The organism is Pseudobacillus sp. FSL P4-0506 (assembly GCF_038003025.1).
Taxonomy (GTDB): domain Bacteria; phylum Bacillota; class Bacilli; order Bacillales; family Domibacillaceae; genus Pseudobacillus.
The window spans coordinates 675,515-733,185 of the sequence record NZ_JBBOOI010000001.1 but is presented as its reverse complement, the minus strand read 5'-3'; the positions used below and the strand labels follow the sequence as shown (position 1 = coordinate 733,185).

Genomic DNA, 57,671 nt, shown 5'->3' with positions numbered 1-57,671 from the left:
ATTGGGCTTGGTTGTTATTTCGCCGCTGTTATTGGCGAACTCGGACCACAAATTCTTAGTGGCTATGCCCGGACATTTGCTCTTTACCTTGGCCTGACAGCCCTTTACTACTTTGTTTTCTTTACACTGTATGCCTTTATTGCGGGTGGAAAAAATGGGGTAAAAATCTTCTGGAAACATGCTGCAGCCCCTTCTATTACAGCCATTGCGACCTGTTCAAGCGCGGCAAGCATTCCTGTGAACTTAACTGCCGCTAAAAAAATGGGGGTGCCAAAAGATATTGCAGAAACGGTTATTCCGCTTGGCGCTAATACGCATAAAGACGGATCTGTTTTTGGTGGTGTGTTAAAGGTCGTCTTTTTGTTTGCTCTTTTTAACAAGGATATGACAAGTCTGACGAGCATCTTAGCTATTCTCGGTGTTTCATTTCTCGTTGGTGCGGTTATGGGAGCGATTCCCGGCGGCGGCATGATTGGAGAAATGCTAATTCTAAGTGTATTCGGATTTCCACCGGAGGCACTGCCAATTATCGCTGTGATCAGTACGATTATTGATGCGCCTGCTACTCTATTAAACTCCACCGGGAATACGGTCTGCGCCATGCTTGTCACTCGTCTAGTGGAGGGGAAAAATTGGCTGCAACGCCAGCTGGCCATAGGCCCTTAACAACGGGAGTGCCTCGCTTTGCGGCACTCTCTCTTTATTATTCTCTGTTTCTTTTATAGCCCAGGAGAAAAACATATTGTCCAAATGGAGGTGACACATGTGAAATTGCTGATGATTGTATTGCCAGCCTTCATGATCTTCTTTGCCGGCTTTCTCGGCCAAAAAATAATCGGGTTTGACATCCGATCCATTTCCAAAGCCGCTCTTTATATTATGTCCCCTTTTCTTGCCTTCCGGACTTTCTATACGAACGAGCTGACGATGGAGTATTTCTATATTATCTTATTTTGCCTTTTGCTTTGTCTTGCCCTTGTTTTGATGACTGGGCTTACAGGTTACTGGATGAAAGCATCAAAACCACAGTTTTCCGCAATGATACTCGGCGGCGCTTTCATGAACAGTGGAAATTACGGCGCTCCTGTCATACTCTTCGCCTTCGGAGCAGCTGGCTTTGACTATGCTGTTATTATGATGGTCTTTCAGTCGCTTCTCATGAATACAGTCGGGCTCTTTTTTGCGTCGCTCGGCGGCAAGGATGAGTCTTCTCTCATCCAATCTCTTAAAAGCGTAGTACGCATGCCAGTCATCCATGGGGCATTGGCCGGTGTTACTCTACAAATTTTATCTATACATATTCCAAAAGCGTTCATGGAAGCGATCAGTCTCGTGGCCGATGCTTCCATCCCAACAGTTATGCTCGTCCTCGGTATGCAGCTGGCCGTTATTGCCCGTAAGCGTGTCGCCTATCGCTATGTCTCTGCGGTTACCTTTATTCGAATGTTTGCATCACCAGTGCTCGCAGTTGCTATCCTTGCTTTCATACCTGTCAATGAACTGCTAAAAAATGTGCTCATCTTACAGGCAGCAATGCCTGCTGCAGCCAATACGACGATGTTTGCCATTCAATTCGGAACGGAGCCCGACCTCGTATCTTTCACCACACTGGTCACTACTTTACTAAGCATTGGAACGATTCCTGTGGTGCTTTTTTATCTAGGAGCTTAAATGATGAAAGACAGCCCCAAACGAATTACATTCGGGGCTGTCCTTTTTATTAATACCCGCCGCAAACTTTAAAAGCAGGCACTCGTTTTTGTTTATTTTAAAGCAGCAGTAGGGGTTTTTTCCCAAACCACTTCGCCATCCATTACTGTAACTTCCACTTCTGTTTGCAGAATTTCTTCCGCTGACACTTCAAATAAGTTGCGATCCAATACAACTAAGTCAGCAAGTTTTCCTTCTTCAATCGTACCTAATTCATCTTCCCGGAAGACACTATAGGCAGAACCCGCAGTATAAGCCTTCAAAGCCTCGGCAAGCGTGACTCGCTCCTGCTCGTTCCAAGTATCATCCAACGTGAAATCCTTCCTTGTCACTGCATGGTAAATTTCAATCATCGGTTCAAGCGGAACAATTGGATAATCACTGCTATAAGATACAACGGCTCCAGATCTTAATAGAGTGGCATTCGGGTAAATATACGTTTGCTTCTCTTCACCGACACGTGTTGTATGGCTTTCCCTTGGCATCAAAGCCATATGATACGGCTGAATAGACGGCATGACACCCAGCTCTTTAAAGCGCGGAATGTCCTCTGGCGCAATGACCTCGATATGCTCAAGCGCATGGCGAGCATCCCGTTTCCCATTCACTTGTTGGGCTGTTTCATATAAGTCCAATCCCAACCGGACAGCTCCATCACCAATGGTGTGGAAACGAATTTGGAATCCTTCCTTGTCTGCCTCTACTACCCACTTTTCCAGTTGCTCTTTTGTATAGGCGATTTCTCCTCTGGTTTCTGGTTTGTCAACATATGGATCAAGCATATAAGCTGTATAACCGGTCACTACCCCGTCAATAAATTGCTTCAGCCCCGCAGTCCGAAGCTTATCTGAAGAGTAATCTTCCCTGAATTTCTTTGCTTGTTCTATTTGGCCATTCAATGGCGGATAAAGATGGAAGCGGCATGTTAATTGTCCGTTATCTTCAAACTCCTTAAACACAGAATAAGCTTCTAGCTTTTCATGGGCACGGCTCGCATACAGGTCATTGACAGATGTTACACCAAGCTTTGCTGCATGCTGCAAAAACTGGCTCACCATATCGTGCAGCTGCTCCTTCAGAAAATCATAAGCAAAGTCCGCAGCCAAAGCGATGGCAGTTTCAATTAAAATGCCTGTTGGTTCTCCTTGATCACCTTTGTAAATAACTCCATATTCCGGATTAGGTGTCTCACTTGTAATATTGGCAATTTCAAGCGCCTTTGAGTTTACCCAGCCATAATGTCCTTCCGCATGTAATAGCATAACAGGACGGTCTGGCAGTTCCTGATCCAGGATATAACGGTCGGGGAACTCTTTCTTGTCCCATGCCGTATGATCCCAACCTGTGCCGATCACCCACTGTCCATCTGGTTTCCCTTCAGCATATTCTCTTACTTTAACCGCTGCCTCTTCAGCTGATTTGACATCTGTTAAAGACACACAATAATGGCTGAAGAGACTGCCGAGCATAATATGCAAGTGAGCATCGTGGAATCCAGGCATTACAAGCTTATTGCCGGCATCTATTACTTTCGTCTCCTCACTTTTCAGCGCTTCGATCTTTTCTGGCGTGTCGACACCCATAATCTTGTTGTCTTTAACAGCAATGGCTAGGGCCTCCGGTTCGTCCTTTAATCCTGTAAAAACTGCCTTGCTTTTTATAATTACATCCGCTTTCAACATTTTTCATTCTCCTTTGCTATTTATATACTAAGCTGATAAATCCATTACAGGCGGTTTTTGTCTAAACCCTTTTGTTAAAACCACCATATAGATAAGACCAAGAGCAAACCAAATGCTCCCTAGTACCTTTGAATGGATATCTAAATTAATAAGAAGCCATAAATCAAGCAAGGCTCCAACTGCTGGAATAATTAAATAAAGCAGCGTTCCTTTTAGAGAACGTTCCTTTTTCCGAACAAAGTAATACGTGATAACGGCGATATTTACACTTGTAAATGCAAGAAAAGCGCCAAAGTTAATGAATGAAGCAACGAGTGATAAGCTTAAGAACAATGCAAGCAAGGAAATAGCGCTAATTAATAGGATGTTGTTCACAGGGGTGTTATATTTTTGATGCAAGGTTCCAAAGAACTTATTAGGGAGCTGTCCATCACGACCCATAGCATAAAGCACACGCGAAGCACTTGCCTGAGAAGACATCGCAGAACCAAATGCCGTAACGGCATAGACAGCTAGAAAAGCAGAAGCGAGGGCTTTGCCACCGACAAACTTAATGATTTCATGAGCTGCAGAGTCCGGATCAACAAATGAGTTATAATTTGGCCAAACATTTTGGGCAAAGTATGAAACGGTAATAAAGATAGCTCCTCCTACTAGCGTGATAATGAAAACTGCCCGTGGGATATTTTTTTGCGGATTCACAGTTTCCTCTGCAAACGCTGTAGCTGAATCAAAGCCAAGGAAAGAAAAACATAGAAGGGCAGCACCCGAAATAATAAATGAAAGCGGCTCTTCCGAATTATAAAACGGTTTCAAAGAAAAGAGAGTGCCAGTGCCCGCCCCTCCTGCAATTTCTTTAATGGATAGCCCAATAAAAAGAAGGATAAATGCAATGGAGAAAATCGTGATAAAAGCATTGGCCTTTGTTGCCAGCTTCACACCTCTCACATTAATAACGGTCACTAATAACAACATGCTAAGTATCCAAACATAGTTTGGCACAGAGGGAAAAGCAGCAGAAAAGAAGATGCCAAATAACAGATAATTAACCATAGGAATGAAAAGATAATCCATTAAAATAGCCCAGCCAACAAGAAAGCCCACATACGGATTTATCGCCTTTTGTGTATAGGCATAAGCAGAGCCGGCAGACGGGATAGATTTAGACATCTGTCCATAACTGTATGCAGTAAACAGCATGACAATCAAGGCCAATAAATAGGCTCCTGGCACCATTCCGTGCGATAATTGGGCCGCAATTCCATACGTGCTGAAAACTGTGGCAAGTGCCATAAACGAAAAACCAAAGAGAACAACGTGGATAAGCCCTAGCGACCTGTTCATTTCTTTTGTCTGTGACATAACAAACCCCCTTAACCCTTTTTATAACTATTGCAAATATTGTGCCAATTAAAAATAATAAAAAAACGAGCCGGTCTATCCTTTTTCGACACACTTTTTATTCGAATATGCATATTTTATGCCGATATGAATAAAAAAACCTGATTGCTTAGTCCAAAAAAGCCGTTCACTTATAGTGAACGGCTTTTTAGAGTCTATATTTGCTATTCTATTACACGCTTAAGCAATTCTCCGTAGCTATCCGGGCGTCGGTCTCTATGAAACTGCAATACATTGCGGGCGTGGGTAATCTCTGCAAGATCAATTTCAGCCATAATGATCTCATCTTCTTTTGTTTCAGCTTCCTTAATAATAGTTCCCCATGGATTGCTAATAAAGCTCCGTCCATAAAATGTCATATGGCCTTCATTGCTGTCCTCGCGACCGACACGGTTTACCGCAGCAATAAACATATTATTATGGATCCCGTGAGCACGGATCGCATCTACCCATGTTTGCGATGTATCTAAATCGGGATTGTCAGGTTCTGAACCAATGGCTGAAGGATAAAATACTACATCTGCTCCTTTTAAAGCCAAGATACGGGATGGTTCCGGGAACCATTCATCCCAACAAATTAACACGCCAATCGTTCCATACTTCGTTTTGAAGACTGGATAGCCGGTGTCTCCTTCAGTAAAGTAATATTTTTCAATATACTGAGGGCCTTCAGGAATATGATGCTTGCGGTACTTTCCTAAATATTCTCCATCCTCGTATACAACTACCGTATTAAAATATAAACCATCGCGCACATATTCATACAGTGAAACGATAATGACTACGCCAAGCTCCTGCGACAACCTTTGCATCCGGTCACAAGTCGGTCCTGGAATTGGTTCAGCCCACTCATATTTATTAACATCAATCGTCTGCGGAAAGTATTGACCGCCAAAAAGCTCCTCTGTACAAATAATTTGCGCTCCTCTATTTGCCGCTTCCCGTATTAACCCTTCAGCTGTTTCTACATTTTTTTCGCGGTCTTCTACACACCTATGCTGGATTAATGCAATGTTCATTTTTCCTCTTCCCATTAGTCTCTCCCTTTCTATGTATGGTACCTATCTAATGTTTAAAGACCAGTAGAAGATTGTTTGCTCTCTACGATCATTTAACTGATAAATGCAAATATTATGCCAATAAAAAAGTAAGTCTGGAAAACAAACAAAAAAGGCCTACGGATATCTTCCATTAGCCCTTTTCGTTCTTCCCTATATCTTTATCACTCTTTTTTTCTATGAGGCTGCATCTACGTCATCGATCGCCATTTCTGGAGGGGCCTCACGAAAAAGCTTCGTTAAAAACAGTAAGTAGATAAATCCAATCAAGGCCCATGCACCTCCAAGGATCAATGCATGTTTGTCCAAATTGATAAGCAGCCAAGCATCAAACACGGCCCCAATTAATGGGAGGACCAAATAGGAAAAGGCATGTTTCCCCGATCGCAGTCCTTTCTTAAAATAGTAATGACCAATAACGGATAGGTTCACAAAAATAAATGTAACAAAGGCACCAAAGTTAATAAATGAAGTGGAGGTGGCTATGTCCATTTTTAATGCCAGCAAAGCAATGATTGCTATTGTAAGCAGATTAAGAACAGGTGTGCTGAAGCGTGGATGAATAAAGCCAAATATTTTCTTCGGCAACACGTTGTCGCGTCCCATCGCGAATAACAGGCGGGCCGCACTCGCTTGAGCAGATAAACCAGAAGCAAATTGTGCGGTAATCATTCCCGCAAGAAAAATAGCACTAAACAAGTTGCCCCCAACCAAAGCAGCAATCTCAAATCCGGCTGAATCAATATTTTGGAATTTAGTAAAATCCGGATAGACAAGATAAATAAAGTAAGAAGTAATAACGAAGATGCCTCCGCCAATCAAAGCGACAAGAAAGATCGCTCGCGGAATGGTTTTCTTAGGGTCGATGGTTTCTTCCGATAAAGTAGTCACCGCGTCAAATCCAAGAAATGAATAACAAGCGACAGAGGCACCCGCCAAGACTAGAGAAAAAGACATGTCACCATGAATAAAGGCACTTGCGGAAAAAAGCGTTTCCATTCCCTCTCCACTCATTAAACTTACTGTGGAAAAAATGATAAATAAAAGAATAACGAGAAATTGAAACACCATCATGAGAAAATTCACTCGGGAAGTTGTCCGAATACCAATGAGATTGATAAGAGTAGTTATTACTATAAATGATAAGACCCATATCCACACGGGCACAGTTGGAAAAGCAGCTTGCAAGTATACGCTTCCAATTAACCATATCACCATGGGAAGAAATAAATAATCGAGTAAAACTGCCCATCCTACAAGAAAACCTAAATTCGGATGAATCGATTTACGCGTATATGTGTAGGCGGAGCCGGATACAGGGTAGGCCTTCACCATCTTTCCATAACTATATGCCGTAAATAGCATGGCTATTAATGCGACAAGATAGGCTGTTGGTACCAACCCACTTGTTGCTTCAGCCAGCACGCCATAAATGCCAAATGAAATCATCGGTGTCATATAAGCTAATCCAAATAAAACAAGCGGTGCTAATGTCAGTGTTCTTTTTAAAGAGTTTCTACCATTTTCCATCAATTTCACCCTTTCCCCTCATCCTTTTCTTTGCCTCCCCGCTTTGTGTAGAGAGGCAAAGTAGACTGATTAAATCAAATGAGTTAAACGTTTTTTAACAAGCGAATGCAAATTAATCGTATAAGCCAGCTTAGGATCCCGCTCTTCATCCATTTGAATATCAATGGTGCGGATTCCCTCTTCTGAGTCAAGCTTGAACAATATTTCCCCTTCGTTATTGACAGCCATGCTATGGCCAAAAAAGTCAAGCTCTCCTTCTTTTCCTATTCGGTTGCAAATAACAACTGGCACCTCGTTCTCCATCGCTCTGCTTTGCATATACACATGCTGATGCTTTTCATAAGGGACCATATTAGCAGTGTTCACTAAAATAATGTCCGCCCCATTTAAGCGAAGAAGCCTGGATACCTCGGGAAATTCCAGATCGTAGCAAATCATCGCCCCTACTTTTCCGAATTTCGTTTGGAATACGGGCCATCCTTCGCCACGTGTAAAGTAATTTGTTTCTGCATGAAATAAATGGGTCTTGCGATAAATACCAACAATTAGTCCATTTTCGTCAATTAATGCGCTTGAGATATAATAACGCCCCTCTTCTTCTTCAGGAAAGGATATAAGGGCATGAATCTGCAGACTTTTGCAATATAGCGCAATGGTTTTTAATGAGTCTCCTTCTCTTGTTTCCGCCATAAGCGGTAACCTTTCGCCTATGGAATAGCCGGTAAGCGCTAACTCTGGAAAAACAACAATTTCTGCTGCCTGCCGCTTTGCTTCCTTTAAAAAATGAATGATTTTTTTAATATTCTCTTGTTTATCTCCAAGAACTGGAGAGAACTGTGCTACTGCAACCTTCATGACTGATACTCCCTTCTAGTTCTAATGACGGTGGTTCTCCTTATTGCAAGTTCTGTACCAAAATAAAAAGGCCGATTTATTAGTATTTTCTGATATAATTATTGATAAATTAATGATTTTTTTCATTGTTTTTTTATTTCCAACCGCATATTCCATCGTTTAAAACTTGGATTTAATCAAAATAATGATTTTTTTCCTCATAATGATAAAAATCATCAGCAAGGAGTGAAAGGAAATTGACTTCACTAGAAGACTATTCAGTAAATACATCGGCTGGTCCATTAATAGCAAAATCAGAAAAAATGAGAAAGATCATTAACGTCATTCACCGCATTGCTAATGTCGATTCAACGGTTCTTTTGCTTGGCGAGTCCGGAGTCGGCAAAACCATGCTGGCAAAATACGTTCATCAGCAAAGCATGCGACACGAACAACCTTTTATTTCTATTAATTGCAGTACACTTCCTGAAAACTTAATAGAATCTGAACTATTTGGCTACGAACCGGGATCATTTACGGGTGGAAAAAGAGAAGGAAAAACAGGACTCATTGAATCAGCTGAAGGCGGTACGCTATTTTTAGATGAAATAGCTGAACTTCCTTTTGCGGCACAATCAAAGTTACTGGAGGTTATTCAAGAGAATAAATACCGGAAAATCGGAAGTATTCATGAGAAAGCAGCTAATATCCGGATTATCGCAGCAACGAACAAAAATTTAAAAGAGCTCGTGCAAAAAAAAGGGTTTCGGGAAGATCTCTATTACCGTTTATACGTAGTTCCCTTAATGGTCCCCCCTCTTCGTGAGCGCCATGACGAAATTCCGTACCTCTCTCAATATTTTGTGCAGAAATTCAACCAAAAATATCATCGGCAGTTCAATCTGTCGTCCCTGCTGATGGAGAAGTTTCAATCCTACAACTGGCCCGGCAACATTCGTGAATTAGAAAATACAATTGAACAAATCGTTGTCACCCAATCCGATCAAACAGGCGAAAGCTGGCTTCTAACAGACGCTTTAACCGATACTGTCTTTTTGTCTAAAGAACATATCCTTCCGCTGAAACAAGCGAAACAACAATTTGAAAAAGAGTTAATTTTGCGTGTGTACCATTTATATAAAAGCACTTATAAAGCAGCAGAAGTGCTACAAGTCGATCAATCAACGATTGCTAAAAAACTAAAGAAATATCGAGAAGAAGAGAAAAAAGGAGTAAAACCATGATTAAAATCGCTATTGCACAGTTGCGCTGCGAATTAAAAAAGAAAGAAGCAAATTTAAACCGAATTTTACAAACAATCGAGGAAGCAAAGGAAAAGCAGGCAGACTATGTACTTTTTCCGGAGTTATATTTAAGCGGGTATGCACTAGATGAAGACTTATATTCTTTGGCAGAGCCAGAGAATGGAGAAAGTATCCGACGCATTCAGCTGCAGGCTAAATCCAGCAATGTTGGCGCTATCGTAGGCTTTCCAGAACTAGATAACAGCCTCTTGTATAATTCAGCTTTATTAATTGGGAAAAATGGCAACATGCTTGGGAAATATCGAAAGGTTCATTTATATCATCAAGAAAAACAATGGTTTACAGCCGGAGATTCCTTTCCTGTATTCTCCCTTCCGGAAGGAGATGTCGGCCTTATGATTACCTATGATATGGAATTTCCGGAGGCTTCTCGGATATTAGCTTTAAAAAACGCTCAGCTTCTACTCGTACTTGCAGCTAATATGCTTCCTTATCAGCATTATCAGGACGCCTTTTTACGTGCCCGTGCCCTAGAAAATCATATCTATATAGGAGCGGCTAACATGGTTGGTTTAGACAGTGAGAATATCTTTTTTGGTGAAAGCCAAGTTGTTCACCCTAGCGGCAAGACCATATACAAAGGACGAAACAATGAAGAACTGCCTGTTCTTCCCATCAATTTAAAGGAAATCAACCGCGAGCAGGGGCTGCTCAATTATTTGCAAAACCGTCGTCCAGATGTGTATCAATCTGAACAACTAGAGGCCAATAAAAATTGAAACAGCAAAAAAGCCTTCCTAATGATTAGGAAGGCTCAGTTTGTCGACAAAAGGGGTTCGGAATAGTCTTATTCCGAACCCCTTTTGATTTTTCGGTAGTTTTAAAGCCCTTCGAGAGAAAGATAGACCTCTCCGAGGTCATCATTTAAGCCATTTCTGGTTCTCGCCAAGTCCAGCTGGCCATTTTCTTGAGATTCATGGCAGCGAAAGTAAGCATCGCTTGCATCGACAATTTTTTAAGTCCCCTTAACGTTGTCCAACGCATGCCATGCTTTTCTTTTGCATCTGCGAATACACGCTCAATCGTTTCTTTTCGCTCCGCATAAATCGCTTTAACTTCTTCGTGGTGGCGAAGATGGTCGGCCTCTTCCATATATTTCTGCCAAATATGGCGTGTCACCACTTTTTGATGATCTCTGCTTTCCGTGCATTTAGCTAAAAAAGGGCAGGAGGTACAAACCTGTTTGGGTGATCTGTATTCACGATAGCCTTCCTTATTCGTCGTTGAGTAATTCAATACTTCCCCTGCCGGACAAAGGTAACAGTCAAAATGTTCATCGTACACATAGTCATGCTTTCTGAAGAAGCCCTCTTTTGTGCGCGGCCGTGTATAAGGCAAAGCAGGTGTCATGCCGTTTTCCATTAAATAACTGGCAATGGCAGGTGTTTTGTAAGCTCCGTCTGCACCAACAGCTTTAGGTTTTCCTACCTTTTCTATCACTTTCTCCATTAACGGCTCTAAGATTTGGCTGTCATGTGTGTTGCCTGGTGTGACCATTGTGCCAATTACGAATCCCTTACGGTCTGCGGCCGCGTGAAAGGAATAGGCAAATTGTTTGGTTCGTTCGTCTTTAACGTAGTAGCCACTGTCCGGATCGGTTGTACTTTCCTTGATTTCTTTCGTTTCTTCTTTATCGAACTTATCTGGCGGGAACGGCTTTTTTCCATGATCCTCTCGGTCCTGATTAATCTCTTCTTGGAGGCGTTCCTGATACGCGCGTGTTTCTTTGCGAACCATTTTCTTTTCAAATTTACGCTTATTCGCGCTAGCTTTTACATGAGTGGAATCCACAAAAACGTGCTCCGCACTAATGAGCTTTTTCTCGGCAGCTATTTTTAAGATACGATAGAAGATCTGTTCAAACAGGTCGGTATCTTTAAAGCGACGCTCGTAGTTCTTACCGAAGGTAGAGAAATGCGGCACTTTATCATGGAATCCATAACCGAGAAACCAGCGGTAGGCCATATTCGTTTCCACTTCCTCGATCGTCTTGCGCATGGATCGAATGCCAAAGGCATATTGGATAAATGTTAGTTTAATTAAAATAATTGGATCAATGCTTGGGCGGCCCACTTCCGCATACAATCCTTCCACCAAGTCATAAATAAAAGAGAAATCCATCGCTGCCTCCATTTTACGGACCAGGTGATTCTCTGGTACAAGCTGGTCTAGAGCGATCATTTCTATTTGATTCCGTTGGATTGGATTGTTTTTCGAAAGCATCTTTCTCACCTCAAGTGTTTGATCTATTTATTTTAAAACAGGTATGGTTGTACGGCTACTCTAACTTTGTAACCCCTGTTGATTGAAATGGATGGCGCAAAGACTCCTGCGGGATCAGCGGGACAGGTGAGACCCCGCAGGCGCTTTCGCGGCGAGGAGGCTCACCGCCCGCCCCGCGGAAAGCGAAGCGCCTGGAATGGAAATCAACAGCCCCCATTCACAAGCAAAATAAAAAGGACTGTAGACAAACTCTAGAATTTCATTGAGTTTGTCTACAGTCTGAGCCTTCCTAATGATTAGGAAGGCTTTTCCCCTTTAAGTATATTCACCGCGCTTACAGCTTTTCCCCTGTTCTTTGGCAGCTGTTTTTCCATTCTCCTTTTTCGCTGGCTTCTCTTTCCTGCTGTTCTCTGAAGTTTCTCTGCTTGCTGATCGGCTGGGATGGCTTTTTTTCAGCTTAGAAAAAGGCACTGGCGCTGGCAGCTGCGATAATATACTTGTCGGAATTAGTCGGCTTCCAGGCGCATACACTTCGATGAAGCTGTTTGCCATCTCCAAATAACCGCCTGGTGCCGGATGCACATCTGCCGGGTTAGGAATAAGCGAACGGGCATTTGTTCCGAACCGCCCAGAAACCGGTACGAAATAAGCACCTGCTCTTTTTGCTTCCTGCTCAATAATTTCATTTAAAAGCGTCAGCTGGCTTGCAACGGATGGCTTCTGTTCTTCTTTCACATGAGGGAACGGAAAATAATAACCCATGACATAAATATCCGCCTGCCGATTCATTTTTCGTATCTTTTCAAATATTTTTACATAGTTTTTTCGTACCCCGTTAAGTGCAAAAGCCACTGGGATAGGCTGGTAGCTTAACATCCTCCGGGTAGAGTCGTTTTGAATAAGCGGCAGCATATCGTTTGCTCCCGCAGAAATGGTGATCAAATCGGCTGTTTTGATCAAGGCCTGTGCTTCTTTCTTTTCCAACTGCTCCAATACTTGTCCGGTTGAATACCCGGGAAAAGCCAATTGCTTTGAAAAGCTAGATAACTGTCCCGTTTGCTGCAGAGACAGGGCAATTAAGTCTGTATAGCTGGCACCGATTTCTTTATGAGGTGTTTGCCCTGCAGCGAGCGAATCACCAAGCGCCACATACCGAACTCCGTCTGCTTCCCCATTAAGTGGAAATAAGGAGGCGACCAGTAGAAAAACAGTGACTACACTTAGAAAAAACCGTTTCTTCATAAAGACCTGCCTTTCCATTTTATTAAAGTGCATTATTTAACTTGGCTGTTTCTCATGTAATTTAAAAAAGCATCAGCATCCAGCGGGCGGCTGATAAAGTACCCTTGAGCGGTGTCACAATCGGCTGATTCTAAAATTTTCATTTGCTTTTCATTTTCTACCCCTTCAGCGACGATCATTAGCCCTAAATTTCGAGCAAGACTAATCATCGCTTTAGCGATGGCCTTATCAGCTTCTTCTTCCTCAATGTTTTGAATAAATGACCGATCGATTTTCAAGGCATTCATCGGAAACTGTTTTAAATAGCTAAATGAAGAAAAGCCCGTTCCAAAATCATCAATTGAAATAGACACTCCAAGCTGCTGCAATCGAAGAAGAATCACTGCCGCTTCCTTTGGCTTTTCCATTACTGTACTTTCGGTTAATTCTAATTCAAGGGCAGCCGGCTCCAAGCCTGTTTCCTCTAAAATCTGGGCCGTAAGCTCGGCAAAGTCCTGCTTTTGGAATTGCACGGCCGACACATTAACACTCACTTTTAAATGAGTATACCCCATCTCATGCCATTCCTTGCATTGACGACAAGCCTCCCGCAGTACCCACTCTCCTAAAGGAACAATCAATCCCGTTTCCTCAGCCAGTCCAATAAATTCTCCCGGATAAATTAACCCTTGTTCACTATTCCAGCGAACCAACGCCTCCACACCGTATAACTCTTTTGTCCTAATGGATATTTTGGGCTGATAGTGAAGAAGAAATTCTCCCTTTTCCAACCCTTGAGAAAGCAGAATTTCTTTTTCTAAACGCTGATTGGCAGACTCTTTCATCGAAACAGCAAAAAATTGATAGCCATTTTTTCCACTATTTTTCAAAACATTTACGGCGAGGTCGGCATGAACCAAAAGCGAATATAAGCTTTCGCCATCACGCGGGTAAACGCTGACACCAATGCTTGCCGATATAGGTACTTTTTTTTCTAAAACAACGAACGGCTGGCGAAATAGCTCCAACAGTTTTTCGCATAGCTCCGAAATCTCACTTATACAATTTGCGCGGGAAACGAGAAGCGCAAACTCGTCCCCGCTAATACGCGCGGCTAAGATATTTTCTGTTTCAAGTGTTCGCAAACGGCGGGCTGTTTCTTGAAGAAGCAGGTCACCCGCCTCATACCCAAGGCTATCATTAATCTTTTTAAAATAATCTAAATCGAAAACAAGCAGCGCCGATAACCCTTCCTGATCAGTCATTAAATAACCGTCACCATAATGCTCGATATAGCGACGGTTTGGCAAACCAGTTAGCGGATCATAAAACGCCAGCTTTGCCAGTTTTTCTTCTGCTTCTATTCGTTCACTAATATCAAAAGAAAAGCCGAGCAAATATTCTTCGCCATCCTCTTCGCCTTGAATAATGGTTGTACCCGCAAGCATATGGGTCGGATTTCCATTAAAGTCTACAATTGCCTCTTTCATTCTCAATTGTTTAGACTCCCATATTTCAAGGTCGTTGCAGCGTATTTCCTCAGCGACAGAAGGGGAGAAAAAGTCGAACGAGGTCTTGCCAATCAGCTCGTGGAGTTCTTTGCCATTTTTCTCACAGGCCAGTTTATTAGCAAAGAGCGTCCGCCCGTGCCGATCTTCCAAAAAGATATGAACCGGCAAAGCATCTAATATACTGATGTTTAACGGAGACATAGCACGGATCAAACCAGCAAACGCTTCTGCCTGGTGGAAGGCGTTCTTTTTCTCTTCAGCGCTACCCTGTTTGGATGGATTCATGAGCGTTTCTCCCCTTGTTATAAAATAGGTAATTTTTTGTCGAAATATTACATTTTTCTTTCATTTTACCAGAGGCGATACAAAAAGTAATTACTAAAGTCACGAAATTTAAGAAATAGCGGCGTTTTGGGTATGTTATAATGAAGGCTTATTCTACCTTTAAACTTTGGAGGCACTATGCTGAATTTCAATGAAAAATTGTCGATTATTGAATCTTTTCCTCAACTTCAACGGAAAAATGTCTCTCTCGGCAGGGTCAATTTTCAATTTGCCGACAGTGTGTCAGAAAAAAAGAACATCGTCTACCATCTTCACCCGAATGGAAATGGTTTTGTATATGCGGGAGAATTGGCTGGTTATCCCACAGATGCCAAAGGGATGGTAAATATCCGTGAATTTTCTGCTGAGGAATTAAAGCAGATTATCCATGAATCCATTCAATCCCTTTCTCCAAGAACAGTTGAAGAAGAAGCCGTCGCAGGAGATGCCTATGAAGAAACATGGGTTAATAGAGACGGCCAGACTCTTCTTCTAGTGGAGGAAGAAGATATGTGGAATGTGTATGCCGGTTTGAATTTAGACGGCACCTTTAACTCTTACGGAGAAGCCATTCAATACTTAGATGAAGAAGGTTTCCATCTCTTGTCTTAATAAAAACCCAGGCCTCCCTGCATAAAGCAGCAGAAAGGCCTGGGTTTTTATGAAACTTTATTTCGTTTTTTGTTGAAAGCATTCGTGTAGCCGACCAGTAATAGAACCCGGCCGTCCATTCCCGATCTCACGTCCATCAGCAACAGTCACGGCAAGAACTTCTGAGGTCGTACTCGTTAAAAAGACTTCGTCCGCCTGATAAAGCTCTTCAGGTGTAAAATCTTTTTCCACAAACGGAACTCTTAATTCCTCCGCCGCTTCTTTAACCGCGAGGCGAGTAATCCCAGCCAAAATCCGGTTGGAAAGAGGGGTTGTTTGTATCTTTCCGTCTTTTACAATAAATACGTTTGTACTCGATCCTTCTGTAATCCGGCCATCCCGCACGAGTACTGCTTCAAAGCAGCCCTGCTCAAAAGCCTCCTGCTTCGCTAAAATATTTGGCAATAAATTTAATGATTTAATATAGCAATTTTGCCAGCGCTCGTCAGGCAGCACCGCTACTTTAACTCCTTCTCTGCGCATGCTCTCCGATAGCTCTCGAGCCGGCTTCACCGTCATCGAAATAGAGGCTGGACACTTTGGAAACAAATGATTTCTGGGCGCTATCCCCCTCGTTGCCTGTATATAAAGATCCGCTTGAGCCAAGCCGCTTTTTTCTACTAATTGCAGGATCAGTGCTTCCAGCTCATCTGGTTCTTTTCCAATCTCCAGCTTAATGGCCTTAGCACTCATATATAGGCGGTCAAGATGTTCTTTCATCATAAACGGTTTGCCTTGATAGAAACGAATAACTTCATATACCCCGTCGCCAAATTGATGGCCTCGTTCATCAATCGGAATTACCGGATCGTCTACGCCGACAATTTTTCCATTAAAATATGCCAATGCCATCATCGGCACCTCCTTTTTTACAAACAAGAAAAGTGGTCCTCTCACTGAAATGTATGCCTTTTTTAGCAATACATTCATTGAAAAGCTCTCCTTTTTATTATACATAAAAACAAACATACCTAAGTAAAGAAAGACCCTGTGGCTTTCAGTGATTTTTATGAGAAACCTGTACGTTTGTTTCAAGAACAAACGGGTAGGATAAGGGAAAAGAAAAGAGGGGGAAATGACATTGATGAAAAACCGTGAAATACTTTTTTTAAAACGCCCCGATGGCGAACCAACAACCGAACACTTGTCTGTTCAGGAAACCTCTGTTCCGGAATTATCAGAGGGAGAAGCACTCGTCCGGCTACTATATGTATCAGTCGATCCGTATATGCGCGGTCGGATGAATGAAGGAAAATCTTATGTAGAGCCCTTTCAGTTAAACCAGCCTATCGAGGGAGGAGCAATAGCTGAAGTAATAGAGTCTCAATCTGACCAGCTGCAGGAAGGAGACATTGTAACTGGTTCCCTCCCATGGAGAGAATACACAACCATTCCCGCTGAATCTGTTCGTAAAATAGATCCAGCACTTGGACCGATAACAACTTCTCTGCATATTCTCGGCATGACCGGCCTTACTGCCTATTTTGGGTTAATGGATATTGGCCGGCCACAAGAAGGAGAAACAGTGGTTGTTTCTGGTGCAGCGGGTGCTGTCGGTTCTACTGTTGTCCAAATCGCTACTATTGTCGGCGCCAGGGTGGTAGGGATTGCGGGCTCCGATGAAAAAGTTCAATTGTTGAGACAGCTAGGGGCTGATGCCGTTATTAATTATCAAACAGAGGATGTGAATACGGCACTTATGGAAGCCTGTCCAGATGGTGTGGATGTGTATTTCGATAATGTCGGCGGTGACATCTCTGACGCCGTATATCCGCTCCTGAACAAATTCGCCCGGATCATCCAATGCGGAGCCATCTCTTCCTATAATAAAAGAGAGGATCACGGCCCTCGCATTCAGCATTACTTAATTAAGTCCAGCGCCTTGATTAAAGGCTTTACTGTTGGGGATTATCGTGAACGCTATCCGGAAGGCTTTCAACACCTATCCAAGTGGCTTCAAGAAGGCAAACTTACTTATGAAGAAACCATTACAGAAGGATTTGAAAATATTCCGCAAGCATTTTTCGGTTTATTTACAGGCGAAAATATCGGCAAGCAGCTTGTAAAAGTAAATGAGCCCTCCCATAAAGAGTAAACAGTTAGCCTGCAAGCAAGACTCTGCGGCTCGTAAATGATCGGCTATGATCAGTAAAATTTCTATCTGATCAGTAATTTATTTATTCCCTGCAACTCTATACGTTTAAAAAGCCGGCGTAAAAACCGGCTTTTCTAATGAACAAATCATTTTTTATAATTTTCAATTTATTGTAATTATTCTCCGGAATTTTATTGTAAAATAAAAGAACAAGCAATTATTTTAAGCGGAGGTGTCCGAATGATCCCGAAAGTTGTCGAAATTGAGGAGATCAAAGTAATTGGCTTGCAAAAAACATGTCAGACTACTGACCTAGAAACGGAGAAAGCAATACTTTGGAAACAGTTCAAGCAATTTGCTAGTGATATTTTAGATCAAACAAACGGTGAATTAATGGAGATTTGTCGCCAAAAACAAGGAAGCCTAGTGACACACTGTGTTGCCCTGGAAGTAAACAACGTTGATATTGTGCCCGCAGGCATGATTAGTTTTAATATTCCTCCCCAAAGCTATATTTATATGAAGCACAATGGATACACTCACACATTATGGAAATCTCTTAATGAAATAAAACAGTGGGCCAAGGAGCATCACTGCCGCCTGGATCCAAATCAATTCATGATTCATGTAAAAATTTCTGAAGAACCTCCTGTACACGAGCTATATGTAAAGCTTGAAGACAAAAAGAGGGAATCTACCGAAATTGTTGTTTAAGCCATAAAAGCCCCGTACCTTTTGCTGGTAACGGGGCTTTATATTAACCGAGAGCCACATCCAATATCATCATGACCGTAAACCCTGCCATTAAGCCCAGCGTTGCCCAATCTTTGCTGCCGGCTGATTGTGATTGCGGAATCAACTGTTCGACAACAACAAAGATCATGGCACCCGCTGCAAATGCAAGGGCATAAGGCATAATGGGCTGTACAGCGAGCACAGCAGCGGCTCCAATTACAGCAGCAACCGGCTCTACAATGGCAGACAACTGGCCATAATTAAATGCCCGCAGTCGCGACATCCCTTCTCCCCTTAATGGAACGGAGAGCGCAGCGCCTTCCGGCATATTTTGGATGCCAATGCCGATAGCGAGCCCGAGAGCCCCTATTACAGAGGCTTCTCCGAGACCAATGGCTGCGGCCCCAAATGCCACACCAATAGCCAGCCCTTCAGGAATATTATGGAGCGTAATGGCAAGGAAGAGCAGCATTGATTTAGGCAAACCAGTCTTCGGTCCTTCTGCTTCATTTTCTGACAAACCAGAATCCAGGTGAGGAACAACAAAGTCTAGCAGCCTGATAAAAAGGCCGCCAAGCAGAAAGCCAATTGCAGGCGGAAGCCACGGGATCTGCCCGTTTTGTTCACTGAATACGATGGAAGGAGCTAAAAGAGACCAGAAAGAAGCAGCAATCATGACACCAGCAGCAAAACCAAGCATCGTATTCATTACATTTTGATTAATGTGGCGAAAGAAAAAAACAATGGATGCCCCTAACATCGTTAATCCCCATGTTAATAAACCGCCAAGCAATGCTTGAACAGCCGGATTCAAATTGATGAACCAGTCCATTACCATCCGAATCTTTCCTTTCTGACAAGCCGTTATATTCTATAATATGGTGAAAGTGAAATATTATCTAGCTTATTTTTCCCTAGGCAAACTTTTATTCTCAATCCCAATTCTTATTAAAGCATTTAGCAGCTGCCTGATTTATTTTATTATTTATTAAATAAATGGGTGTCTTAAATTTTTTTGTTACACTAATGGAAAACAGATAGGACGGAGGATTTAAATGATCAGTCAATTGGATAGTCCGTTCATAAAAAAAGTTCAATTTAAGACGGAGAGTATCCCTTCTTTCGATGAATATCCTTTTCATCTGCCTTTTATCCAATCAGCAGGAATTGAATTTCATCCCCGGGTTACTTACATTATTGGAGAAAATGGAATGGGCAAATCTACTTTGCTAGAAGCAATAGCGGTTGCTTCTGGTTTTAATCCGGAAGGAGGTACGTTTAACTTTAACTTCTCCACCCATGATTCCCACTCTGAACTTGGGAACTATATAAAGCTTATCAAAGGTATAAAACGTCCCAAAGACGGCTTCTTCTTAAGAGCGGAAACTTTTTATAATGTGGCAACAAACATTGAAGAGTTGGATAGCGAGCCAGGCGGAGGCCGAATCATTGATTCTTTTGGGGGGAAATCGCTTCATCGGCAATCACATGGTGAATCTTTTTTTGCGGTATTTAATCATCGCTTCAGAGGAAATGGCCTTTATATTTTGGATGAGCCTGAGGCAGCTCTTTCACCATTAAGGCAGCTTTCCATGCTTTCGAGGATGCATGACTTAATGATGGCAAACTCTCAATTTATTATTGCTACGCATTCCCCGTTGTTGATGGCGTATCCTGATTCTAAAATACTAGAGGTGACTGAAGACGGGCTATGTGAGAAACCACTCGAAGAAACGAGCCATTATGTTATGATGAAACAATTTTTCGATGATAAAGAGCGACTGCTTCATCATTTGCTTCATACAAATTAGCATAGCTTTCACCTCTTGCCGCAGCCATATAAGCGCCTTAGCACTAATAAACTTTTAAAGAGAAAACGGAGGAGGGTTGAAATTGACTATTTCTCTCATTATTTTGGTGGTCCTATTTGCTATAGGGATGATTTTTTCAATGAATTCCAATCGAAAATGGAAACTGGTGCGGACTGTACATGGCCATGAAAGCTATTATATGGTAGTCGGGAAGCTGAAGAGTAATGGCGTTTCCTATAAAACTAAAACTCCGATTAACTTCGGACACAGAAGTTTTAGCGATAACACTCAATATGATATTTATGTAAAAAAAGAGGAGGAACATAAAGCTATTACAGCCTTGCGGGAGCAGCAATAATACCATTCACAAAAAAGGCCGGCAGAGAGCTTTTTCTTCTCTGCCGGCCTTTTTTATTTACTTCGTTACCATTTTCAATGGAGCTGGCATGGTTTTTTCTACTTTCTTTCCTTTCATTGTATCTCCGGCCGCCTGCACAGCGAGCTGGCCGATGAGTTCCGGCTGCTGTGCAACTGTCCCTGCTAGCTGACCAGCCTTTACAGATTTAATAGCATCGTCATTGCCGTCAAACCCAATAACAAGAATGTCCTTGCCGGAGCTTGCAATGGCTTCAATCGCTCCAAGTGCCATTTCATCGTTATGGGCAAAAACTGCCTGAATATCTGGATGACCCTGCAAAATGTTTTCCATGACATTCAATCCTTTGGTCCGGTCAAAATCGGCTGATTGCTTGGCAACAACTTTTAGCTTTTTATCTGCTGTTAAATGGAAGCCTTTTCCTCGCTCACGTGTAGCGGATGCTCCTGGAACTCCTTCGAGCTCAGCTACCTTCGCTCCTTCTCCAAGCTTCTCAACGATAAAATCCCCGGCCATCTGTCCGCCTTTTACGTTGTCTGAAGCGACAAGGGTCACGGTGTCTCCTTTGTCAGCCGAACGATCAAGCGTGATCACTGGAATACCGATGGCGTTCGCTGATTGCACCGCTGTAGAAATAGCGGATGAATCAGTCGGATTGATGAGCAACACATCAACACCTTGCTGAATTAAATCTTCCACATCATTCACTTGTTTTGCGGAATCGTTCTGTGCATCTACAATGATTGTTTCCATATGGTTCTTCTTCGCTTCTTTGACCACTCCGTCTTTTAAAGAAACGAAGAACGGATTGTTTAACGTCGATACAGATAAACCAATTTTTATATCTTCAAGCTTGTCTTTTTTCGCCGGCTTGGCCCACTGAGGTGGCTCAAGCGAGCAGCCTCCGAGCATAAATAACGAAAATGACAGCAAAATGATCCATAATTTTTTCAAGCCAATCCCCTCCTACGCTGCTTTTTTACGGTCAATTAATACAGCAATCACGATGACAATTCCTTTAACGACCATTTGGAAGAAGGAAGAGACACCCAACAAATTGAGACCGTTGTTCAATGTGCCAATGATTAAAGCGCCGATGAGCGTGCCGATGATAAGACCTCGGCCGCCTGAAAGGCTCGTTCCGCCAAGCACAACAGCGGCAATGGCGTCTAGTTCATAAGAAGTTCCCGCTGTCGGCTGGGCCGAATTAAGCCGTGAGGTTAGGATAGCACCGGCCAATGCAGCGAGCAGACCTGCTAAGGAGTAAATCATAATTTTCACTCTTGATACTTTAATACCTGAAATCCAGGCAGCTTTTTCATTGCCGCCAATCGCATAAGTCTGACGGCCAAACGGAGTTTTGTGCAAAATTACCCATAGGATCACAAAGGCAAGCAACATCGTAACAGCTGGTACAGGAATACCTAGAAAATAACCGCGGCCAAACAATTGGAATAAGTAATTGTCTCCAAGACCGGTGATCGGGTTTCCGTCAGTATAGACGAGCGTTAACCCCCGATAGATCGTCATGGTTGCCAGTGTAGCGATAAAAGGCGCCATTTTTCCTTTTGTAATTAAGAGGCCATTAATTGCTCCCATAATTGCGCCAAGCAGACAGCCAATGAAAATGGCAAGTATCGGATCGATGCCTGAAACAATCATGCCAGCCATTAGCGCACTAGACAGCGCCAAGATAGAACCGACCGATAAATCGATTCCGCCTGTTAAAATAACAAACGTCATGCCATAGGCAATCAGCGCATTGATCGCCACTTGCCGAAGCAAATTCAAAATATTTAAAGGCGCCAAGAAGCTGGGATTTAAAATAGAAACGATCAAAATTAAAATAATTAATCCAAGCAGCGGTCCAAGCTTCTGTGTCAGATCGTTCAGTGGTTTTACACCTGTTTTATTCATCATTACTGCCCTCCTGCAGCGAACGTCATGATTTTCTCCTGCGTCGCTTCTTCTTTCGTTAATTCCCCGCTAATTTTTCCTTCATGGAAAACAAGAATACGGTCGCTCATCCCAAGTACTTCAGGCAATTCAGAAGACACCATAACAATGGCTACGCCCCGGTCAGTCAGTTCATTCATCAGCGAATAAATCTCCCGCTTGGCACCAACATCCACACCTCTTGTCGGTTCGTCTAAAATCAACACTTTTGGGCCAATGCCAATCCATTTAGCGAGCACCACTTTTTGCTGGTTACCACCCGATAGATTTTTAGCACTTGTTTCTGCCGACTCCGTTTTGATGGTTAATCGTTTAATTAACATCTCTACAAATTCCCGTTCATTTTTCCGGTCGATGATTCCTTTTGGAGCAAAGCTCTTAACACTTGGCAGGGAAATGTTCTCACGGATAGGGAAATCAAGAATGAGTCCCTCGTCTTTCCGGTCCTCGGTAATAAAGCCGATTCCTTTCCTAACGGCTTCATTTGGCGAGTGAATAACCGCTTTTTGCCCCTTTATATATAGCTCGCCTCTGTCTATTTGATCTAACCCAAAAATTGCCCGCATCACTTCTGTTCGTCCGGCGCCCATCAAGCCGGAAACACCAATAATCTCCCCTGCTTTCACAGAGAAACTGATATTCTCAAATGCCCCTTTTCTCGTAAAGCCTTTTACTTCTAATACTGTTTCACCAGGAGAAGGCTTTCGTGCAGGAAAGCGGTCTTCGAGTTCACGGCCTACCATTTTTTTAACAACCTCGTCAAAGTTAGTTTCCTTTATCATCTTGGTGTCAACTGTTTTGCCGTCACGCATCACGGTAATTCGGTCACAGATCGTAAAAATTTCTTCCATGCGGTGAGAAATGTAAACGATGGAAACACCTTGCTTGCTCAGTGCGCGGATAACGTCGAACAACTTGGAAATCTCCCTTTCTGTTAGAGCAGCCGTCGGTTCATCCATAATAATAACTTCCGCATTTGTCATGAGTGCCTTGGCAATTTCAATCATTTGTTGCTGTCCGACTGAGCAAAGTCCTGCTTCCTTTTCGAGAGGAATAGTAACCGCCAGCTTCTCAAACTGTGCGCTTGCCATCTCTTTCATTTCTTTCATTTTCAGCAAACCGAAAGCATTTTTCCGTTCGCGACCAATAAAGAGATTTTCCAATACGGACATATCCGGCCAAATATTTAACTCCTGATGAATAAAAGCAATGCCGCCTTCTTCTGCTTCTTTCGGGCTGGAGAAAGAACGGTCTTGCCCGTTAATGGTAATCGTTCCTTCGTTCTGCTGATGAAGGCCTGTCAGGATATTCATTAGCGTTGATTTTCCTGCCCCGTTTTCTCCCATAAGCGCATGGACTTCACCGGGAAGCAGCTCAAAGTCCACGCCGGTAAGCACCTGATTCGCGCCAAATCTTTTATGGATATTTCTCATTTCAATTTGCATGACATTCACCTCTTTCTAGAAGAATACTCCGGCATGTAAAATGCAGTTCGCGTATGGGGAAGCTTCTCCTGTTCGAATGACTGCTTTTGCCTGCTTTGTTAATGTCTTGAACGCCTCATGTGTAACCCATTCCATAGCTGTATCTGAAAAGGTTTCCTTCATATAATCAAAAATTGGTCCGTTTGCTGTCTTTACTTCTTCAGCCATTGTTACTTTCTCCACTACCATATCTGCGGCAACAGCTGCCAGCGTCTGCTCAAAGCTCGGCACACCAACGGTTAAAGCCAAATCGATTTTCGGAATATTATCTGGAACAGGAAGACCAGCGTCAGCTATTACAATAAAATCGGTATGGCCCAAATCAGCAAGCACTTTAGCAATATGGCTGTTTAAGATGCCTTGCTTTTTCATTCCATTTTATCCTCCACTTCTTTTCTCAATGGCATGCCGCCTTGCGCGCCAAACTTCATGACGGATAATGAAGCCGCCCGATTAGCAAAACGAAGGCTTTCTTCGATTGTTTTTCCTTCTGCTAAAGCTACGGCTAGCGCGGCATTGAAAGTATCCCCTGCACCTGTCGTATCAACTACTTCTACAGCATAAGAAGGAATGAGCACTTCACTTTTGCCATTAAAATAACGGACGCCCCGCTTCCCCTCCGTAATAAATAATTTTTCGGGATATTTTGTTAATGCTTCTCCCGCACTGATCCCCGCAAATAATAATGCTGCTTCATGTTCATTCGGGGTAATGTAGGCCGCTTTCTCGATTACATTTTCACTGATCGGACGGGCTGGGGCTGGGTTCAACAGCAGCGGCACACCAAGCTCATGACATAAATCCGCTACATATTCTACCGTTTCTTCGGGAATCTCCTGCTGGATTAAAACAATATCTGCCTGCTCAATAGCCCGCTTGGCATGTTTTACATAGGCGGGTGTCACAGCATCGTTCGCTCCTTTTACGACAACAATGCTGTTGTCTCCTTCTGCTAAAATAATGTGGGCTGTTCCGCTTTCCATTTCGGTAACCGGTTCCACATAGTTGATTCGCACCTGATTATCAGCAAAGTTTTTAAGTATTTCCTTTCCATAATGATCATTTCCGACACAGCCGACCATATATACTTCTGCGCCAAGCCGGGCGGCAGCTACCGCCTGATTTGCCCCTTTGCCACCAGGAACGGTCTTAAATGACTCTCCAAGTACCGTTTCTCCTGCTTCTGGCCGTTTGGCCGATGTAACGACTAAATCCATGGATGAACTGCCAATTACTGCAACTTTAACCATCCCTCTTCACCTTCCTCGTTGTATTTCTTTCTACAAATGTAACTGGCAGTTGAATGTTCTGCTCGGTCACCTGCTCTTTTTTGATTAACTTTAACAAAAGTTGGGCTGCTTGTTTTCCCATTTCATATACCGGTTGTCGTATTGTTGATAAGGCGGGGAAAAGCAGTCTGCTCATTGGAATATCATCAAAACCAATAATTTGGACCTCATCCGGAATCGACTTGCCAATTCGTAAAGCTTCATGAAGCACGGCCGCAGCCGTCATATCATTGCTTGCAAGAATTCCATCCGTTCCAGGATAATGGCTAAAAAGCTCCTTTGCTCTCTGCTCTGCTTCTTCATATGTTAAGGAGGCCATCTGTATCACATGAAAATCTACATTTGCACCTGCCAGCACCTCAACAGCGCCAAGGAAACGGTCCTGCACCGGGGAAATGTTCCCTGGTCCTTTTAATAGGGTAATGTTATGGCTGCCACGGCTGATCAACTCACGAGCAGCAATTCTGCCACCTTCCCTGCCATCTGCATATACCGTATAATTTCCCCCGTGTGTCCGGTCAAGCAATACAGTTGGAATGACGTGCGGCTCATCCTTGTGCAAACCGGATGTCTGCGTGGCGGAAATCATGCCAACTACCTGATTTTGCAAAAATGTATCTATATAGGCCTGCTCTTTTTCCGGATTTTCATCACTGTTGCCAAATAAGAGGCGAAATCCCTGCTTTTGCAGCTCATCCTCCACTCCTCTTGCCAGTTCTGGGAAAAAAGGATTCGTAATATCAGGGAGAAGGAGGCCGACAAGCTTTGATTTTCTCTTGAAAAGTGACCTGGCTACTTCATTCGGGCTGTAATTTAACTTTTTTATCGCTTGCTGAACTTTTTTTAAGGTATCCTCATGCACATACCCTTTGCCGTTTAGCACACGGGACACGGTTGCTACTGAAACCCCTGCTTCCGAGGCAACATCTCTTATCGTAGCCATTTTTTTCGTCCTTTCTATGTGTAACCGTTTACACAAATTGTATCATAATTTTTCTCCTGCTTCAATTTAAAATATAACTATTTAGCCTATATTCTTTTTCACTACTTTCAATACTATTTAGCCGAGGCACGAAAGTTCACCTGCTGCAATCCTGTTGCTCTAGACTCACTCAAATTCTACCTGTTATGCTTATATTACAAGAGACAAGTAAGTTTGCGGAGGCTTAAAATGGATACTTACAAGGATTTAAAACAAGGAGAGAAAGGTGCCTGGCTCAGTATTATTGCTTACATTTTCCTTTCTATCCTAAAACTTTCTGTTGGATATATCGGCCATTCAAAAGCTTTGCAAGCGGATGGTTTAAATAATACTACGGATGTCATCGCTTCTATTGCTATTTTAATCGGTTTGAAAATTGCCCGTAAGCCGCCTGATGCCGATCATCAGTATGGGCATTTTCGCGCTGAAACCATCGCTTCGCTCATTGCTGCTTTTATTATGATCAGTGTTGGTTTTCAGGTTCTGCTTGAAGCTGGTCGCTCTTTCTTTCTGGTCGAGGAGAAATCACCTGACATGTTGACTGCATGGACTGCCCTGTTTAGCGCAGGCATCATGTATGCCGTTTATCGTTACAATCTTCGTTTGGCAAAAAAAATTAGCAGCCAATCTATTATGGCGGCCGCTCAAGACAATCGCTCGGATGCACTAGTAAGTATAGGCGCCTTCGTCGGTATCGCTGGAACCAAATTTGGATTAAACTGGCTTGATACATTTACAGCTTTTATTGTCGGGCTTTTAATTATAAAAACAGCATGGGAGATTTTTAAACAATCGACACATGCGTTAACCGATGGCTTCGACCAAGCACTTGTGGAGGAGATACGGGACACGATTGCCCTCGTTTCTGGTGTACAGCAGGTACGCAGCGTAAAGGCCAGGATGCATGGCAATTCTACTCTTGTCGATGTAACCGTTACAGTCAACCCACAACTCAATGTAGTTGACAGCCATTTAATTACTGAACAAATCGAAGAAATTCTGCTAGAAAAATACAATGTTCAATATGCGATCGTTCATACTGAACCGGATACTTCCTCTTAAACGCATGACCCTGCTCATAGTGAATGTTGGTTTGCCCTCTAGCCGCTTCGCTTTTCACTCTAATCAACCTGCAAAAAATTAATACGGTCCTTTAACAAGGATAACTGAATAACAAATCGCTATCTCTAAAAAATAAGAAAAGAAGGGTCAATTCTGACCCTTCTTTTCTTATTTTGAACCGGCTACCCAGTTCATTCCCCAATTATAAGCCCGATCCATTTGCTTGTGTCCCGGGAAATATTCAACTAGCCTTTTAACGCTAAACGTTTCATTTTGGACATTTTCAATCATGGCGATCGCACACATAATCTGACCGTTGCGATGCTCATCAAGCTTTACAACAATTTCCTCTCCATGAGAGTAGGTTAACCTAACGACTCCATCTGCCTCTGACCAGTTAGCTGCCCCTTCATAAATGAAGGCATATACGAGTACTCGCTTAATGTCAGCGAGGCGGGAACCATTGATTCGTAGGTTTTCTCCTCCGGCAGAAGCCCCTGTCCTATCATCGTGATCAAGCTGGATATAAGGCCGATTATTTAATGAGCCAAAGGCATTTCCCAGTGCCTGGACGCACCCTTTCTCCCCTGAATTTAATTCAAACAAACAGCCAAGGTCTAAATCAAAGTTTTTTGTACCTCCGCCAAACAGGGATGATAAAAACCCACCGCCTTTAGCTGCTTTTGAGCTTTGATTCCAATTTAAATTAACTAAGACTTCCCCAATGTCACTGCCTTTTTTAGACAGATTAATGGACTGCCCTTTTTTCTTTAATTCAATCATCTACGTTCACCTCTATCTCCCGTAATTTTTCATGCTTTCCTGCAGTTGGGCAATTCGCTTCATGCCGTCTTCTCTGGCTCGTTTATTTTCTTCTTCAATGGCTATTGTTTCATCCAGCCCTTTGACAATCGTATTCCAGCTTTCCTCAATCGTTTCAATTTTGATGCTTGGGCCGCCGGCAAGCCGGGCAATGTCTGCACTTTGGTTAGCAATGTTTTGGGAATTGCGCAGCAGCATTTCATTCGTCCGTTTGTCCAGCTCACTCATTGAATCGGCAACCAGCTTCTGTCGCTTGGCAGCCACTGCTTGGATAATGCCATTTTTAAAGATCGGGATGGTGGTGATGAATGCCGAGTTAATCTTACCGATCAGCTTGGTGTTTCCTCGTTGCAAAAGGCGGATTTGTGGAGCTGTTTGTAAGGCAACCATTCTTGCCATCTCTAAATCATAGACACGCTCTTCAAGCGCCTGAATAGCATTATTTAACGTGCTGAGCTCCATCTGTGCCAGCTGGTCGCCGCTGGATACTCGCTGTTCAAGCCCAGGAACCATCTTTTTCAGTTCCTCAATCTTCATTTGTCCCGCAACTACATACTTTTCCAATGCCATGTAATATTGATAGTTCTGTTCATACATTTGATCCATGTTGTTAGTAGAGCGGATCATTTCATCTTTGTATTTAGAAATCTCAATGTGAATTTTTTCAATTTCTTTGCCGAGTGTCTGATATTTACCGAAGATTTTTTCAATCATTTTTTCTCCGCGGTTAAACAGCTTGCCTAAAAAACCTTTTGGCTCTTCAAAATCGTTTTTATCAAACTTGTCCATCGTTTTTCCGAGCTGTTTCAATAATGCACCAGAATCGGTCACACTGGAGGAACGCATGGAAGCCAAAATCCGGTCTGAAAAAGCTGAAATTTCCTCAGCTGGTTCTTTTCCAAATTCCAATAGAGCCGTTTGGTTTCTTGGATCAATCGTCCGGACAAGATTTTGCACTCCCGGTTCATTGCGAAGCTGCAGACGCATCTCCTCGGCTTTATTTTCATTTTCTGCCAATAATTCAATTTCATTTTTTGTGATTTCAGGCATGGTTTTCCTCCCCTTCCACTAAAAAATTTGTTTTAAAATCCGGCTAAAAATGGAATGATCTTTTTTCCCGTTATTAAATGGCAAGTCAAATACCATGTCTTCAAGCAAATGATGATCAAAATACTGTTTATCAATAAACCTTTCCAAATCATTGTGACCGGGTGGATTATACAAAATAATGTCCAGCCCGAACTCACTGAGCATCAAGAGTAAAGCTGCATCTGCCCGCGATAGATCACCATTTTTTTCGTTGTTGTACAAAATGATTTTTGGTATGTCCTGCGAATAGTCAAATGTTTGCAGCAAATTTAGGATCTCTTGCGGAATAGTGATTGATTGTGTAAACAAATAAAGCTGAACATCCTCTTCCGCCTCTCCTGAAAACGGCTTAAGTTTTGGATGGGCACACATCCGAGAAATAGCAGCAGCGATTCCCATTTGCAAGCCATCATGTAGCTGACCGTATTGCCACCAATTGCTTTCGATCATTTTTTTAGGATCGAGCAGGCCCTCTTTATTCAATGCATGGCGATAGTGAAACTGATTATTCGCTTTTCCTTCCTGCTTATAAGGAAAGTTCCTAATGGTTAAAGCATTTGAACAGCTTGTCAGCCTGCTCATATTTTCCCAATATTCTTTTCTGTTCTTAGATACGCCGGAAATTTTGGCAAATAAGTTAGGGATTTTCACTTCTTCTGCATCAGCCGAGAAGCCTGGTCGGATAAATGCTTTTTCTTTTGCCAGCAAGAAAACCTCATCGTATGTGGTCTTCAAGATAACAGATACCGGAAGGTGGTTGCGAAATTGCCACGGTTTATAGAAAGCTGATCCCTCATGGTTCAGTACTTGTTCAATTTCCTTTGAAGCACGATAAGCGACCGTTCCCTGGCGCTTCGGCTCTTCCTCAGGAAAAGGCTGCATTTTCATTGTAGAAGGATAGTCTGCCCGTACCGTCCACTTGTTCTCTGGATCGACTTCCCGAAAGTCGTCTTTTCCTTCAGGATGTAGAATAACAACATCCATGCCCAAAAGAATTAAATAGTATAAGAAATATACTTGGCTCTTACTCATGTCACCATACCAAATCACATGTGGCACGTCTTGTTCAATCGGTGTCTCTTTCACCCATGGATCTAAATGATTCCAAATCCATTTCACTATATCTAGAAACACTCGTCTAAATTCTGGATGGCTAAAGGATCCAGCATGATTCGCTTGAAAGAGAGAGAAAACATCGATCAGTGCTGAACGAACAAGCCGGTTAAAATCCGGGTCTTTCTTATACTTTGGCAGCAATTCAGCGCCTTCAAGGAAAGCGACAAACCGGTTAACAGAAAGGCCGGGTTCATGTTGAATCACATGATAAATCTTTTGGATCGATTGAAAGCGGTCATTGGGCATCGTCTTATCGAGTGTTTCCGATAGAACGCATACGTGAGGCTGCTGGCTAAGTAAATAAAGTGAAAGCAAATATTCGGTTTCATCAAAGGCGGCACCTAGTATCCGTGCTGCTACCCGACTATATTGCACATCCTCTTCTGTTTGATAGTAGTCAGACCGATCAGTAATCGGTTTAGCTAATTCGTTTGCCCAGTTTGTGTAATCGACCTGCATTGTAATAGGTTTTCTTTTCATCTCCATCCCTCCTTTCAGTGAATAAAATAAAGGAATGCAAGCGATACTTAATAGGATTTAGAAACGGCTTCCAGCCTCTTTGCCAGCGCCGCCTCTAATATTTCTTCTGCCGCCAAAATGCCGGATGCCTTCGTCAGTCCTAAATGCCCGTGCTTGGCTGCTGCCTCACCATGGCGCGGAATCAACCCGCAGCCGGATTTCTCAATTAAACATAGATCCAGATAAGAATCTCCCGCCGTAAAGACTTGTTTCTTTCCCTCTTTCTCAGAAAGGTATTGAACAGCATCCCATTTGTTGACAAAGCTAGGGACAAAATATACTTTTCTTCCTTGAAGAGAAAAGATCCAGCCACATTCAGCTGCCCACTCCGCATACTCATTCATCACTTCTGCTGGAGCAAGCTCCGGTTTAATAATTAAATAAATGAAAAAGTGATCTACTACCCGGATAGATTCCAGCCAGACGGAATCTGCCGTTTGGCTAATTTTCTTTTTTACTTCCTCTAAAGGCGTAGAGTTTTGATTAATTTTCGCTTCCATATAGCCCTGCCAATCACGGTCCACTTGCCCATTTTCAAGAATCACGCCGCCATTGCATGTCACTGCATATTTCGGTCGGATTTCTTCCTGAAATAGCGAAATCCGCTTGTATTGGTCCACGGTTCGCGTTGTCACCGGAAGAAACATCATCTGTTCTGACAGCTCCCGCAAAAGGTCGATCGCCTTTTCAGTCATAAATGAAATTTCTTTGCCCTTATATATTTCAACATTGCGGATAGGCATGTCTGGCTTAGTTGCGTCAAAAAACCTGTTTGAGTAAATCAGGGTCCGATCTAAATCACTCGCAAAAATCACTTGTTCTCCTCCATTGGCTTAATTAATCCACAGCATGTATAAGACATTTGTTTATATTCCTCCACAGGGACATTTCTTTCTTTTGCTAATTGAAAAATATGTTTTAGCCGAATATCCTCTTTGTCTTTCACCAGTATTTTCCAAGGGACACGACGGAGGAGAACTCTGGTCGTTTCTCCTGCACCTGGCTTAATCAGATTAATATCTTTGATGCCAAATTCTTTTTGAATCGCTTCAATGGAGCAGAGACCTTCCCATGTAGGTGTCCGATTTGCTTTTTGCAAGTCTGCTTTTGCTTGTTTAACAAGAGGCAAAACAGCCGCAAACTCCCCCGCAATGATGTCAATATAGTAATTAGACAAGTCTTTATCTGCTAACTCCCTATATACTTTCGCCCCGTGGAAGTCACCGGCCTTTATCCAATGATCATTTAAGACCGTCCGGCTGACAAGCCCTGATACAGTAGAATTAAGACAGGCGCTTGGAATAAGAAAATCCTCTCTCGTACCGAACAAAGAAGAGCAATGGCCGGGATCAGCCAGCACAGCGAGCTCATCATCCAGTGTAACGCCATACTTTTCTTTAAATAAGCGTGCGGAACGCGTTAACTCCTTGGAGATGGCTCCTTTTCCTGTCCAGCCATCGACAAATACAAGGCGCTTGCCCGGGTGCTGCTCCAGTAAGTATAAAAGAGCATTCTCATCAATTCCCCGCCCACGAATAATAGACACACTATAATGAGGCACTGTCCACCCATAAGCTTCTTTTACATATCGTTTCATTAAAATGCCGATAGGCGTACCTGCTCTAGCGAGAGAAACAAACACTATATCCCGGCCTTTTTCATCGATAATTAACTCAGAAACTACGCCAGCAGCAGTCGCTACCTTTTGCTTATAAATCTCAAGGGATTCATGAAATAGCTGTAAATATTCTTCTGACGGCTGATACTCTACTGGCAGCATTTCAGAATAATGCACCCCTTGCTGAATGGCCCATTCCCTTTCCTTGGTATCCTTTTCTAAAGCTGCTTCAGACAAGTCTTTTAACAAAAAAATCACATCTTCCACAGAATAGCTGCCGGTAACCGTTTGTCTGGCATTCTCTATCATCTAAACGCTCCTCTCAAATAAAGTCAACGATGTGAATGTGCGGCAGGCTGCTGAACTGGCGCAAAAGCGAAAGGCGTCTTTCTTCCCCGACCGGCCTTTCAAAAAAGATGAATACTTCCTCATAATCCCCATCCAAAATGTTATAAGCATAATTGATAATAGCGGGATCGTCGGGACTTTCAAATGCAACCCGGTTTTTCACTGGATATCCGGCTTGGTTAAGAGGAAAGATGGGGCTTCTCGTCGTTGAGTGATAAAGAATTCCTTCCCCCATATAAGCAGCGACCTTCATAGGGAGGTACATAAACTCTCCCGTGCCGAGACAAAGTGTTTTCTCTCCTCTTCGCTGTGTCTGTAAATAATGGCCGATATCACAGCAATAGTTTTCTATCACTTCTTTCTTTTCAGAGGAAAGGCCGAAGCGCCCCGTCATTGCTAAATATGGCGCCTCATTGTTTTGGCTGAGTGAGTCAACGGATGAATAAGCCATATGCGGCACAGGAGGAAAAAAATTATGAAGACGGATGTGGTTATACTTCAGCTCTTTACAGATTGGCTGAGCATGGCTGTCCGATGTCTCTTCCCTGCTGGGCGCGCCCTGTACCTGGATGGAACCCGACAGTAAAGAATAGGTTTTAATCTCAATTCCCCACTCTTTCTCAAAGTCCCTGAAGCGCTTCTGGTCTTCTTTTGTACGCCAATCTAAAAGGGATAAGACAGCATACTGTTTCCGCGGGTATTTTTTTTGAATTGACGCTATGATGTTCAAGGCTGTTTTGCCAGTCGTAATTTCATCATCTACAAGACAAATGGTCCTTTCATTGTTCAGGCTCTCTTCTGGTGCATAGCAGCGCTGATCTGTAGCATGTGAATGTTCTTCTTCAAAATAAAGAGTAACTTCTTTATTACACAGCACTTCCCGGGTGGAATGGATATAAGTTGATTGGCTGAAACAGTCAAACACCCCGTGGCCAAGTGCTGTTGCTGTTTCCGCAAAGCCGATGAATAAAAGGGGCGCTTCCGGAGAATAGCTTACATTTTTCACAAGGGAGTAGGCTGCTTCAAGCTGCTCCGCCGACCTGCCCTTTAATGCCTCTATGAACGTTTCTTTAACGCTTGATTGACAGCCGGTTTCACTTTCATAGTAAAGAGTGGCAAGTAAAGCTGACGCAATGGATGGAATGTACGGATGAAGCGGAATATGCTTTCCGAGCACTTTACTAACAAACAGAAAAGACCGCTTCTTGTTGATTCGTGCAGCCATTTCATATAACGCGTCTGCTGGAAGTCTGTATGGATTTGCATCTATTTGTACGTTCACTTCTAATGACTCGCCGATTTTATGTGTATACTGGTTCGGATAATAAATCGATGAATGTGCTATGTTCATGGAACACCCCGTAAATATCTGATTTCATTAATATTTTTTCAGCCCATTTTAAATGGGGCTTAATTTCATTCATTTTATTTTGAAACTCACTTTTGAAAACACCTTTCTGACCATTTGCCTGCTGGACGATACTCAAAGCATCTACATATTCTTCCTTGGAAACGACATGCATAGCCTGCACAGGAAGAAGATGGGACGGATGAATAATAGTTTTTCCGACGAGCCCATTGGCTTTGTCAAGCAGCGTTTCCTGAATTAAGCCATCAAAATTCTTGCTGATCAATTCTTTTCTTAAGCGCAGTCCTTCCGAGCCAAATTGCTTTTCAAAAGGCGTTTGGCGCAGCTGCGGCTTTAAAATCCGCTCATGGTTGGAGAAATACTCCCAGACCGGCCCTGATACAACATAGCCGTCCGGTTCTCTACTGAACAAATTAACAATGTCGGTAATCAGTTCATTAACAAGCGAAATTTCATACACCGTCGTTTGGCTGTTTCTTCTTAATCCGTACAACCCGCATAAATCGGTGGCTCCAATACGGATGTTCAGAATTCGTTCCTTATAACAATCAACCAGCTCTTTTATGCGCAACAATTCCTCAATCCGTTTTTCTTTATAAAGCACTGCAGGTGATTCCAATATCGGCATCCCATACACAACGGTTCCTGATTGAACATTGATGCGCTGTAATTCAGAGAGAAAGCTTTCGCCGTTTTCTGAGGAAAATTTCGGGAACACAAAGCCCGCCAGCTGCTCTAAAGAGGGACCAAGTCGTTCAGCCAACCTGCGCATTTGCCGGGCACTTCTAATCCGGGTAAAAATGAGCGGAGTTGTTTCATCCGTAAGCTGTCCAGCTGCTACTGCTCTATTTATTTCCTCCATATGAGAAATCAACTGTTCTTCTGCCTGCTCTACCTCTAGATCCCCGACTGCGTCTTCCAGGCAGATGACAAGAGCAACAAGCTCTTTGTACTTATTGGAAATAATCAATTGGGCAATATCCGGTCTCGTTGCCGGCATGTAGAGTAAAGGGCCAAGACTGCAGGCTAGTTTTCTCCTATTTGTGTATTTACTAATCACTTTCGGTTTTTGATGAAAAAAACCTTCCAATTGCAGTTCCGGCAAATGATTAAAGTATTTCAAACTTTACACCTTCTTATAAATAAAGAAGGAGGTGGTCTCCTTCTTTAAAAATGTAAATAAACGTCTATTTAAATATATCAGGGGAAGGATACATGCCCCTTTCTATCTTATTCCTTCTTCTTGCCTGCAGCTGCTTCCTGTTCAGCCAGCTTGCGCTGATTGATGCGGTGCACCACAAAAGTCGCAAGGAAAGTAATAATTAAAATAATAAAGAATGCATAATGCGAAACTTCATATCCTGCCACACCTGCTCCCATTTTCAGAGCGATGATAGCAATCAAAATATACGCTGTTGTCTCCAGTTCCGGTACCCTCTCAATGAGTTTCAAAAATACGCCCGCAATACCGCGCATCATTAGAACACCAAGCATTCCTCCAATTAAGAGCACCCAGATTTCCTCACTGACACCGAAAGCCGCCAGCACGCTGTCCACAGAAAAGGCAATATCCATGATTTCAACCGCTACGACCGTTCCCCAGAATGCGCCGAACATCCGGATTAATATTCCTTCTGTCTTCAATCCGCCTTCTGCATCTTCTTCTTCGCTTGCCCCTTTCGATTTATCGATAAAGTATTTAATCGACAACCAGGCAAGATAAGCGGCTCCTAAAATTTTTACCCACCACAATTTAATCAGGTATACACCAATACCGATGGCAATGAAGCGGAAAGCATACGCCCCTATTAAACCGTAAAATAGTGCTTTTTTTCGCTTGTCAGGCGGCAGATGCTTTACCATAACGGCCAATACAAGAGCGTTATCCGCTGAAAGTAGTCCTTCTAAAATGACAAGTGTGCCGATCAATCCCCAGCTAACCGGGTCAGTTAATACCTCCGCCCACATATGCCAATCGAAGAAGGCAGCATACGTGTTAAAAATACCATGAATAATGTCCATTCGTTCCTCCTGTTGAAAAAAACCAATAAAAGGCTTTCCTGCCCTTTATTGGCTTTAAAAATTAAACTTCTAACCCGTAGTTTCGGCAAAGTGCAGCTAATCCTCCAGAGAAGCCGCTGCCTACCGCGCTGAATTTCCAGTCATTTCCGTGTTTATACAATTCACAAAAAACGACCGCTGTTTCAATCGAGAAATCCTCTCCCAGATCAAAGCGCAGAAGCTCTTGGCCAGTTGCTTCATCAGCAAGACGAACAAATGCATTGGATACTTGTCCAAAGTTTTGGTTGCGTAAGTCTGCATCATGAATCGTTACCGTGATGCCGATTCTCTCCACATAATCTGGAATCTTTGAGAAGTCCACAACCAGCTGTTCGTCATCTCCTTCCCCCTCACCTGTCCGGTTATCGCCTGTATGAATCACCGCACCGCTTGGATGTTGGAGGTTGTTGTAAAAAATAAAGTCGTGATCATTTTGGCAACGATGGCTAGCATTAACAAGAAACGCGGATGCGTCCAGGTCAAACTCTTGCCCGCCGGAATATTTATTTGTATCCCATCCGAGACCAATCACTGCTTTTACAAGGCCAGGGTTTGTTTTGGTTAAATCAATCTTTTGTCCTTTTGATAATGTAATACCCATCTTCAAATCCCTCCCCATTTATTGATAAAGTGATGTTACATTTTATCAGGCTTGCAATCCATAATCTTTAACGAGTGAAGCCAGTCCACCTTGGTAGCCGCTGCCGATAGCATTGAACTTCCACTCGCCATTATGTCTGTATAGCTCTCCTACCACTACTGCTGTCTCAATTGAGAAGTCTTCGCCTAAGTCATAACGGATTAATTCTTCATTGTTTTCACTGTTAACAATACGAACATAGCTGTTGGACACCTGTCCAAAATTTTGGTTGCGCTGTTCTGCTTCGTGAATAGTAATAGTAAAAGCAATTCTTTCAATAGCAGCAGGAACATCAGCTAGGCTGATCTGTACTTGTTCATCATCGCCATCGCCTTCACCTGTTAAGTTATCTCCTGAATGGACGACTGAACCATTGCCGCCTTCTAAATTATTGTAAAAAATAAAGTCCTGTTCGCTTCCACACTTGCCTGCCCCATTTAAAAGGAACACAGAAGAATCCAAATCGAATGAATGACCGCCATCATATTTGTTCGTATCCCAACCAAGGCCAACTGTAATGTTTTTCAATCCTGGATTGCCTTTTGTTAAATCGACCTTTTGTCCTTTGCTCAATGAAATTGCCATATTAAAAACCCTCTTTCCTATTTTTTATTAAGCGTAACGGCGTACCATTTCGCGTAATCCTGTATCACGTGTGCCGGTACCAACGGCTGCAAACTTCCAGTCAGCGCCATGACGGTAAATCTCTGCTACTGTTAAACTTGTAGAACCGGAGTAGTCCTCGGATAAATTAAATTTAAGCAGTTCCTCTCGATTTGCCGAGTTGACTACACGAATAAATGCATTTTGGACCATGCCAAAATCCTGCTTTCGAGAAACACAGTCATAAATGTTAACAACAAACACAAGCTTGTTAATATGAGAAGGCACACTCTTTAAATCAATGAGAATTTGCTCATCGTCGCCGTCGCCGTCGCCTGTTAAATTATCTCCTGTATGTACAATGCTGCCGCAGTTGCTTTTTAAGTTACCAAAATAAATGAGATTTTCATTGCTTACAAACTTGTCGTCTTGCAGCATAATGACCGAAGCATCAATGTCAAAATTCGCACCTCCACCTCCGCCAAACATGCCAAGCAATCCGCCAGATTTCCTCTGTACCGGATCCCATCCAAGACCAACCATAATTTTTTCAAGTCCCGGATTGCCTTTTGTTAAATCAATTCTCTGCCCTTTCTGGAGGACAATAGCCAAATCAATCACTCCCTCAAAGTCAGCAAGAGACAAGGACTCCTGCTTCAAATGGCTTTCTTTTTCCATTTTACTACACGTACTATCATACTACAAAAGATAAGCAATTTCGCTAATTTTCAATTAGTTTTAATTGGAAAAGCGTCCCTCTTTGCTTCTATTTTTCTACCAGGCTGACTTTGCCATGCACTGCCTCTCAGCAAAACAGGTACCGAATCATGATTTAATACCAGTTTAAAGGCCAGCAATTACATCTCCAGCATCATTTTCTCAAGCCGAAGCGGCTCTATATATTCTCCTTGTTTGTATGCCCGCATATTTCCACCGGAAATTTCATCAATTAATAGTACTTGCCCGTCCTTTGCACGGCCGAATTCAAACTTAATATCATACAAATCTATCTCTTTTTTAGCGAGCTCTTCTTTTACCGTGCCGGCAATCTTTCTTGTGAGTTCTTTCAGCTCTTTGTATTCTTCATGCGAAAGGATACCAAGCATTGCAAGCGCATCTTCGGAAATTGGCGGATCTTGGCGTTCATCGTCCTTCAATGTCACCTCTACAAACCCGTCAAGCCGTTGCCCTTCTTCCGCATACATGCCGTAACGGCGCAAGAAACTTCCGACCGCCCGGTAACGGCAAATCACTTCCAGTCCCTTGCCAAATACAGTAGCCGGCTGAACCGTCATCGTCGCTTCATCAATATCAGCCTCAATATAATGAGTAGGAATGCCTTTTTCTTTTAAAATCTCAAAAAAGTGTTTCGTTAACCGGAGCCCCGCTCGGCCTGCCCCTTCCATTGTCAAACCGACTGTGTTGGCACCAGGATCAAACACACCGTTTTCGCCTGTTACATCGTCCTTAAATTTCAACAAATAATTTCCATCTTCCAATTCATAGACATCTTTTGTTTTACCTGTATACATATGTTTCACACAATCCGCCTCCTCTGCATTTTTCAAATAACTCTTTCATTATGCAGGATTTTTTCTGAAAATTTAATAGTTTACTTTGTTTTCATTCCATGTAACAAACTCCAATATTAAGAGTACCTTGGAAAGGTTATATTTGATATGCTCATGGAAAGCAAAAGGAGGAGATAACAATGAACCTCGTTAAAGGCGCGCGTGCAGATATCACTAAAAATGAACCGGGTTTAGACGAAATCATTATTCAAGTCAGCTGGGAAGCAGATCCTTCACTTGATATTGATGCTTCTATTTTCATGATTGATGAATCGGGGAAATGCCCAGGGGATCCTTATATGATCTTTTATGGCAATGCCAGTTCCGCTAACCAATCTGTCTGTCATTCAGTAAACAGCCAGTCTTCCGAAAAGACCGAATCATTTTCCATTAAATTGGATACAATAGAGCCTATTGTGCAGAAGCTGGTCCTTACATTAACTATTTTTGAAGGGGAGCAGAAGGGACAGACATTTGCACAAATGAACCATGCCTCTATGAAAATCTTAAATAAAAAAAATGGCACAGAACTAATTCATTATGACCTTGGTCCATTCACAGTAGAGAACTCGCTCGTCGTCGCAGAGGCTTACCGCCGGAATGGCGGATGGAAAATTTCTGCCAACACAGGCGGGTTCGCTGGAGGACTTGCCCAGCTGTGCCAGCATTTCGGCTTAGAAGTAGCAGAGGAAACTGAGCCAACTGCTAGTATGAAACAGGCTCAAAAAGAAGCGGCCCCTGCTATTGAGAATGAGAACATAAATGTTGACCAAGCTCCATCGGTAATTCAGCTGTCGAAAATCACCCTCGAAAAACCGGGTGACTCCATTTCTTTAAAAAAAGCCGATAAAATTAAACATATAGCCATTAAGTTGCAATGGACGAAAGGCGTCGATCTTGATATGCACGCTTTCTATAAAACAAAAAATAGAAGAATAGGTCATATCTTCTTCGGAAACAAAGGGAAGGCAAACGAGTCTCCTTATATCGCTCTCGATAAAGATGCTGGTGTTGGCAATAAGTCCGGCCATAACGAAGAAAATCTAGTGATTAAAACCTTGGAAGATATAGAATCTGTTATCATTGCAACTAACATTTTCCGCTTTTTACGTTTTAAGAAAGACGACAATTTTGCCAAGTATGACGGTAAAGTAACGATTAAAACAAATACGGGTGATGAGATAGACGTGCCATTAACCTCTGAAGAACCAGGCAGATGGTGCGTCATTTCTAAAATTGATAATTCCCATTCTTCTGCCCCAAAAGTCATTAATATCAACCGTGTACAAAAAGGCGAACCGAGCATAGACAAATATTAACAGGGCGAAATTGCTGGGCGCGGTAAAAGTTGTTAAAAATTTGAAACCTATTGATAAATATAACCGTAAATTAGCTATGTAAAGGAAAAAGGGGGAAGGGCCTATGAAAAAGCTATTTTGTTTTTTGTTGTTTGGAATGGTCATACTCACAGGTACCGTTGCTTGCAGTAAGGAAGCAGTGAACGAAGAAGAGGTAATGGAGCTTGTCAAAGAGTATAAAACAAAACAATATACCATTAAAGACCCCGACAAAGCCCCTACTGGACCGGAAATAGGCGAAGAAGTGAAAAGCTGCTTTTCTAAGGACGAGTTTGATAGGCAGATGGCTAATCGCTCATTCAGCCTGGCACCTGATATAGCTAAGAAAACGAACAAAAGTATTGCATTAACAGATATAAAGCTCAGAAAAGAAAAAGAAAACGATGACGGCACGGTTAATTACACGTACACTTTAGAATTAAAATTTTATGATGACCAGACGTCTGAAGTTATTGAGAAAAATGGACAGTTATCAATTTCTAATGACGATGGATTAAAAATAGCACGCGATTGGGAAGATCGAACAACACAAGTTGAAGGTGAAATATTTTGATAACCTAAAGAAGCACCCATTGGGTGCTTCCAGGCTGTTGCTAGACACTCACTTTCTTCATTGCTCACCTTGACTGCAGTGCTCATGATTCTATCCTTATCAAACCTTGCCTCTTGAAAGACAAGCGTTTTCGGTCATACTAATTAAACGTTTGTTAAACTATATTCAGAGCAACAGTCACTTTGAAAAGATCGCCATCAACTTCAATATCAAGCGTCCCTTCATGCAGGTCGATGATCGACTTAGCAATGGCCAGCCCGAGTCCAGAGCCTTCTGTGTGGCGTGACTGATCTCCCCGTTTAAAACGCTCAAACATTTCATCAACATTGTCACCAAGCTCGTATTTAGTCACGTTTTTAAAGGTGATAACCGCCTGCTCATTCTCTGTTTTAATGGAAATATACACCCGCGTATTTTCCAGGGAATATTTTAAAATATTGCCGATCAAATTATCAAATACCCGCCAAATCTTCTGCCCATCTACCATGGCAAAAACAGGTTCGTCAGGATTTGTCACTCGAAACTGTAGGCTTGATTCATCAATGGCTTCATTGTATTCTGCAAGCGCCTGTTGAAGAAGCTGGACGAGATCGGCTTTCTCTCTCACCAGTTCCGCATTGCCGCTCGCCATCTTGGATGCTTCAAACAAGTCATCAATCAATCCTTTCAACCGCTTGGATTTGCGGTCGATAATTTCTGTGTACGCCAGCCTTTCTTCATCGGAAATCGTTTCATTCTTTAATAGCTCTGTGTAGCTAATAATAGATGTGAGCGGTGTTCGCAGATCATGGCTCACGTTAGTAATCAGTTCAGTCTTTAATCGTTCGCTTTTTGCCTGTTCTTTTTGTGATACTCTCACATCTTTCTTCAGCAGGTTAATGTTCTCTGCCAGTTTGGCAAAGATGGATTTTCCTCGGACTGGCAGGTCAGCCGCCAAATGACCGGATGCCAGTCTCTCTGTATGAAGGATAATGTTGTTTAAATAAGCCATGCCTCTGAACAATAACACCAGCGCCGGCAAGGATATAAGCAGAAACAGAACGCAATAAAACGGCAATAACACTGTGTGCTGTATAACAATCGGCACCCCAAACCCCGTGAAGAAAAAGACCGCCAGCAAGAAAAAGAACTGGATACCAACCGAACGAACCGCAAAAGCATTGGTTAAAAGGCGGCCCGTCTTCGCCAGCAAGCTGTGATTCCATTCCTCCTGAGGCTCTTCCGCCTGCTTCCACCTTTCCCAGAGCATTTTCCCCTGCACTAATGAAAGCAGCACTAAGATAAAGGAGGTGAGCGCCAGTTTTACGATATACTGTATGAACGTATACGTATAATCATAGTAAATGAGCGACCTGCTCCACTCCAGTGACAAGAACGCAATGAATAACGTCAACAGAGCGGCTGCAATCACAGCGTCAATCGGCAGCCGGTTATAAAAGGGCTGCAGCTTCTCTGTCATTTCTGCCGGAAAAACAGAAAGTTTTCTGCTCATATATAAACTAACAATAAGAAGAATAAGTCCGCTAGCTGTGTAAATAAGAAAAGCCTTTTGCTCGCGCTGAAACATTTTGTAATCGCTATAAACGAGACTTGTTTCAGAGGGAGGATTTACAGCCGCGATCCTTCCTTCAAATGCTCCTTCTGTTCCCACAAACAGCTCTTCTCCGTTCTCTCCATAGCTGATTGCCCTTTGATCTACATGGAGTCGGTTAGATGCTTCATATTTACGGACAAACAGCATGTCCTTGTCGTTGAATACCTCTTTAACTGAACTATCCGCCAGGTTGACGTTCGTGTAGACCTTTCCTGTCGAAGTGTTCTTGAAATAATATTTAAAAAATGCTTGATAGTCATCCAGATTAGAGCGTTCCGTTTCCAATAAACGGTAATATTCATCAATGGCCTGTTCTTTCTCTGCCTGGACTTTTTGCCGCACATAATCTTCATCTTGGAAGTTTTTCGTAGCATCTGTTATCTTTTGATCCCGTGTCTTTATTAATGCTTGTTCGGCTTCTTTGCTGCTTGCACCAGACGCCTCCTGAATGTCCATTTCATATTGGCTTTTTATATTGGCAATTTGTTCAGCTAAACTCCCATATCGATAACGGTACTCCTTGATTTCCTCAGGAGTGACGACTATCGATTTTTTGGCTTCTTCCTTCGAGACAGCCCCTAATTCGTAAGTCTCTAAATCAGAGATAAATTGATTCAGGTGACTGTCAAACTCCTCAGTGTGAAAATAATCTTTCTTAAAATACATGCTTCCATCATTTATAGCTGACACTACACTGCTCAGACCGATGACAAGCAAAAGCAGCCATCCGGCGAATAACACTCTACTTTTCCATTTTGTATCCAATTCCCCATACCACCTTTAAATACCTCGGATTTTTTGGATCAATCTCTATCTTTCCTCGGATTTTTCGAATATGGACAGCCACTGTATTTTCTGCATTATAACCTGGCTCGTTCCATACACGTTCATAAATCTCATCAATTGAAAACACCCGACCAGCATTAACCATTAATAATTCAACGATTTTGTATTCAATTGGCGTCAGTTTGACCGGCTCTCCGTGAACCGTCACTTCTTTAGCTGATTGGTCAAGCGTCAGTCCATTTAAATCAATTGTTTTTTTCATCCCTTCATATGTGCCGAGCGCTACATATCTTCTCAACTGTGATTTTACCCGGGCAATTAATTCCATTGGATTAAATGGCTTTGTGACATAATCATCGGCCCCCATTTGCAAGCCGAGGATCTTGTCCGTGTCCTCTGTTTTGGCACTTAAAATAATAATAGGAATGTTTTTCTCTTCTCTGATCTTGAACGTGGTGGATATTCCATCCATCCTTGGCATCATGACATCTAAAATAATTAAATGAACGGGTTGTTCATGAAGCTTTTCGATCGCCTCTATCCCGTCTCCCGCTTTAATGACTGTAATTCCTTCATTTTTTAAATATATTTCGATCGCATCGCGAATTTCTTTTTCATCATCAACAACCAATACCGTATAATCGCTCATTTGTTTCGCCTCCTTTCGAAAGTATAGCATGTGTGCTGCCTAATGTTTGATGCTATTTTACCGGCCAATTCTTAATATTGAAGCAGCATAATTCTGAAGAATTTCTGAAGATTTCAGCCAACAAAAAAGAACCTGTGTGTCAGGTTCTCATTCCTCAAATTTCGTATAAGCATATAACAAGCCTTTGCCATTAAATCCTTCTTTTTCATTCAAATCCTCCGCTAACTTCTCAAGCGAATCAGTGAACTTTTCGCGGCGTCCGTCACAGATAGCAAGAGCAGGCCAGTCCTCGGTTTCTGCCCCCTCATTCAAAAAGCGAATAAGGTGCTCTCGGTTTTCCTTATAGCCGAATTGACCGCACATGCTGCCCACCTCATTCATATAGCGGCATTTAATCGCCCTTAACAGCTCAAATTGGTCAAAGTGCTGTTCAAACTCCTGTTCATCAAATGCCAGTCTCGCTTCAATGAACAAACTCTTTAAATATGGATACGTAAACATTACTTCTGTTGGCGCCAGATGGGTCTCTTTGCCGGAAATCTTTTGGAACAGAGGATCTAATCCTGCCTCCGTAGAGGTATAAGCTAAAAAAGAGAGCTGACGGCGATGAGGATCCTGTACCTTTGGCAAAGTGAACAGCTTATTTAATAGTTGATAATTCTTTTTCATCACAGCGCTAATGCCAGTGCTATAAAAAATGGCTTGAAGCGGAATTTCCTGTGTAGCTAATAAAAGCGGGTTGCCAAAGTGATGCCGTGAACCGGTAAGGCGCTCAGCTGTCTGAATTAACAGTTCAGCCTGTTCCGGCGTTCTCATATAGTAGGTTAGTATGGCAACGAGCATTGCCAGTGTTTTACTTTTTTCAGCAACCATCTGAGCGCGGACAGACAGTGCTTCGGCTGTTGCTTCTTCTGTATAGCGTTGTTCAAAAAGGAAGGAAACTACCTTCCTTGTCTGGTCTGTCAGCATTTCTCTTAATTCGATTTCCCGTCTATCCTGAATATAACGTTTCATCCTTTTGGTTTTTACTTGAATATTTTCAGGGCTCACTTTTTTTACTTTTGCAATATTTATAACGTTTTCATACAACTCAGTAAAAAAGTGATCTGCTCCTTTTGGATCGATGATTTTATTGGCATCACGAAAACTGATCAGCTCATCTGCATAGGGGGTCAACTTTTCCGAAAAGGCATGCCAATACCATGAGTACCGGCGACCTTTCACCGATTTAATCAGCTCGCGGAGCGCTGTGTCCCACTCCGCTGACCAGCCTGATACGATGATGCCATATTCATCAAACACCCGGCGCAATAACTGGGCAAGGGGAAGCGTATAATTATCCAGCTCCCCTGTTATATTTTTAAAACGAGTATCGCGATAGTCCCCATTCACTTTTAATACTGTGCAATCAGCGTGAGCGAGCGGCTTCATCCCTTCAATGTCCGTATCATGGTAAAGCGTTTGATATTGCACATTATGCTCGTCCAGCGCGTGCTCCAGCAGGCGGTCAAAGTTTGTCGTAACAATGACTTTTACATAGCCTCGTTGAACCAGCTTAGCAATTGCATAATGAGCGTCTGTCGGCACCTTTTGCTTTTGTTCTACCTCCTCAAGCGTCGGCTCAAAAAACTCTTTTAGCAACCCATTGCGTTCCGAGGAGGTTTTAGCTAACAGCTCTATCACTTCATTATATAAAGGGGCTTTTCCGTATCTCTTTTCATACCAGGCAAATGGATCACTTTCATTTGCGCCATTGACGCACATTATTCGCCGGCAAAGCTCCCGTAAAATGCCGCGGCCAGTTGGTATGCCTGCTGAATAAGAAATACCTGAACCCAGAAGGAGGGCATAGACTCCTCTATTTGCTTCTACAGAAAATGCTAATGATAATGGCTTCTCATCCATTTGATAACCCCTTTCCGGACAGTTACAATCATTTAGCTGGCGTGTCAGCTGTAAAGGATCGTTATTCATTTTTTCCCCTAAATCCCCTGAATCATTCTAGGACTTAACTTATATATATTGATGGCTTTTCTCTATCATACTTACCAACTGTTCGCTATTGGCGTCATTTAATCCTGTTATCGACGGTTTAATTTACTAATATTTAACTATTGCTTGTGTTAAAATCAACTACATACATATGAAAAGGAGCTGTTTTTGAATGAAAAGAGAAATCATTGACCGATTTACTTCCTATGCCAGAATCGATACACAATCAGATGAAAGCAGCGACACGACCCCTTCTACACCAGGACAATGGACATTATTGCGCATGCTTGAAGAGGAGCTGAAGCAAATCGGCATGCAAGAAGTGAATATGGATGAAAATGGCTATTTAATGGCTACGCTTCCATCCAATACAACGAAAGATGTTCCCGTCATCGGCTTTCTTGCTCACGTAGATACAGCGACAGATTTTACCGGCAAAAATGTACAGCCGCAAATCGTTGACAATTATGATGGTGCAGACATCCTATTAAACAAATCATTATCCGTTATTTTGTCACCGAGAGACTTTCCCGAACTGTCAAAGTATAAAGGCCACACACTCATCACCACTGACGGCACCACGCTGCTTGGCGCAGACAATAAAGCTGGTGTAACAGAAATTATGACAGCCATGCACTATTTAATTCAGCATCCGGAAATTAAACACGGAAAAATCCGTGTCGCTTTTACTCCAGATGAAGAGATCGGCAGAGGGCCTCACAAATTTGACGTGGCTGCTTTTCAGGCTAAATTTGCTTATACCGTCGATGGTGGACCGCTCGGTGAACTACAATATGAGAGTTTTAATGCAGCCGGAGCCCAGGTAACGTTTTATGGAAAAAATGTGCATCCTGGATCAGCTAAAGGAAAAATGATCAATTCCGCAAAGATTGCTATGGAACTGAATGAAAAGCTGCCTGCTGATGAAGCCCCTGAACACACAGAGGGTTACGAAGGTTTTTATCATCTCATTTCCCTTCACGGTGATGTGGAAAAAACCGAAATGCACTATATTATTCGTGATCATGACAAAGAAAAGTTCCAAGCACGCAAAGATGTATTCAGGCAAATTGTGAAAGACCTGCAAAACAAATATGGAGAAGAACAAATTGTCTTGGAATTAAATGACCAATATTACAATATGAAAGAAAAAATTGAGCCGGTAAAGGAAGTCGTAGATATCGCTTATGAGGCGATGACCAACTTGGGCATCGAGCCGATTGTTGAACCGATCCGTGGTGGAACCGATGGCTCTCAGCTCTCCTATATGGGTCTGCCAACGCCTAACATCTTTACAGGCGGTGAAAATTTCCACGGCCGTTTTGAATATGCTTCAGTTGACAACATGGAAAAAGCAGTGAAGACCATTATCGAAATCGCTAAACTATTTGAAGAAAAAGCGTAATCTCCGTCCGCGTCACCCAAAAAAGAGGCTGTGTCCAAAATGGCACGGCCTCTTAAAGTGTAAATGCAGTCTATTTTTGTCTAACTTACAGGCTAATATGTCCCCCAAAGTGCAAAACTCAATCAAAAGCGTCCCTTGTCACCAGCTGCTTTTTCATCTCCCTTATAGTTGGCGGGACCAATGGCGGTGTTCAGCTAAAGCTGTGATGAACGATTTGCTGAATGCCTCTAACTCTTTCGGATCATGTGCAATAACGACGCCGGGATCTGATCCGCTCTGCACTCCTGCTATAATCAAAAGCTCGCCACCTTCTGCCGCCGCGCCAACTGTTTTAAAATGCTTAAAGGCATCTTTAATGAATTCAGCCGCTTTTGGATTACCTTTTATTTGTTCAACGCTTGCTTTCCCTCCCGCTACATAAACAGCGTCAAATATAACCGGGTCGCTCGTCAAGAAAGAATGCTTCGCTTCCTGCTGCTGTCCGTCGGCGCTTGTAACCATGCCGACATGGTTGCTGACAATTTCCGGGTGAACTCCTGCTCCTTTTAATGCCTGCATCACAGGCTCAACTGTTAAGTTATCAAAGCCATCTGCCGCCAGGACAGCCACTTTGCGTGTTGCTGCACTCTTTTTCTTATTTTTTTCCTGACTTAAAGCGGGAGAAGAAAGCGTTACTTTCGAAGCCGTTCTTCCTGCTGGCACCTCTGCTCCGATGCCCGCGGCAACGGCTGCTGCCAATTCTTCATCGACATTGGCAAAGACATCGACAACCTGCTGTCTTACCTCTTTGCTCTGTACTTTGCCCACTTCAAAATGGAAGGCTTCAATAATATGCTCTTTTTCTATATCTGTCATGCTATTCCAAAACAGCTTGGCCTGCGAATAGTGATCTTTAAAACTGTCGCTGCGCTGGCGGACTTTTTTGCCTTCTATTTTTTCCTGATAATGCACATATCCACCTTCCTCTTCGGAAGCAGGGCGTGGATCATTTTCCTGCAGTGAGTTTTTATGATAGCTTACCTGCCCTTTATCAATGTTCATTTGGTGATAGCCCTCACGTTGATTATTGTGGACTGGTGCCACAGGACGGTTAATCGGAATTTGGTGGAAATTCGGTCCGCCTAAACGAATCAACTGCGTGTCTGTGTAGGAAAATAAGCGGCCTTGTAACAGCGGGTCGTTAGAAAAATCGATGCCCGGTACGACATGGCCCGGGTGAAAAGCGGCCTGCTCCGTCTCTGCAAAGACGTTGTCCTGATTGCGATTTAACGTCATTTTTCCAATAATTTTTACCGGTATCACTTCTTCCGGCCATAGTTTTGTCGGATCTAAAATATCGAAGTCAAAATTAAATTCCTCTTCTTCTTCGATCATTTGCACGCCTAACTCAAACTCTGGATAATCACCCATTTCAATGGCTTCCCATAAATCTCGGCGATGGAAATCCGGGTCACGGCCAGCCAGCTTTTGCGCTTCATCCCAAACAAATGAATGGACGCCGAGCACCGGCTTCCAGTGAAACTTCACGAAGCGTGCCTTCCCTTGTTCATTCACAAAGCGGAATGTATGAACACCAAAGCCTTCCATCATTCGATAGCTGCGCGGAATAGCTCGGTCGGACATGGCCCACATCACCATATGAGCTGATTCTGTATTATTAGCAACAAAGTCCCAAAATGTATCATGCGCTGTAGAAGCCTGTGGCATTTCATTATGCGGCTCCGGTTTAAAGGAATGAACTAGATCCGGAAACTTCATTGCATCTTGGATAAAGAAAACCGGAATGTTATTGCCAACGAGGTCATAGTTTCCTTCTTCTGTATAGAATTTTGTCGCAAACCCTCTTACATCGCGAACCGAATCGGCTGAGCCACGTGAACCTGCGACGGTAGAGAAGCGGACAAACACAGGGGTTTTCACAGAAGGGTCCTGGAGAAATTTTGCTTTCGTGTACTCTGTCATCGGCTCATACACTTGGAAATAACCATGTGCCCCAAAGCCGCGTGCATGAACGACCCTTTCCGGAATCCTTTCATGGTCAAAGTGGGTCATTTTCTCACGGAATTGAAAATCCTCCATTAACGTCGGTCCCCGGTTGCCCGCCTTTAGAGAATGCTCATCATCTGACACTCGTAACCCTTGATTAGTCGTCATTTTTTTTCCGTTATGATCTACACGGAATTGTTCCAATTGCTCGTTCTTTAAGTTGCCTTGTACGGTCTCTTTATGTTCATTTTTTTTCATTGACTATTCCCTCCTGATTTTTTTATAAAAATTCAAGATAAGCCGGTAAATGTATGTATCAGCACAGCTGTAATCGTTACCCAATTCTGGCTATACCCCAACAGCTGAATCCTTAAACAATGAATCTTTGAAAGAAAGGCTCTCTTAAAGAGGAATGTTGTTTTTTCAATAGTTGATTGCAGCGGAAAGCGGCCGGCTGCAGCGAAAATTAACCATCAAGTACCATAGTGTCTAAAGAAAAGAAAGCCTGCCTCCAACTGGAGACAGGCTTCTATGTTATTAGTACAGCACAGCATATTGACTTCTTTCCCATTCATCTATGCGGTAAAAATGTTTGTTCCACTCTTCTCTTTTCACCTTGATGAATTCCTGCCAAATTGGCCGGCCGATACTGTCCGCTAAAATGGTGTCTTTAGCTAATGAATCCATCGCTTCCTCAAGATTGCGGGGAACCCACTCAATCCCCATTGCTTCTAATTCATTATTGCTTAAGCTGCCTGCATCCACTTCAAGCGGCTCGCCTGGATCGATCCGTTTTCTAATGCCATGAAGACCGGCTGCGATTAAAGCAGCTGACAGCAAATACGGATTGCAGGTGCCGTCTGCTCCTCTGAACTCAAATCTTCTTTCCCGTCTTTTTTCCGGTACACGAATGAGAACAGAGCGATTACCTGAACCGTAACAAACGTGAGCAGGTGCCCAGGAGCCTGGAACCATCCGTTTATAGGAATTCATTGTCGGAGCTCCAATTGCAACAATGGAACGGCCGTGATGAAGAATCCCTCCAATAAAATGGTAGGCGTTTTCTGAGAGTTCAAGTCCCTTCTCATCATTAAGATCCTTAAATAAATTGGTTTCTTCATTATATAAACTCATATGAACATGCAAGCCGCTTCCAGCAAAATCATTAAACGGTTTCGGCGCGAGCGTGCCTACCATGCCCATATCTCTCGCTAAATGTTTAAATAATTGCTTAAATGTAATTTGGTCTTCGGTTGCTTTTAAGCAATGGTCGTATTTCAAATTGATCTCTAGCTGTCCGGGGCCGTATTCACTGGAAATTTGTTCCGTTTCCACGCCCATTTTCCCGATAGTTTCCGTAAACTTCTGAACAAAATCCTCCTGGATATCCACTCCGTCTGATGAGAAGCAAGTGCTGTTATCGGCCGGGACAAGCTTGCCGTCCTCTTCTTTTAATAAGTACGCTTCCTGTTCATAAGCCATGAACAATTTCCCGCCAAGGAGAGCTTCCGCTTCATGAAGCAGACGCTTTAATGCGCTCCGCGGGCACCCTTCCCAAGGGTTGCCGTTTTCATCTACTAAATCACAGAACATTCTTGCCGTCTGTTTTCTGTGCGGCAAAACAGCAAATGTTTCCGGGTCCGGTATGGCAAAAAAGTCGCCGCCTTGTGTGCCATATGTTGGGTCAGGCACATAAGTGTCAAACATCGTAAAATCCATAATGGCTGTACTAAAGTTGACCCCTTTTTCCATAGCACCTTGTAAAGAATCTTTCCGGATGGTTCTTCCTCTTGTCACGCCCGTATAGTCTAAAAATTCAATGCGGATAAATTCAATTTGCTGCTCTTCTACTATTTGCAGCACCCGTTCTTTAGTTAATCTTTGTTGAGTAGCGACCATTATTTTTCTCTCCCATCCAGTAAAAGTGATAAAGCATAGTTGACGTATAATTCGACTCCTGTTTTTAAAATAGAATCATCGAATTGGAATTTCGAATGGTGCAAGTCATAAACAGGTTCGTTCTCTTTATGAATACCAAGCCGGAAATAAATGCTCGGAACTTTGACAGAAAAGTAACCAAAATCGTCAGCACCCATGGAAGGCTCCTTTAAAGAAATAACCTTTTCTTCTCCAAGAAGGCCGGAAGCCACTTCTTCAAACTGCCTTGTCATCGCTTCATTATTGACAATCGGTGGGTGCCCAAGCGCATAGTCGACTTCTACTCGTGCTTCCCATTGCAGCTCGGCTGCCCGGCAAACCTTTAAAACTTCCTGGTAAATTTCTCCCCTCAGACTATTATTCATAGCCCTCGCTGTTCCTTCGAGTACGACTGTTGAAGCTACCACATTGCTCGCCTCACCGCCATGGATCTTGCCGATATGGATAACAACCGGCTCAACCGGATTAAAGCGTTTAACTGTCATGCTTTGAAGAGACTGGATAATCGACACAGCAATGGTAATCGCATCTATTGCCTGATGCGGACGGGCGCTGTGTCCCCCTTTTCCCGTAATCGTAATTTTGAAATCATCGCACGAAGCTGTCATGCCGCCGTACTTAATTCCAACTGTGCCAAAAGGAAGGTGAGGCCACAAATGCAGGCCGACCATCGCTTCTATTTCCGGGTTGCTTAACGCCCCTTGCTCAATTAAGGCTTTCGCTGCTCCATCAGCCTCTTCTCCAGGCTGAAAGATGCATCGGACTGTACCCGGAAGCTGATCTTTTATTTTATTCAACTCATAAACAGCCCCTAGCAAGATGGCAGTATGGCCATCGTGCCCGCAAGCGTGCATGACTTGATCATGTTTAGAGCTATACGACAAATCCGTTTGCTCATGAATAGGCAGGGCATCAATATCCGCCCTTAAACCGACGGCACGTCCGCTTTCTTTTCCGCTAATGTCGACAAGTACACCTGTCTCACCAATTGATTGGTATGGAATCTCCCACTCTTGCAGAATAGATTTAATATAATCAGCAGTCTGAAATTCTTGAAACGACAGCTCCGGATACTGGTGTAAATGTCGTCGTATCTGAATAACGCCCTCTACTTGTTCATTTTCCACTTTCACGAATGGATTGCTCATGCTGACCTCCTCCACTGCTTACCTGTGATGTTTGAAACACTTTCTTATTGAATATTCTGAACAAAATATATAATGCTGCTAGCCAAATAAATCCTCTCACAAGCGTCATCATCGAGCCGACAAATGTTCCATAAAGAACGATGGCAATTCCAATGAAGCCTAGGATTGGAAAGAGCGGATACAACGGCTGCTTCCACGGCAGCTTTTCAATTTCTTCTTTATGGTTTTTCCGGTACAGGATACCCGAAATCAAAGCAAGCGTCCAGGACACGAGCCAAGCTAGAACCATTTGGTTTGTCAGTTCTACATAGATGAAATCAGGATTAAATTGACCGATTAATACGAGAACAACAGTGATCGCCCAAATAGTGATGATCGCATAAACAGGTGTATGTTTTTTCGGGTGAAGATATCCTAAAAAGCCTGGTAAAAGCCCTTCTCGCGCCTGCTGGTAGAAAATTCGAGAAGCGGCATAAAGCGTTCCCATTAAAATACAGGTAGCAGCGGCGATCCAGGCAGCTATATTCATGATAAATGCCCCGGCAATACCAAACACCTTTCCAGCCGCCACAGTAAACGGCGAGCTGTCCATCGTTACCTCATTAGACGGAATAATTCCTTGCAAAACAAAATGGGCAAGGGTATATAAAACCAAGAATGTGACACTTGACCAAATCAGCCCTCTTGGCAAATCTCTTTGCGGATTTATACACTCTGCACCGGCTGTGGCTAATGTAACCGCTCCTAGGTAAGCATAGGTGCCAAGCGGAACCGCTCCCCAGAATCCTTCCACTCCATGCGGAAACATCGGCGTGTAGTTTGCAAAATCAATATCTTTTAAACCAATCAAAGCAAACAGCACCATTACGCCCGTTAAAATTAGTACGAGATATAATTGGAACCGAGCAGTCGTAGCAGCTCCCAGCACATTAATAAATGCGAACAACGTCAGGAAAAAGACGGTGAAGGCAGCAGGCCACCAGCTTGCTTCGAGCTGCGGGAAAAACCACATGGTAATTTTCCCTAAGGCTAGCCCTACACTTCCTCCTGCAATGATCCAGCCAATAGCAAACGTAATTCCCGCCAAAAAGCCCCAGGATTTCCCCATAAACCTTTCTACCCAAAAGGACATAGCTCCGGCATTCGGCATGCCGACCGCCATTTCTGTTAATGCAATAACAAGAAAAAATTGTGAAATGCCAGCAATTAAATAGGCTAGGATTGAACTTGGACCTGCCATGGCGATCCCCTGCCCCATCAGCAGGAAGATCCCATCACCAATTACTGCACCAACACCGAGAGCCCATATATGCCAAAACGTTAAAGTACGTTCCGGCTGTAAATCAAGGACCGGCTGCTTTTTCAACTCTCCCATTTCCATTCCCCCTGGAAATTAAATTTTGACTTTGTAAATATTTTCAAAGTTTTTGTATAAAATCATTTCTCCAATATAACGAGCTTGGTCAGCATCCATGTAGTCTTTTTCCACCCAGTCACTTAACACTCTTTCGAAACAATCTTTAAATAATTTCACACCGAGCCAGTTCATCTCCGGTACTGTAAAAGCGTCCGACCCATACATCACTTTATCGAACGGAGCGAGCTCTAGCACTTGAGAAATTATTCGTTCGACACCATGTCCTGTAAACGGGTTTTGCAAAGAAATGTCCATATATACATTCGGCAGAATACTAACGATAAAAGCGGCTTCCTCCATCCAAGGATAGCCTCCGTGGACTAAATGGATCTTTGTTTCCTTGTATTCCGGCTTCCTGAATGTATCGAGCAAAAAGCTAGGACTAGCCTTTGATAACACAACCTCTCCATCACCAATGCCCGTATGAATATGCATAAATTTATCTGCCCTTGTACATTCCTCCATGGCGATATGGAAACAGTAATCGCGCATCGCTTTGGCTGGGGCTTTTTCATTTAATAAAAACTCTTCATAAGCAGAGGCTGCGGCTTTTCCATCTTTATTGCTGATCTCCAGCCCGCTTCGGTAAGCTATAATTGTTTTTAAGCCGACTACTCCATCCCTTTTGAGCGCTTTTTCCAAGTTATCACGGTACTTTTCGATAAATCCTTCGAACGAAAGCTTTTGTTTTCCAAGCTCCACCATCACCGGTTCAATTCGATGGATTTCCCAAATCTGCGCTCCGCTCATTTGTTGAAAATCATCGCGGTTAATCGGCGGCTGTGGATAGCCAAAATCCATGATTAATCCTTCTAAATTCGCATCTGCAAACAATTCTTTCGTGTAATCAGGAAAGTTTTTTGCTTTCTTATTCCGCGCCTCCACAATCGAAGGCAAATCCGGCTCACAATTTAAATACTTAGCCATATGGCGGAATAGAATTTGAATCCACATGTTTGTACCGGGATAGGGCTGAAACTTTTCCACATCCTCTATGTTTGTGAACATCTCAGGAATAACTGATAAGGATAGCTTTCTAAGAAAATCAACTGGATTCTCTGGTTCCCGTTGTTCTCGAAATGGATGGGCATGAACGTCTACTACTTTTATACCGTCAAGCGTCACTTTTTGCATTTTGTCTCCTCCTAAAAAATTCTCTCCTTTTCTAAAAAGCAAGATCCATGCCAACTACCTAAAGGCAGTAAAAGCTAGAGAACTACTTAAAAAAACGCAAAATTATTTGCAAAGAAAAAATTTTTACGAAAAATGTTTTTACAAAATTTTTAATTTATTTAATAGTTTGTTTTTTTATTAGGATTTTGTATAGTAGTACTAGTCCAACCGTTCAACTGCTCCTATAAATATGATGGAGCGAAAAAAATTTTTCTATAGGTGAGGTGATGCGTTATGAATAAAACACCTTCAGCTATTCAACTTACCGACTTTTGGTCTAGTGCATTTGAAGGTATCATTTTGACAGATGAAACCGGTCGTATTTTGTCGCTAAATCGTATTGCCCGTGGTTTCTTCGCCGAAACAGCAACCGATGACTTGATCGGCTCTTCTGTCACCGACTTTATTTTTTCTAGTGATCTCGAAAAGTGCTTTATCAATAAACAAAACATGCGTAACGTTTCCTTGTCCATTGGCACCAATCAATTGCTTGCCAATGTGCGTTTTATGGACGATGATTCTACCCTGCTCGTCATGAAAAATGTAACTCAACTTCATCAATTAACCTTTCAATTAAACCAGCTGAAAAAACAGTTCCGGCTTTTTGATACGATATTAGACCACATTGATGAAGGAATTTGTGTCATTGATAATGAAAAGAAAGTTGTATTCTATAACCGTAAGCTTGGAGAGTTAGAAACGCTCGAGCCAAACTCTGTAAGGGGACAATATTATCTTGATGTATTTAAGGAAGCAGATGAGCATTCAGATCCTTTATTAAACTCACTTTTAACCGAAAGAATGCTGACAAATAGAGAGACCTTTTTTTCTAATCAGGGAAAGGAATACTCCGTTGTCATTAAAAGCAAACCAATTCATCTTGGCAAAGAAAAGATTGGCGCACTGGCTATTGTTAGAGACTTATCGGAAATTAAAAAGTTAACTTCTACTATTCAAAATTTACAGGTGACAGAAAAGAAGCCTTCTGTTCCCCAAAAGAAGAAACAGAACAATACACGCTTTACATTCAAGGATATTATTTTCGGCAGCAGCCACATGCGCCAGACAATCAATAAAGCGATTCGTGCTTCCAGATCCTCTTCAAACATTCTCGTTTATGGAGAAACAGGCACTGGCAAAGAACTGATCGTTCAAAGCATCCATAATGAAAGCCCGCGAAAGAATGCGCCCTTCTTCGCGCACAATTGTGCAGCTATTCCCGAAAATTTGCTTGAGAGCATCCTATTTGGGACAGTTTCTGGTACATTTACCGGTGCAGTAGATAGACCGGGCTTATTCGAACAAGCAAACGGTGGCACGATATTGCTGGATGAAATTAACTCAATGGGAATCAGCCTGCAAGCCAAACTGCTCAGGGCCATTCAAGAGAAAAAAATTATGCGGCTTGGTTCAACGAAAGAAAAAAGTGTGGATGTACGGGTGATCGCTACAATGAACGAAACACCGGAAGAAGCGATTAAAAATAAGCACTTACGCGAGGATTTATTTTACCGTTTAGGTGTAGTTACTATCCATGTGCCTCCTCTGAGGAAGAGAAAGGAAGATATCTCCTTGCTTACTGAATATTTTATCCGTAAACATGCCCGGCTTCTTGATATTGAGGTTGAAGGACTGACAGAGGAAGCAAAAGACGTGCTGCTCGGCTTTCATTATCCCGGCAATGTCCGGCAGCTAGAACATATTATTGAAGGCGCCTTAAATTTAATGATCGATGAAAGCATTGTCACAACTGAATATTTACCTGCGGCTATTAAATTTGACACCCCCGAAGAGACACCCTTTTCAGCTGCAGAAGAAATGGAACCTACTTTTTCAGACACCCTTCCAGCTCAGGTTGAAAAATTAGAGAGAAAGCTAATTATAAAGGCTTTGCAGGAAACAGATTATCACATCACAAATGCAGCCGAAAAACTTGGGATTTCCCGCCAAAATTTAAATTATAAAATAAAAAAACTATCAATACCAATTCATAAATAGGGGGATATGTATGGAGAAGCAATCTGTACTTGCTAAAGACCAGCAATTTATTTCCGATGCGCTAAAGTTAAGATTTCATCCGATGACTGTTTCAAAGGGAAAAGGCTGTTATTTATTCGATGAGAATGGCCGCTCATTCCTTGATTTAACGGCAGGATGGGCCGTAGCGAACATCGGCTATGGACAAGAATCTATCGCTGAAAAACTGAAGGAGCAGTATGCCAAGCTTTCTTTTACTACTCAACTAAGCGCTCCGAGCCAAACGATGGTGGATCTGGCTGAAAAATTAACTCAAATCGTTCCGGGAGATTTCTCCAAAAAAGTTTGGTTCGGACATTCAGGCTCGGATGCCAATGACTTAATCAGCAAGCTTGTCCCCGCTGCTAGCGGAAGGCCGAAGATGATTGCTTTTATGGGGGCTTACCACGGGCAGACCATGGGGGCATTGTCCTTATCCGGACATTCCGCCCAAGCAAAATTTGAAGGAAGAGGAAATGTTGTTAAGCTTCCTTATCCAAATCCTTACCGGCCTTTTAGCGGCATTAACGAGCAGTTAACGGAGCAGACGCTCCATTTTATGAATGAAGTATTTGCTACAATTTGTCCGCCCGAAGAAACAGCCGGTATTATTATTGAAGCTATCCAAAGTGATGGAGGC

General features: G+C 42.8%; 51 protein-coding genes (2 of these 51 running past the window's edge). 15 read left to right on the top strand and 36 right to left on the bottom strand.

Going from position 1 to position 57,671, the window contains the following annotated elements:
• Together MKZ02_RS03650 and MKZ02_RS03645 are read left to right on the top strand one after the other, a co-directional pair.
• On the top strand, nt 1–666 hold the 3' portion of the coding sequence (locus MKZ02_RS03650) for a dicarboxylate/amino acid:cation symporter (protein WP_340851909.1). It extends 597 nt beyond the left edge of the window; the window shows 666 of its 1,263 coding nt (coding positions 598–1,263); its start codon lies off the left edge, out of view; it ends in the stop codon at nt 664–666.
• 99 nt (nt 667–765) lie between these two features.
• Complete coding sequence (locus tag MKZ02_RS03645; RefSeq protein WP_340851908.1) at nt 766–1,671, top strand: AEC family transporter; 906 nt, start codon at nt 766–768, stop codon at nt 1,669–1,671.
• Between the two features lie 92 nt (nt 1,672–1,763).
• Here the strand turns inward: MKZ02_RS03645 and MKZ02_RS03640 are convergent, their stop codons facing one another.
• The 5 genes from MKZ02_RS03640 to MKZ02_RS03620 form a co-directional block, all read right to left on the bottom strand.
• Nucleotides 1,764–3,392 (bottom strand): amidohydrolase, encoded by a 1,629-nt coding sequence (locus tag MKZ02_RS03640; protein ID WP_340851906.1) that lies wholly within the window; start codon nt 3,390–3,392, stop codon nt 1,764–1,766.
• Between the two features lie 27 nt (nt 3,393–3,419).
• On the bottom strand, nt 3,420–4,754 hold the full coding sequence (locus MKZ02_RS03635; RefSeq protein ID WP_340851905.1) for an APC family permease: 1,335 nt from the start codon (nt 4,752–4,754) through the stop codon (nt 3,420–3,422).
• A gap of 203 nt (nt 4,755–4,957) precedes the next feature.
• Nucleotides 4,958–5,812: a carbon-nitrogen hydrolase gene (locus tag MKZ02_RS03630; RefSeq protein ID WP_340851904.1), complete on the bottom strand. Its 855-nt coding sequence runs from the start codon at nt 5,810–5,812 to the stop codon at nt 4,958–4,960.
• Between the two features lie 216 nt (nt 5,813–6,028).
• Nucleotides 6,029–7,381 carry an APC family permease gene (locus MKZ02_RS03625; RefSeq protein ID WP_340856315.1) on the bottom strand — a complete coding sequence of 451 codons (1,353 nt, stop codon included), beginning with the start codon at nt 7,379–7,381 and terminating at the stop codon, nt 6,029–6,031.
• A 69-nt stretch (nt 7,382–7,450) separates the two neighbouring features.
• Nucleotides 7,451–8,236, bottom strand: a complete 786-nt coding sequence (locus MKZ02_RS03620) for a carbon-nitrogen hydrolase family protein (protein WP_340851903.1) — start codon at nt 8,234–8,236, stop codon at nt 7,451–7,453.
• A gap of 236 nt (nt 8,237–8,472) precedes the next feature.
• Here MKZ02_RS03620 and MKZ02_RS03615 point away from each other — a divergent pair, with 236 nt between their 5' ends.
• Together MKZ02_RS03615 and MKZ02_RS03610 are read left to right on the top strand one after the other, a co-directional pair.
• On the top strand, nt 8,473–9,459 hold the full coding sequence (locus MKZ02_RS03615; RefSeq protein WP_340851901.1) for a sigma-54 interaction domain-containing protein: 987 nt from the start codon (nt 8,473–8,475) through the stop codon (nt 9,457–9,459).
• On the top strand, nt 9,456–10,259 hold the full coding sequence (locus MKZ02_RS03610) for a carbon-nitrogen hydrolase family protein (RefSeq protein WP_340851900.1): 804 nt from the start codon (nt 9,456–9,458) through the stop codon (nt 10,257–10,259). The genes MKZ02_RS03615 and MKZ02_RS03610 overlap by 4 nt, the downstream gene beginning before the upstream one ends.
• A gap of 145 nt (nt 10,260–10,404) precedes the next feature.
• Here MKZ02_RS03610 and MKZ02_RS03605 read toward each other — a convergent pair whose 3' ends face one another.
• The 3 genes from MKZ02_RS03605 to MKZ02_RS03595 all read right to left on the bottom strand — a co-directional run bounded on the left by MKZ02_RS03605 (nt 10,405) and on the right by MKZ02_RS03595 (nt 14,780).
• Complete coding sequence (locus tag MKZ02_RS03605; protein WP_120032260.1) at nt 10,405–11,763, bottom strand: IS1182 family transposase; 1,359 nt, start codon at nt 11,761–11,763, stop codon at nt 10,405–10,407.
• 315 nt (nt 11,764–12,078) lie between these two features.
• Complete coding sequence (locus MKZ02_RS03600) at nt 12,079–13,005, bottom strand: GDSL-type esterase/lipase family protein (RefSeq protein ID WP_340851898.1); 927 nt, start codon at nt 13,003–13,005, stop codon at nt 12,079–12,081.
• Between the two features lie 32 nt (nt 13,006–13,037).
• Entirely contained in the window at nt 13,038–14,780 is a 1,743-nt protein-coding gene (locus MKZ02_RS03595; protein ID WP_340851896.1) for a sensor domain-containing protein, read from the bottom strand.
• Nucleotides 14,781–14,957: 177 nt separating this feature from the next.
• Here MKZ02_RS03595 and MKZ02_RS03590 point away from each other — a divergent pair, with 177 nt between their 5' ends.
• Nucleotides 14,958–15,431, top strand: a complete 474-nt coding sequence (locus MKZ02_RS03590) for a hypothetical protein (protein ID WP_340851895.1) — start codon at nt 14,958–14,960, stop codon at nt 15,429–15,431.
• A gap of 57 nt (nt 15,432–15,488) precedes the next feature.
• Here the strand turns inward: MKZ02_RS03590 and dat are convergent, their stop codons facing one another.
• Complete coding sequence (gene dat / locus MKZ02_RS03585; RefSeq protein WP_340851894.1) at nt 15,489–16,400, bottom strand: D-amino-acid transaminase; 912 nt, start codon at nt 16,398–16,400, stop codon at nt 15,489–15,491.
• Nucleotides 16,401–16,554: 154 nt separating this feature from the next.
• Here dat and MKZ02_RS03580 point away from each other — a divergent pair, with 154 nt between their 5' ends.
• Nucleotides 16,555–17,565 carry an NADP-dependent oxidoreductase gene (locus MKZ02_RS03580; protein WP_340856314.1) on the top strand — a complete coding sequence of 337 codons (1,011 nt, stop codon included), beginning with the start codon at nt 16,555–16,557 and terminating at the stop codon, nt 17,563–17,565.
• 240 nt (nt 17,566–17,805) lie between these two features.
• Nucleotides 17,806–18,279 carry a GyrI-like domain-containing protein gene (locus MKZ02_RS03575; RefSeq protein WP_340851892.1) on the top strand — a complete coding sequence of 158 codons (474 nt, stop codon included), beginning with the start codon at nt 17,806–17,808 and terminating at the stop codon, nt 18,277–18,279.
• Nucleotides 18,280–18,322: 43 nt separating this feature from the next.
• On the opposite strand, the gene MKZ02_RS03570 is transcribed toward MKZ02_RS03575, so the two are convergent.
• A complete protein-coding gene (locus MKZ02_RS03570; protein WP_220702328.1) occupies nt 18,323–19,138 on the bottom strand; it encodes a ZIP family metal transporter in 816 nt (271 codons plus the stop codon).
• 217 nt (nt 19,139–19,355) lie between these two features.
• On the opposite strand from MKZ02_RS03570, the gene MKZ02_RS03565 reads away from it, so the two are divergent.
• The gene (locus tag MKZ02_RS03565) at nt 19,356–20,111 is read left to right on the top strand and encodes an AAA family ATPase (protein ID WP_340851891.1); all 756 of its coding nucleotides are present in this window, start codon (nt 19,356–19,358) and stop codon (nt 20,109–20,111) included.
• 82 nt (nt 20,112–20,193) lie between these two features.
• Complete coding sequence (locus MKZ02_RS03560) at nt 20,194–20,469, top strand: hypothetical protein (RefSeq protein WP_259455642.1); 276 nt, start codon at nt 20,194–20,196, stop codon at nt 20,467–20,469.
• A 57-nt stretch (nt 20,470–20,526) separates the two neighbouring features.
• Here MKZ02_RS03560 and rbsB read toward each other — a convergent pair whose 3' ends face one another.
• From rbsB to MKZ02_RS03530, 6 genes are read right to left on the bottom strand one after another with little or no spacing between them, the layout of a single operon-like run.
• A complete protein-coding gene (rbsB, locus tag MKZ02_RS03555; RefSeq protein ID WP_340851890.1) occupies nt 20,527–21,441 on the bottom strand; it encodes a ribose ABC transporter substrate-binding protein RbsB in 915 nt (304 codons plus the stop codon).
• A 12-nt stretch (nt 21,442–21,453) separates the two neighbouring features.
• Nucleotides 21,454–22,407 carry a ribose ABC transporter permease RbsC gene (gene rbsC / locus MKZ02_RS03550; RefSeq protein ID WP_120035459.1) on the bottom strand — a complete coding sequence of 318 codons (954 nt, stop codon included), beginning with the start codon at nt 22,405–22,407 and terminating at the stop codon, nt 21,454–21,456.
• Nucleotides 22,407–23,888, bottom strand: coding sequence for a sugar ABC transporter ATP-binding protein (locus tag MKZ02_RS03545; RefSeq protein WP_340851889.1), 1,482 nt, complete (start codon nt 23,886–23,888; stop codon nt 22,407–22,409). The genes rbsC and MKZ02_RS03545 overlap by 1 nt, the downstream gene beginning before the upstream one ends.
• A gap of 15 nt (nt 23,889–23,903) precedes the next feature.
• Nucleotides 23,904–24,299, bottom strand: coding sequence for a D-ribose pyranase (gene rbsD, locus MKZ02_RS03540; RefSeq protein ID WP_120035464.1), 396 nt, complete (start codon nt 24,297–24,299; stop codon nt 23,904–23,906).
• On the bottom strand, nt 24,296–25,177 hold the full coding sequence (gene rbsK / locus MKZ02_RS03535) for a ribokinase (RefSeq protein WP_340851888.1): 882 nt from the start codon (nt 25,175–25,177) through the stop codon (nt 24,296–24,298). Before rbsK ends, rbsD begins: the two co-directional genes overlap by 4 nt.
• The gene (locus tag MKZ02_RS03530) at nt 25,170–26,177 is read right to left on the bottom strand and encodes a LacI family DNA-binding transcriptional regulator (protein WP_340856312.1); all 1,008 of its coding nucleotides are present in this window, start codon (nt 26,175–26,177) and stop codon (nt 25,170–25,172) included. The genes rbsK and MKZ02_RS03530 overlap by 8 nt, the downstream gene beginning before the upstream one ends.
• Nucleotides 26,178–26,387: 210 nt before the next feature.
• Between MKZ02_RS03530 and MKZ02_RS03525 the strand changes: the two genes are divergently transcribed.
• A complete protein-coding gene (locus tag MKZ02_RS03525) occupies nt 26,388–27,260 on the top strand; it encodes a cation diffusion facilitator family transporter (protein WP_120035470.1) in 873 nt (290 codons plus the stop codon).
• Nucleotides 27,261–27,428: 168 nt separating this feature from the next.
• On the opposite strand, the gene MKZ02_RS03520 is transcribed toward MKZ02_RS03525, so the two are convergent.
• The 12 genes from MKZ02_RS03520 to MKZ02_RS03465 all read right to left on the bottom strand — a co-directional run bounded on the left by MKZ02_RS03520 (nt 27,429) and on the right by MKZ02_RS03465 (nt 38,986).
• Nucleotides 27,429–28,043, bottom strand: a complete 615-nt coding sequence (locus MKZ02_RS03520) for a TerD family protein (protein ID WP_120035472.1) — start codon at nt 28,041–28,043, stop codon at nt 27,429–27,431.
• A gap of 12 nt (nt 28,044–28,055) precedes the next feature.
• Complete coding sequence (locus MKZ02_RS03515; protein ID WP_340851887.1) at nt 28,056–29,132, bottom strand: toxic anion resistance protein; 1,077 nt, start codon at nt 29,130–29,132, stop codon at nt 28,056–28,058.
• Nucleotides 29,133–29,150: 18 nt separating this feature from the next.
• Nucleotides 29,151–30,767 (bottom strand): YceG family protein, encoded by a 1,617-nt coding sequence (locus MKZ02_RS03510; protein WP_340851886.1) that lies wholly within the window; start codon nt 30,765–30,767, stop codon nt 29,151–29,153.
• Between the two features lie 47 nt (nt 30,768–30,814).
• Entirely contained in the window at nt 30,815–31,621 is an 807-nt protein-coding gene (locus tag MKZ02_RS03505; RefSeq protein ID WP_340851885.1) for an HAD family hydrolase, read from the bottom strand.
• Nucleotides 31,618–32,733, bottom strand: coding sequence for a cysteine protease StiP family protein (locus MKZ02_RS03500; RefSeq protein ID WP_340851884.1), 1,116 nt, complete (start codon nt 32,731–32,733; stop codon nt 31,618–31,620). Before MKZ02_RS03500 ends, MKZ02_RS03505 begins: the two co-directional genes overlap by 4 nt.
• A 13-nt stretch (nt 32,734–32,746) precedes the next feature.
• On the bottom strand, nt 32,747–34,123 hold the full coding sequence (locus tag MKZ02_RS03495) for a phosphoribosyltransferase family protein (RefSeq protein ID WP_120035482.1): 1,377 nt from the start codon (nt 34,121–34,123) through the stop codon (nt 32,747–32,749).
• Nucleotides 34,074–35,264, bottom strand: coding sequence for an HpcH/HpaI aldolase/citrate lyase family protein (locus tag MKZ02_RS03490; protein WP_120035484.1), 1,191 nt, complete (start codon nt 35,262–35,264; stop codon nt 34,074–34,076). Before MKZ02_RS03490 ends, MKZ02_RS03495 begins: the two co-directional genes overlap by 50 nt.
• 107 nt (nt 35,265–35,371) lie before the next feature.
• Nucleotides 35,372–36,163, bottom strand: a complete 792-nt coding sequence (locus tag MKZ02_RS03485; RefSeq protein WP_120035486.1) for a TerC family protein — start codon at nt 36,161–36,163, stop codon at nt 35,372–35,374.
• Between the two features lie 61 nt (nt 36,164–36,224).
• A complete protein-coding gene (locus MKZ02_RS03480; protein WP_120035488.1) occupies nt 36,225–36,803 on the bottom strand; it encodes a TerD family protein in 579 nt (192 codons plus the stop codon).
• Nucleotides 36,804–36,848: 45 nt separating this feature from the next.
• Entirely contained in the window at nt 36,849–37,427 is a 579-nt protein-coding gene (locus MKZ02_RS03475; protein WP_120035490.1) for a TerD family protein, read from the bottom strand.
• 27 nt (nt 37,428–37,454) lie between these two features.
• A complete protein-coding gene (locus MKZ02_RS03470; protein ID WP_120038019.1) occupies nt 37,455–38,057 on the bottom strand; it encodes a TerD family protein in 603 nt (200 codons plus the stop codon).
• Nucleotides 38,058–38,302: 245 nt separating this feature from the next.
• A complete protein-coding gene (locus MKZ02_RS03465) occupies nt 38,303–38,986 on the bottom strand; it encodes a phosphoribosylaminoimidazolesuccinocarboxamide synthase (protein WP_340851879.1) in 684 nt (227 codons plus the stop codon).
• A gap of 170 nt (nt 38,987–39,156) precedes the next feature.
• Between MKZ02_RS03465 and MKZ02_RS03460 the strand changes: the two genes are divergently transcribed.
• On the top strand, nt 39,157–40,335 hold the full coding sequence (locus tag MKZ02_RS03460) for a TerD family protein (RefSeq protein WP_340851878.1): 1,179 nt from the start codon (nt 39,157–39,159) through the stop codon (nt 40,333–40,335).
• A gap of 103 nt (nt 40,336–40,438) precedes the next feature.
• Nucleotides 40,439–40,927 (top strand): hypothetical protein, encoded by a 489-nt coding sequence (locus tag MKZ02_RS03455; RefSeq protein ID WP_340851877.1) that lies wholly within the window; start codon nt 40,439–40,441, stop codon nt 40,925–40,927.
• A 154-nt stretch (nt 40,928–41,081) separates the two neighbouring features.
• Here the strand turns inward: MKZ02_RS03455 and MKZ02_RS03450 are convergent, their stop codons facing one another.
• The 3 genes from MKZ02_RS03450 to MKZ02_RS03440 all read right to left on the bottom strand — a co-directional run bounded on the left by MKZ02_RS03450 (nt 41,082) and on the right by MKZ02_RS03440 (nt 45,930).
• Entirely contained in the window at nt 41,082–43,286 is a 2,205-nt protein-coding gene (locus MKZ02_RS03450; protein ID WP_340851876.1) for a sensor histidine kinase, read from the bottom strand.
• A complete protein-coding gene (locus tag MKZ02_RS03445; RefSeq protein WP_120035500.1) occupies nt 43,264–43,956 on the bottom strand; it encodes a response regulator transcription factor in 693 nt (230 codons plus the stop codon). Before MKZ02_RS03445 ends, MKZ02_RS03450 begins: the two co-directional genes overlap by 23 nt.
• Before the next feature lie 147 nt (nt 43,957–44,103).
• Nucleotides 44,104–45,930, bottom strand: a complete 1,827-nt coding sequence (locus tag MKZ02_RS03440) for an SIR2 family protein (RefSeq protein WP_340851874.1) — start codon at nt 45,928–45,930, stop codon at nt 44,104–44,106.
• Nucleotides 45,931–46,120: 190 nt separating this feature from the next.
• On the opposite strand from MKZ02_RS03440, the gene pepT reads away from it, so the two are divergent.
• Complete coding sequence (gene pepT, locus MKZ02_RS03435; RefSeq protein WP_340851872.1) at nt 46,121–47,353, top strand: peptidase T; 1,233 nt, start codon at nt 46,121–46,123, stop codon at nt 47,351–47,353.
• A gap of 162 nt (nt 47,354–47,515) precedes the next feature.
• Here the strand turns inward: pepT and MKZ02_RS03430 are convergent, their stop codons facing one another.
• From MKZ02_RS03430 to MKZ02_RS03410, 5 genes are all read right to left on the bottom strand, one after another.
• Nucleotides 47,516–49,597 (bottom strand): catalase, encoded by a 2,082-nt coding sequence (locus tag MKZ02_RS03430; protein WP_340851871.1) that lies wholly within the window; start codon nt 49,595–49,597, stop codon nt 47,516–47,518.
• A gap of 279 nt (nt 49,598–49,876) precedes the next feature.
• A complete protein-coding gene (locus MKZ02_RS03425) occupies nt 49,877–51,238 on the bottom strand; it encodes a glutamine synthetase family protein (protein ID WP_340851870.1) in 1,362 nt (453 codons plus the stop codon).
• The gene (locus tag MKZ02_RS03420; RefSeq protein WP_340851869.1) at nt 51,238–52,425 is read right to left on the bottom strand and encodes a M20 metallopeptidase family protein; all 1,188 of its coding nucleotides are present in this window, start codon (nt 52,423–52,425) and stop codon (nt 51,238–51,240) included. Before MKZ02_RS03420 ends, MKZ02_RS03425 begins: the two co-directional genes overlap by 1 nt.
• Complete coding sequence (locus MKZ02_RS03415) at nt 52,394–53,800, bottom strand: APC family permease (RefSeq protein ID WP_120035512.1); 1,407 nt, start codon at nt 53,798–53,800, stop codon at nt 52,394–52,396. Before MKZ02_RS03415 ends, MKZ02_RS03420 begins: the two co-directional genes overlap by 32 nt.
• Before the next feature lie 18 nt (nt 53,801–53,818).
• A complete protein-coding gene (locus MKZ02_RS03410) occupies nt 53,819–54,976 on the bottom strand; it encodes an amidohydrolase family protein (RefSeq protein WP_340851867.1) in 1,158 nt (385 codons plus the stop codon).
• 273 nt (nt 54,977–55,249) lie between these two features.
• Between MKZ02_RS03410 and MKZ02_RS03405 the strand changes: the two genes are divergently transcribed.
• On the top strand, nt 55,250–57,013 hold the full coding sequence (locus MKZ02_RS03405; protein WP_340851866.1) for a sigma 54-interacting transcriptional regulator: 1,764 nt from the start codon (nt 55,250–55,252) through the stop codon (nt 57,011–57,013).
• A gap of 10 nt (nt 57,014–57,023) precedes the next feature.
• On the top strand, nt 57,024–57,671 hold the beginning of the coding sequence (locus tag MKZ02_RS03400) for an aspartate aminotransferase family protein (RefSeq protein WP_340851864.1). It continues 684 nt past the right edge of the window; the window shows 648 of its 1,332 coding nt (coding positions 1–648); its start codon is at nt 57,024–57,026; its stop codon lies off the right edge, out of view.

Coding starts and splice junctions, on each gene's coding strand:
- MKZ02_RS03640 (WP_340851906.1), bottom strand. CDS start 3,392: ATGTTGAAAGCGGATGTAATTATAAAAAGCAAGGCAGTTTTTACAGGA.
- MKZ02_RS03635 (WP_340851905.1), bottom strand. CDS start 4,754: ATGTCACAGACAAAAGAAATGAACAGGTCGCTAGGGCTTATCCACGTT.
- MKZ02_RS03630 (WP_340851904.1), bottom strand. CDS start 5,812: ATGAACATTGCATTAATCCAGCATAGGTGTGTAGAAGACCGCGAAAAA.
- MKZ02_RS03625 (WP_340856315.1), bottom strand. CDS start 7,381: ATGGAAAATGGTAGAAACTCTTTAAAAAGAACACTGACATTAGCACCG.
- MKZ02_RS03620 (WP_340851903.1), bottom strand. CDS start 8,236: ATGAAGGTTGCAGTAGCACAGTTCTCTCCAGTTCTTGGAGATAAACAA.
- MKZ02_RS03610 (WP_340851900.1), top strand. CDS start 9,456: ATGATTAAAATCGCTATTGCACAGTTGCGCTGCGAATTAAAAAAGAAA.
- MKZ02_RS03605 (WP_120032260.1), bottom strand. CDS start 11,763: ATGCTTTCGAAAAACAATCCAATCCAACGGAATCAAATAGAAATGATC.
- MKZ02_RS03600 (WP_340851898.1), bottom strand. CDS start 13,005: ATGAAGAAACGGTTTTTTCTAAGTGTAGTCACTGTTTTTCTACTGGTC.
- MKZ02_RS03595 (WP_340851896.1), bottom strand. CDS start 14,780: ATGAATCCATCCAAACAGGGTAGCGCTGAAGAGAAAAAGAACGCCTTC.
- MKZ02_RS03590 (WP_340851895.1), top strand. CDS start 14,958: ATGCTGAATTTCAATGAAAAATTGTCGATTATTGAATCTTTTCCTCAA.
- dat (WP_340851894.1), bottom strand. CDS start 16,400: ATGAATGTATTGCTAAAAAAGGCATACATTTCAGTGAGAGGACCACTT.
- MKZ02_RS03580 (WP_340856314.1), top strand. CDS start 16,555: ATGAAAAACCGTGAAATACTTTTTTTAAAACGCCCCGATGGCGAACCA.
- MKZ02_RS03575 (WP_340851892.1), top strand. CDS start 17,806: ATGATCCCGAAAGTTGTCGAAATTGAGGAGATCAAAGTAATTGGCTTG.
- MKZ02_RS03570 (WP_220702328.1), bottom strand. CDS start 19,138: ATGGTAATGGACTGGTTCATCAATTTGAATCCGGCTGTTCAAGCATTG.
- MKZ02_RS03565 (WP_340851891.1), top strand. CDS start 19,356: ATGATCAGTCAATTGGATAGTCCGTTCATAAAAAAAGTTCAATTTAAG.
- rbsC (WP_120035459.1), bottom strand. CDS start 22,407: ATGATGAATAAAACAGGTGTAAAACCACTGAACGATCTGACACAGAAG.
- MKZ02_RS03545 (WP_340851889.1), bottom strand. CDS start 23,888: ATGCAAATTGAAATGAGAAATATCCATAAAAGATTTGGCGCGAATCAG.
- rbsD (WP_120035464.1), bottom strand. CDS start 24,299: ATGAAAAAGCAAGGCATCTTAAACAGCCATATTGCTAAAGTGCTTGCT.
- rbsK (WP_340851888.1), bottom strand. CDS start 25,177: ATGGTTAAAGTTGCAGTAATTGGCAGTTCATCCATGGATTTAGTCGTT.
- MKZ02_RS03525 (WP_120035470.1), top strand. CDS start 26,388: ATGGATACTTACAAGGATTTAAAACAAGGAGAGAAAGGTGCCTGGCTC.
- MKZ02_RS03520 (WP_120035472.1), bottom strand. CDS start 28,043: ATGATTGAATTAAAGAAAAAAGGGCAGTCCATTAATCTGTCTAAAAAA.
- MKZ02_RS03515 (WP_340851887.1), bottom strand. CDS start 29,132: ATGCCTGAAATCACAAAAAATGAAATTGAATTATTGGCAGAAAATGAA.
- MKZ02_RS03510 (WP_340851886.1), bottom strand. CDS start 30,767: ATGAAAAGAAAACCTATTACAATGCAGGTCGATTACACAAACTGGGCA.
- MKZ02_RS03500 (WP_340851884.1), bottom strand. CDS start 32,733: ATGATAGAGAATGCCAGACAAACGGTTACCGGCAGCTATTCTGTGGAA.
- MKZ02_RS03495 (WP_120035482.1), bottom strand. CDS start 34,123: ATGAACATAGCACATTCATCGATTTATTATCCGAACCAGTATACACAT.
- MKZ02_RS03485 (WP_120035486.1), bottom strand. CDS start 36,163: ATGGACATTATTCATGGTATTTTTAACACGTATGCTGCCTTCTTCGAT.
- MKZ02_RS03480 (WP_120035488.1), bottom strand. CDS start 36,803: ATGGGTATTACATTATCAAAAGGACAAAAGATTGATTTAACCAAAACA.
- MKZ02_RS03475 (WP_120035490.1), bottom strand. CDS start 37,427: ATGGCAATTTCATTGAGCAAAGGACAAAAGGTCGATTTAACAAAAGGC.
- MKZ02_RS03460 (WP_340851878.1), top strand. CDS start 39,157: ATGAACCTCGTTAAAGGCGCGCGTGCAGATATCACTAAAAATGAACCG.
- MKZ02_RS03455 (WP_340851877.1), top strand. CDS start 40,439: ATGAAAAAGCTATTTTGTTTTTTGTTGTTTGGAATGGTCATACTCACA.
- MKZ02_RS03445 (WP_120035500.1), bottom strand. CDS start 43,956: ATGAGCGATTATACGGTATTGGTTGTTGATGATGAAAAAGAAATTCGC.
- MKZ02_RS03440 (WP_340851874.1), bottom strand. CDS start 45,930: ATGAATAACGATCCTTTACAGCTGACACGCCAGCTAAATGATTGTAAC.
- pepT (WP_340851872.1), top strand. CDS start 46,121: ATGAAAAGAGAAATCATTGACCGATTTACTTCCTATGCCAGAATCGAT.
- MKZ02_RS03430 (WP_340851871.1), bottom strand. CDS start 49,597: ATGAAAAAAAATGAACATAAAGAGACCGTACAAGGCAACTTAAAGAAC.
- MKZ02_RS03425 (WP_340851870.1), bottom strand. CDS start 51,238: ATGGTCGCTACTCAACAAAGATTAACTAAAGAACGGGTGCTGCAAATA.
- MKZ02_RS03420 (WP_340851869.1), bottom strand. CDS start 52,425: ATGAGCAATCCATTCGTGAAAGTGGAAAATGAACAAGTAGAGGGCGTT.
- MKZ02_RS03415 (WP_120035512.1), bottom strand. CDS start 53,800: ATGGGAGAGTTGAAAAAGCAGCCGGTCCTTGATTTACAGCCGGAACGT.
- MKZ02_RS03410 (WP_340851867.1), bottom strand. CDS start 54,976: ATGCAAAAAGTGACGCTTGACGGTATAAAAGTAGTAGACGTTCATGCC.
- MKZ02_RS03405 (WP_340851866.1), top strand. CDS start 55,250: ATGAATAAAACACCTTCAGCTATTCAACTTACCGACTTTTGGTCTAGT.